General features: G+C 65.7%; 49 protein-coding genes, 1 tRNA gene and 1 other RNA gene (2 of these 51 cut by a window edge). 34 read left to right on the top strand and 17 right to left on the bottom strand.

Annotated elements, in window-relative coordinates; all coding sequences use genetic code 11:
* The 8 genes from ACI0FO_RS25075 to ACI0FO_RS25040 form a co-directional block, all read right to left on the bottom strand.
* Window positions 1-700 carry the 5' portion of an ABC transporter ATP-binding protein gene (locus tag ACI0FO_RS25075; RefSeq protein WP_416031201.1) on the bottom strand. The gene continues 11 nt to the left of window position 1, outside the view, so 700 of the gene's 711 nt are visible here — the first part of the coding sequence; the start codon lies at window positions 698-700; its stop codon lies off the left edge, out of view.
* A complete protein-coding gene (locus ACI0FO_RS25070) occupies window positions 688-1,473 on the bottom strand; it encodes an ABC transporter ATP-binding protein (RefSeq protein WP_416031199.1) in 786 nt (261 codons plus the stop codon). Before ACI0FO_RS25070 ends, ACI0FO_RS25075 begins: the two co-directional genes overlap by 13 nt.
* A complete protein-coding gene (locus ACI0FO_RS25065) occupies window positions 1,466-2,512 on the bottom strand; it encodes a branched-chain amino acid ABC transporter permease (protein WP_416031197.1) in 1,047 nt (348 codons plus the stop codon). Before ACI0FO_RS25065 ends, ACI0FO_RS25070 begins: the two co-directional genes overlap by 8 nt.
* Complete coding sequence (locus tag ACI0FO_RS25060; RefSeq protein WP_105559082.1) at window positions 2,509-3,387, bottom strand: branched-chain amino acid ABC transporter permease; 879 nt, start codon at window positions 3,385-3,387, stop codon at window positions 2,509-2,511. The genes ACI0FO_RS25065 and ACI0FO_RS25060 overlap by 4 nt, the downstream gene beginning before the upstream one ends.
* 25 nt (window positions 3,388-3,412) lie before the next feature.
* Window positions 3,413-4,573, bottom strand: a complete 1,161-nt coding sequence (locus tag ACI0FO_RS25055; RefSeq protein ID WP_416031195.1) for an ABC transporter substrate-binding protein — start codon at window positions 4,571-4,573, stop codon at window positions 3,413-3,415.
* Between the two features lie 31 nt (window positions 4,574-4,604).
* On the bottom strand, window positions 4,605-5,450 hold the full coding sequence (locus ACI0FO_RS25050) for an alpha/beta fold hydrolase (protein ID WP_416031193.1): 846 nt from the start codon (window positions 5,448-5,450) through the stop codon (window positions 4,605-4,607).
* Entirely contained in the window at window positions 5,447-7,006 is a 1,560-nt protein-coding gene (locus tag ACI0FO_RS25045) for a benzoate-CoA ligase family protein (protein ID WP_416031191.1), read from the bottom strand. The genes ACI0FO_RS25050 and ACI0FO_RS25045 overlap by 4 nt, the downstream gene beginning before the upstream one ends.
* A 104-nt stretch (window positions 7,007-7,110) precedes the next feature.
* On the bottom strand, window positions 7,111-7,587 hold the full coding sequence (locus ACI0FO_RS25040) for a DUF4863 family protein (protein WP_416031189.1): 477 nt from the start codon (window positions 7,585-7,587) through the stop codon (window positions 7,111-7,113).
* Window positions 7,588-7,767: 180 nt separating this feature from the next.
* Here ACI0FO_RS25040 and ACI0FO_RS25035 point away from each other — a divergent pair, with 180 nt between their 5' ends.
* From ACI0FO_RS25035 to ACI0FO_RS25015, 5 genes are all read left to right on the top strand, one after another.
* Window positions 7,768-8,676, top strand: coding sequence for a helix-turn-helix transcriptional regulator (locus ACI0FO_RS25035; protein WP_169272737.1), 909 nt, complete (start codon window positions 7,768-7,770; stop codon window positions 8,674-8,676).
* Window positions 8,677-8,910: 234 nt separating this feature from the next.
* On the top strand, window positions 8,911-10,569 hold the full coding sequence (gene boxC / locus ACI0FO_RS25030) for a 2,3-epoxybenzoyl-CoA dihydrolase (RefSeq protein ID WP_416031187.1): 1,659 nt from the start codon (window positions 8,911-8,913) through the stop codon (window positions 10,567-10,569).
* A 21-nt stretch (window positions 10,570-10,590) separates the two neighbouring features.
* Complete coding sequence (boxB, locus tag ACI0FO_RS25025; protein ID WP_310030853.1) at window positions 10,591-12,018, top strand: benzoyl-CoA 2,3-epoxidase subunit BoxB; 1,428 nt, start codon at window positions 10,591-10,593, stop codon at window positions 12,016-12,018.
* Between the two features lie 54 nt (window positions 12,019-12,072).
* On the top strand, window positions 12,073-13,329 hold the full coding sequence (gene boxA, locus ACI0FO_RS25020) for a benzoyl-CoA 2,3-epoxidase subunit BoxA (RefSeq protein WP_416031185.1): 1,257 nt from the start codon (window positions 12,073-12,075) through the stop codon (window positions 13,327-13,329).
* 81 nt (window positions 13,330-13,410) lie between these two features.
* Window positions 13,411-13,854 carry a MaoC family dehydratase gene (locus tag ACI0FO_RS25015; RefSeq protein WP_105559073.1) on the top strand — a complete coding sequence of 148 codons (444 nt, stop codon included), beginning with the start codon at window positions 13,411-13,413 and terminating at the stop codon, window positions 13,852-13,854.
* Between the two features lie 90 nt (window positions 13,855-13,944).
* On the opposite strand, the gene ACI0FO_RS25010 is transcribed toward ACI0FO_RS25015, so the two are convergent.
* The 3 genes from ACI0FO_RS25010 to ACI0FO_RS25000 all read right to left on the bottom strand — a co-directional run bounded on the left by ACI0FO_RS25010 (window position 13,945) and on the right by ACI0FO_RS25000 (window position 18,105).
* Window positions 13,945-14,931, bottom strand: coding sequence for a TRAP transporter substrate-binding protein (locus ACI0FO_RS25010; RefSeq protein ID WP_416031183.1), 987 nt, complete (start codon window positions 14,929-14,931; stop codon window positions 13,945-13,947).
* A gap of 168 nt (window positions 14,932-15,099) precedes the next feature.
* A complete protein-coding gene (locus ACI0FO_RS25005; protein WP_105559071.1) occupies window positions 15,100-16,293 on the bottom strand; it encodes an acyl-CoA dehydrogenase in 1,194 nt (397 codons plus the stop codon).
* A 129-nt stretch (window positions 16,294-16,422) separates the two neighbouring features.
* Window positions 16,423-18,105: a thiamine pyrophosphate-binding protein gene (locus ACI0FO_RS25000; RefSeq protein ID WP_416031182.1), complete on the bottom strand. Its 1,683-nt coding sequence runs from the start codon at window positions 18,103-18,105 to the stop codon at window positions 16,423-16,425.
* A 170-nt stretch (window positions 18,106-18,275) separates the two neighbouring features.
* On the opposite strand from ACI0FO_RS25000, the gene ACI0FO_RS24995 reads away from it, so the two are divergent.
* Genes ACI0FO_RS24995 through ybaK form a run of 3 tightly spaced genes read left to right on the top strand, consistent with a single transcriptional unit; the run spans window position 18,276 to window position 20,717 of the window.
* Entirely contained in the window at window positions 18,276-19,190 is a 915-nt protein-coding gene (locus tag ACI0FO_RS24995; RefSeq protein WP_416031180.1) for a LysR substrate-binding domain-containing protein, read from the top strand.
* 5 nt (window positions 19,191-19,195) lie between these two features.
* On the top strand, window positions 19,196-20,176 hold the full coding sequence (gene xerD, locus ACI0FO_RS24990; protein WP_416031178.1) for a site-specific tyrosine recombinase XerD: 981 nt from the start codon (window positions 19,196-19,198) through the stop codon (window positions 20,174-20,176).
* 52 nt (window positions 20,177-20,228) lie between these two features.
* On the top strand, window positions 20,229-20,717 hold the full coding sequence (gene ybaK / locus ACI0FO_RS24985; RefSeq protein WP_310030842.1) for a Cys-tRNA(Pro) deacylase: 489 nt from the start codon (window positions 20,229-20,231) through the stop codon (window positions 20,715-20,717).
* A gap of 43 nt (window positions 20,718-20,760) precedes the next feature.
* Here ybaK and ACI0FO_RS24980 read toward each other — a convergent pair whose 3' ends face one another.
* Both ACI0FO_RS24980 and ACI0FO_RS24975 read right to left on the bottom strand, forming a co-directional pair.
* Entirely contained in the window at window positions 20,761-21,474 is a 714-nt protein-coding gene (locus tag ACI0FO_RS24980; RefSeq protein ID WP_416031176.1) for a GntR family transcriptional regulator, read from the bottom strand.
* 89 nt (window positions 21,475-21,563) lie between these two features.
* Complete coding sequence (locus tag ACI0FO_RS24975) at window positions 21,564-22,061, bottom strand: V4R domain-containing protein (RefSeq protein WP_416031174.1); 498 nt, start codon at window positions 22,059-22,061, stop codon at window positions 21,564-21,566.
* 225 nt (window positions 22,062-22,286) lie between these two features.
* On the opposite strand from ACI0FO_RS24975, the gene ACI0FO_RS24970 reads away from it, so the two are divergent.
* The 7 genes from ACI0FO_RS24970 (at window position 22,287) to ACI0FO_RS24940 (ending at window position 30,270) form a co-directional block, all read left to right on the top strand.
* Window positions 22,287-23,843: an ABC transporter substrate-binding protein gene (locus ACI0FO_RS24970; protein WP_416031172.1), complete on the top strand. Its 1,557-nt coding sequence runs from the start codon at window positions 22,287-22,289 to the stop codon at window positions 23,841-23,843.
* Complete coding sequence (locus ACI0FO_RS24965) at window positions 23,843-24,859, top strand: ABC transporter permease (protein ID WP_416031171.1); 1,017 nt, start codon at window positions 23,843-23,845, stop codon at window positions 24,857-24,859. Before ACI0FO_RS24970 ends, ACI0FO_RS24965 begins: the two co-directional genes overlap by 1 nt.
* Window positions 24,859-25,755 carry an ABC transporter permease gene (locus ACI0FO_RS24960; RefSeq protein WP_416031169.1) on the top strand — a complete coding sequence of 299 codons (897 nt, stop codon included), beginning with the start codon at window positions 24,859-24,861 and terminating at the stop codon, window positions 25,753-25,755. Before ACI0FO_RS24965 ends, ACI0FO_RS24960 begins: the two co-directional genes overlap by 1 nt.
* Before the next feature lie 4 nt (window positions 25,756-25,759).
* Window positions 25,760-27,682: a dipeptide ABC transporter ATP-binding protein gene (locus ACI0FO_RS24955; RefSeq protein WP_416031167.1), complete on the top strand. Its 1,923-nt coding sequence runs from the start codon at window positions 25,760-25,762 to the stop codon at window positions 27,680-27,682.
* 30 nt (window positions 27,683-27,712) lie between these two features.
* Complete coding sequence (locus tag ACI0FO_RS24950; protein WP_416031166.1) at window positions 27,713-29,026, top strand: aromatic ring-hydroxylating dioxygenase subunit alpha; 1,314 nt, start codon at window positions 27,713-27,715, stop codon at window positions 29,024-29,026.
* On the top strand, window positions 29,023-29,529 hold the full coding sequence (locus ACI0FO_RS24945) for an aromatic-ring-hydroxylating dioxygenase subunit beta (RefSeq protein ID WP_416031165.1): 507 nt from the start codon (window positions 29,023-29,025) through the stop codon (window positions 29,527-29,529). Before ACI0FO_RS24950 ends, ACI0FO_RS24945 begins: the two co-directional genes overlap by 4 nt.
* Window positions 29,530-29,691: 162 nt before the next feature.
* On the top strand, window positions 29,692-30,270 hold the full coding sequence (locus ACI0FO_RS24940; RefSeq protein WP_416031163.1) for a DJ-1/PfpI family protein: 579 nt from the start codon (window positions 29,692-29,694) through the stop codon (window positions 30,268-30,270).
* Window positions 30,271-30,368: 98 nt separating this feature from the next.
* On the opposite strand, the gene adhP is transcribed toward ACI0FO_RS24940, so the two are convergent.
* Entirely contained in the window at window positions 30,369-31,394 is a 1,026-nt protein-coding gene (gene adhP / locus ACI0FO_RS24935) for an alcohol dehydrogenase AdhP (protein WP_416031331.1), read from the bottom strand.
* Window positions 31,395-31,656: 262 nt separating this feature from the next.
* Here adhP and ACI0FO_RS24930 point away from each other — a divergent pair, with 262 nt between their 5' ends.
* A complete protein-coding gene (locus ACI0FO_RS24930; protein WP_416031161.1) occupies window positions 31,657-32,046 on the top strand; it encodes a ribbon-helix-helix domain-containing protein in 390 nt (129 codons plus the stop codon).
* A 100-nt stretch (window positions 32,047-32,146) separates the two neighbouring features.
* Here the strand turns inward: ACI0FO_RS24930 and pbpG are convergent, their stop codons facing one another.
* Complete coding sequence (gene pbpG, locus ACI0FO_RS24925) at window positions 32,147-33,361, bottom strand: D-alanyl-D-alanine endopeptidase (protein WP_416031159.1); 1,215 nt, start codon at window positions 33,359-33,361, stop codon at window positions 32,147-32,149.
* 311 nt (window positions 33,362-33,672) lie between these two features.
* Window positions 33,673-33,747 (bottom strand) — tRNA-Arg (locus tag ACI0FO_RS24920).
* Window positions 33,748-34,043: 296 nt separating this feature from the next.
* Here ACI0FO_RS24920 and ACI0FO_RS24915 point away from each other — a divergent pair.
* From ACI0FO_RS24915 to ACI0FO_RS24885, 7 genes are all read left to right on the top strand, one after another.
* Complete coding sequence (locus ACI0FO_RS24915) at window positions 34,044-34,814, top strand: enoyl-CoA hydratase/isomerase family protein (RefSeq protein ID WP_416031157.1); 771 nt, start codon at window positions 34,044-34,046, stop codon at window positions 34,812-34,814.
* The gene (locus ACI0FO_RS24910; protein ID WP_416031156.1) at window positions 34,811-36,442 is read left to right on the top strand and encodes an AMP-binding protein; all 1,632 of its coding nucleotides are present in this window, start codon (window positions 34,811-34,813) and stop codon (window positions 36,440-36,442) included. Before ACI0FO_RS24915 ends, ACI0FO_RS24910 begins: the two co-directional genes overlap by 4 nt.
* Window positions 36,439-37,395 (top strand): hydroxymethylglutaryl-CoA lyase, encoded by a 957-nt coding sequence (locus ACI0FO_RS24905; RefSeq protein ID WP_416031154.1) that lies wholly within the window; start codon window positions 36,439-36,441, stop codon window positions 37,393-37,395. Before ACI0FO_RS24910 ends, ACI0FO_RS24905 begins: the two co-directional genes overlap by 4 nt.
* 88 nt (window positions 37,396-37,483) lie before the next feature.
* On the top strand, window positions 37,484-38,020 hold the full coding sequence (locus tag ACI0FO_RS24900; protein WP_416031152.1) for a MarR family winged helix-turn-helix transcriptional regulator: 537 nt from the start codon (window positions 37,484-37,486) through the stop codon (window positions 38,018-38,020).
* 90 nt (window positions 38,021-38,110) lie between these two features.
* Window positions 38,111-38,845, top strand: coding sequence for an enoyl-CoA hydratase/isomerase family protein (locus ACI0FO_RS24895; protein WP_416031150.1), 735 nt, complete (start codon window positions 38,111-38,113; stop codon window positions 38,843-38,845).
* On the top strand, window positions 38,842-40,038 hold the full coding sequence (locus ACI0FO_RS24890; protein WP_416031148.1) for a CaiB/BaiF CoA transferase family protein: 1,197 nt from the start codon (window positions 38,842-38,844) through the stop codon (window positions 40,036-40,038). Before ACI0FO_RS24895 ends, ACI0FO_RS24890 begins: the two co-directional genes overlap by 4 nt.
* Before the next feature lie 47 nt (window positions 40,039-40,085).
* Window positions 40,086-41,072 carry a tripartite tricarboxylate transporter substrate binding protein gene (locus ACI0FO_RS24885; RefSeq protein WP_416031146.1) on the top strand — a complete coding sequence of 329 codons (987 nt, stop codon included), beginning with the start codon at window positions 40,086-40,088 and terminating at the stop codon, window positions 41,070-41,072.
* Between the two features lie 56 nt (window positions 41,073-41,128).
* On the opposite strand, the gene ACI0FO_RS24880 is transcribed toward ACI0FO_RS24885, so the two are convergent.
* Window positions 41,129-42,082, bottom strand: a complete 954-nt coding sequence (locus ACI0FO_RS24880) for an NAD(P)H-dependent flavin oxidoreductase (RefSeq protein WP_416031144.1) — start codon at window positions 42,080-42,082, stop codon at window positions 41,129-41,131.
* A gap of 221 nt (window positions 42,083-42,303) precedes the next feature.
* On the opposite strand from ACI0FO_RS24880, the gene ACI0FO_RS24875 reads away from it, so the two are divergent.
* The 11 genes from ACI0FO_RS24875 to ACI0FO_RS24825 all read left to right on the top strand — a co-directional run.
* On the top strand, window positions 42,304-43,515 hold the full coding sequence (locus ACI0FO_RS24875) for an MFS transporter (RefSeq protein WP_416031142.1): 1,212 nt from the start codon (window positions 42,304-42,306) through the stop codon (window positions 43,513-43,515).
* A 52-nt stretch (window positions 43,516-43,567) separates the two neighbouring features.
* Window positions 43,568-43,726: a hypothetical protein gene (locus tag ACI0FO_RS24870; protein WP_199196901.1), complete on the top strand. Its 159-nt coding sequence runs from the start codon at window positions 43,568-43,570 to the stop codon at window positions 43,724-43,726.
* Between the two features lie 103 nt (window positions 43,727-43,829).
* Entirely contained in the window at window positions 43,830-46,493 is a 2,664-nt protein-coding gene (locus tag ACI0FO_RS24865; RefSeq protein WP_416031140.1) for a PD-(D/E)XK nuclease family protein, read from the top strand.
* 3 nt (window positions 46,494-46,496) lie between these two features.
* Entirely contained in the window at window positions 46,497-49,940 is a 3,444-nt protein-coding gene (locus tag ACI0FO_RS24860) for a UvrD-helicase domain-containing protein (RefSeq protein WP_416031138.1), read from the top strand.
* 517 nt (window positions 49,941-50,457) lie between these two features.
* An RNA gene (ffs, locus tag ACI0FO_RS24855) (signal recognition particle sRNA small type) lies at window positions 50,458-50,555 on the top strand.
* A gap of 177 nt (window positions 50,556-50,732) precedes the next feature.
* Window positions 50,733-53,003 carry a DNA polymerase III subunit gamma/tau gene (locus tag ACI0FO_RS24850; RefSeq protein ID WP_416031136.1) on the top strand — a complete coding sequence of 757 codons (2,271 nt, stop codon included), beginning with the start codon at window positions 50,733-50,735 and terminating at the stop codon, window positions 53,001-53,003.
* Window positions 53,004-53,047: 44 nt separating this feature from the next.
* Complete coding sequence (locus ACI0FO_RS24845; protein ID WP_006221090.1) at window positions 53,048-53,374, top strand: YbaB/EbfC family nucleoid-associated protein; 327 nt, start codon at window positions 53,048-53,050, stop codon at window positions 53,372-53,374.
* Between the two features lie 20 nt (window positions 53,375-53,394).
* Window positions 53,395-54,003 (top strand): recombination mediator RecR, encoded by a 609-nt coding sequence (gene recR / locus ACI0FO_RS24840; RefSeq protein WP_416031134.1) that lies wholly within the window; start codon window positions 53,395-53,397, stop codon window positions 54,001-54,003.
* Window positions 54,004-54,072: 69 nt separating this feature from the next.
* The gene (locus ACI0FO_RS24835; protein WP_416031132.1) at window positions 54,073-55,332 is read left to right on the top strand and encodes a CaiB/BaiF CoA transferase family protein; all 1,260 of its coding nucleotides are present in this window, start codon (window positions 54,073-54,075) and stop codon (window positions 55,330-55,332) included.
* Between the two features lie 11 nt (window positions 55,333-55,343).
* Complete coding sequence (locus ACI0FO_RS24830) at window positions 55,344-56,384, top strand: ABC transporter substrate-binding protein (RefSeq protein WP_105559871.1); 1,041 nt, start codon at window positions 55,344-55,346, stop codon at window positions 56,382-56,384.
* On the top strand, window positions 56,377-56,797 hold the 5' portion of the coding sequence (locus tag ACI0FO_RS24825) for an ABC transporter ATP-binding protein (protein ID WP_416031129.1). 389 nt of this gene lie beyond the right edge of the window; the window shows 421 of its 810 coding nt (coding positions 1-421); it begins with the start codon at window positions 56,377-56,379; the stop codon falls past the right edge of the window. Before ACI0FO_RS24830 ends, ACI0FO_RS24825 begins: the two co-directional genes overlap by 8 nt.

The following is a 56,797-nucleotide window of genomic DNA, read 5'->3' as shown; positions in this document are numbered from 1 at the left end:
GATAGCGCGTCAGCTGCTCCGGTTGCCGGGCCAGCGACGCGCTGTCGCCATCTTGCACGATCAACCCTTTTTCCATCACCAGGCAACGGTCGGTGTGTTCCAGCACCGCGCGGTAGTTGCGGTCCACGATCAAGGCCGACATGCCGGTGGCGCGGATCTGTCGGATGATCTTCCAGATCTCGGTCACGATCAGGGGCGCCAGCCCTTCGGTGGCTTCGTCCAGGATCAGCAGGTCGGGGTTGGTCATCAACGCCCGGCCAATGGCCAGCATCTGCTGTTCGCCGCCCGACAATTGCTGGCCGCCGTGCCCCAGCCGTTCCCGCAGCCGTGGAAAGGTGTCCAGCACGCGCGAGTACGTCCATTCCTGTCCGCCCCGCACGCCGGGACGCGCCGCCACTTGCAGGTTTTCGCGCACATTCAGATTGGGAAAGATGCCGCGCCCTTCGGGCACATACGCCAAGCCCAACCGCGCAATCGTGTGGGGTTGGGCATGCGTGCAGTCCCGGCCGCCGATCCGCACGAGACCCTGCGCGCTTTTTACCTGACCCATCAGGCTGCGGATCAGCGTGGTCTTGCCCATGCCATTGCGCCCGACCAGCCCCACGGATTCGCCCGGCGCGATGTGCATGTCCACGCCGCGCAGCACATGGCTGGCGCCGTAGTACACGTGCAGGCCGCCGGCTTCGATCAGTGCTTGCATGGCACGCCTCCTTGCGCATCCACGCGCAGGTCTTCGCCCAGGTAAGCCGTGCGCACTTCCGCGTTGGCGCGGATCTGCGCTGGCGTGCCGCTGGCGATGGCGGTGCCGTTGACCATCACGGTGATGGTTTCGGCGATGCGGAACACGGCGTCCATGTCGTGCTCCACCAGCAGAATCGCGTGGCCCGGCTTCAGTGTCTGGAGCAGGTCAAGGATACGGTCCGTTTCTTCGGGGCCCATGCCGGCCAGCGGTTCGTCCAGCAGCAGCACCTGCGGTTCGCCCGCCAGGCACATGGCGATTTCCAGTTGACGCTTGCGGCCATGGGGTAGCAGGCCGGCGGCGCGCGTGGCGTCGTCGGCCAGCCCCGTGCGCTCCAGCGCGTGGCGCGCCAGCTCGGCGCTGCGCCGGCAATCCGAGGCCTGCCGCCACCAGTGCCAGAAGCGCTGGCGGCTGGCTTGCGCCGCCAGCCGGCAGTTCTCGAACACGCTGAGTTCGGGAAACAAGGTGGACCGCTGATAGCTGCGCCCAAGCCCGGCGCGTGCCCGTTCGGGCTGGCGCCACGCCGTGATGTCGCGTCCGCCCAGCATGACCTGGCCGCTGCTGGGTGCCAGCTCTCCTGACAGAATGTTGATCAGCGTGGACTTGCCCGCGCCGTTGGTGCCGATGACGGCATGCACCTGGCCGCGGGCCAGGCCCAGCGAGACACCGTTGACGGCCGTCAGGCCGCCGAAGCGGCGCGTAACGGCGGATGCGGCAAGCAGAAGGTCAGACATGGGGTTCCCCCTGGATCGGAAGGCGGGCCGTGGCGTGGGCGGCGCCGCCCGCGGGCGCGGCGGCGCGTGAGCCTGCCGCCCGCGCTTCGCGGCGCTGGCGCCATTGCGCGGGCAGTCCGGCGATGCCGTTCGGCAATATCGCCACCAATGCGATGATGGCGAGGCCTAGCGGCAGGTGCCAGTGACGGGCGTAGTCGCCGAACAGCGCCTGTGACTGGAACAGTTCCTGCATCAGCACCAGCGCCACGGTGCCCATCACGGCGCCGCCCAGGCTGGCCATGCCGCCCAGGATCACCATCAGCAGCACCAACCCGGATTGTTCCCAGGCCAGCAGCTCGGGCGTAACGAAGCCGTCCTTCAGCGCGAACAAAAAACCCGCCAGGCTGGCCAGCGTGGCGCCCACGACATACGCGGTCAGCTTGTAGGGATAGGTGGAATAGCCCGCCGCCCGCATGCGCTGTTCATTGATGCGGATGCCGGCCAGCGCCGCGCCGAATGGTGAGCGCCGCAGCAGCGTCAGGAACCCCCAGCAAAGCGCCAGACAGGCCAGCACGAAGTAATAGAAAGTTGTTGCGTTGCTCAGGTCGAACGGCACTTGGCCGCCGATTGACAGCTCGGGCCGGAAGTACAGGTAGATGCCGTCGCTGCCGCCGCCGATCTTCGTATCGTGGAACACGTAGTACGCCATTTGCGCGAACGCCAGCGTCACCATGATGAAGTACACGCCGCGCGTGCGCAGCGCCAAGGCGCCGGTAACCGCGGCGTAGGCTGCCGCCGCAAGCAAGGCTGCGGGCAGCAGCCACCAGAGGCTGGCCGCTTCCGATTCGGGCGACAGCAACGCCGCCGCATAGGCGCCGATGCCGAAGAAGGCCGCGTGCCCCAGGCTGACCAGCCCCGCGCCGCCGACCAGCAATTGCAGGCTTAGCGCGAAGATGGCGTAGATCATGACCTTGATCGCCAGGCCGGTGTAGTAGTCGCTGCCGCTCCAGGCGAAGGCGGCCAGCGCCAACAGCGTCACGAAGGGAAGCAGTCTGGTCATGGCTTGAACAGCCCTTCGGGCTTGCAAAGAAGGATGAAGGCCATCAGCAGGTAGACGAGCACCCCCGCCGCCGACGGGAATAGCACCTGTCCGAAGGTCTCGACAAAGCCCACCAGCATCGCAGCCAGGAACGCGCCGCGAATGGATCCGATGCCGCCGATCACCACCACCACGAAGCAGATGATCAGCACGCCGTTACCCATGCCGGGATACACCGACGACACGGGCGCGGCGATGGTGCCGGCCAGCGCGGCCAACGCCACGCCCGCCGCGAACACCAGGCGGTACAGCTTGTTGACGTCGATGCCCAGCGATCCCGTCATTTCGCGGTTGCTGGCGCCCGCGCGCAGCATCATGCCCAGCCGCGTGCGTGAAATCACCCAGTACAGCAGCAGCGCCACCGCGATGCCTACCGCCGAGATGAACAGCCGATAGACGGGATACGTCATCACGCCGCCCAGCGAAAGGCTGCCCTGTAGCCAGGCGGGCAGCGGCACGCCGTGCACGTCGTTGCCGACCAGGATGCTGCGCAGTTCCTCGAACACCAGGATCAGGCCATAGGTCATCAGCACCTGCTGCAGGTGGTTGCGGTGGTACAGGTAGCTGAAGAATGCCGCTTCCAGGAAATAGCCCAACACGGCGGCCAGCGCCACGCAGACGACAAGCGTCGCGACAAAGCCGCCGCCCAGCCAGCGGTCGACCACCGGGCCCAGCGCGAACGCCATGTAGGCGCCAATCATGTAGAAGCTGCCATGGGCAAGATTGATGATGCCCATGATGCCGAAGATCAGCGTGAGTCCGCTGGCCACCAGGAACAGCAGCAAGCCGTACTGGAAAGCGTTCAGGCTTTGGATGAGCAGGATGCTGATGTCCATGGGGCCTCCTTGTGGCGACGTGGCGTCAGAGCTTGCAGCCGCGGGCCGGGTCGGCCAGCTTCTTGATGGCGACGTCGACAACCTTGTTCTCCAGCCCGTCCACGCGGCGCAGGTAGATGTCCTGCACCGGGTTGCCGGCCGCGGACAAGGTGAAGGGGCCGCGCGGGCTGTCCACCGTGGCGCCGCGCATGGCGGTGCGGAAGTCGGCCTTCTTGGAGAAGTCGCCCTTGACGGCGGACAGGCCCGACTGCATCAGCTGCGCGGCGTCATAACCCTGCACGGCATACACGTCTGGCTGCGCGTTGTAGTTTTTGGCGTAGTCGGCACGGAAGGCGTTGTCGCGCGGCGTATTCAGGCCGTCGGCATAGTGCAGCGTGGTCAGCAGGCCTTGCGCGGACGCGCCTTGCGCCTGCAACGTGCCGTCCGTCAGGAAGCCCGACCCGTACAGCGGGATGGTCTTTCCCAGGCCGGCGGCGTGATAGTCCTGCACGAATTTCACCGCGCCGCCGCCTGCGAAGAACGTGAATACCATGTCGGGCTTGGTGGCGGCGATTTCGGTCAGCAGCGACTGAAACTCCACGTTGGGGAACGGCAGGCTTAGTTCCTTGACCACCTTGCCGCCCGCTTTCTCGAAGCCTTCCTTGAAGCCCCCGATCGCCTCGTCGCCCGCGGCGTATTTCCAGGTGATGGTGACGGCCGTCTTGTGGCCCTTGGCGAAGGCGACGGGCCCCATCGCATACGCGGGCTGCCAGTTGGTGAACGACGTGCGGAAAATGCCGGGGCCGCACAACGGGCCGGTGATGGCGTTGGCGCCGGCGTTCGTCACGATGAGCGTGGTGTCGCTGTCTTTGGCGGCTTTCGCCAGCGCCATCGCCACGCCCGAATGCACGGTGCCGATCAGCACGTCGACCTGGTCGCGTTTGATCAGGCGGTTGGCGTTTTCCGCGGCCTTGGCGGGGTTGGACTCGTCGTCCACCTTGAAGTATTCGATCTCGCGCCCGCCCAGCTTGCCGCCTTGCTCGGCGACGTACAGCTTGAAGCCGTTTTCGATGGCGTTGCCCAGCGCGGCGTAGGTGCCGCTATAGGGCAGCATGAAGCCGACTTTAAGCTTGTCGGCGGCTTGCGCGCCGCCGGCGGCGAACGTCAGGGCCGCGGCGATCGCGGCCCGGGTCAGGGCGTGGTTCATGGTTTGTCTCCGTGCTTGTCATGGGCTGGCGTCAAGGCCGGCCGGGTTTGTCCAACGCGCCGATGAAATCGGCGACGGCCTGGATAACAATGGCGGGCTGGTCCTTGTGCGGCGAATGGCGGCAGTCGGGAATTTCCAGCAGCACGGTTTGCGGCGCATGGCGGCGGATGCCGCGTATCTGCGCCAGCGAACCGTACTCGTCGTCCACGCCCTGGATCGCCAGCACGGGGCAGACGATGCGGGGCAGATAATCTTCGATGTTCCAGCGGCGGAAATCGGGGTTCAGCCAGATGTCGTTCCAGCCCCAGAACGCCGAATCCACGTCTGCGTGATAACGGGCCAGCCGGCTGCGCAGGTCCGTGTCCAGATAGGCCTGGCGCGCCAGTGCGATGTTCGCGACCGTCACGTCTTCGACGAACGTGTGCGGCGCGGCTACCACGACGCCCGCGACGGCGTCCGGGTGCATGGCGGCATATAGCAGCGCGATTGATCCGCCGTCGCTATGGCCGAACAGCGCCGGCTTGTCGCGGCGCGCGTCCACGCCCAGGGCGGCGAACAAGGCCGGCAGCACGTCGCGCGCCTCGCGGTGCATGAAGTCCACCGGCCACTTTTCCTGCGGCGGACGCGGCGTGGACTGCCCGTAGCCATAACGCGATACGACCAGCCCGCGGCATCCGGCGGCTTCGCAAACCTGCGCCGGCCAGTCCTTCCACATCGCGACCGACCCCAGGCCTTCGTGCAGGAACACCAGCAACGGCGCCGTGGCGCGCTCGGGCGCAATCCACAGGCATTCCAGGCGCAGCGGCCGGCCGGCGGCGTCGACCTCCGCGAAGGCCGGGCGCAGGCTTGGCGTGCTGATGGCCGCCGCGCCGTTCACAGCGTCGCCTCTTCCAATTGGCGCAGACGGAACCGCTGGATCTTGCCCGTGGCGGTCTTGGGAAGCTCTTCGGTGAAATTGATCTGGCGTGGATACTTGAAGGGCGCAAGATGTTGCTTCACATAGTTTTGCAGCGCGGCGCCCGTGCTGGCGTCCGGTTCGAAGCCGGGGCGCAGCACGACGTAGGCCTTGGTCTTGACCAGCCCGTCGTGGTCCGGCACGCCGATCACGGCGGCTTCCAGCACGGCCTCGTGCTGCACCAGGATGTTCTCGACTTCCACCGGCGACACGTACTGGCCGCTGACCTTGATCATGTCGTCGCTGCGGCCCGCATAGGTGTAGTAGCCGTCGGCATCGCAGGTGTATTTGTCGCCGCTTTTCAGCCAGTCGCCCAGAAAGCACTGGCGCGTCTTGTCACGGTTATTCCAGTACATCAGCGCGGCGCTGGGGCCTTTGATGTAGAGGTCGCCGATGGCGCCGGGTTCGACCGGCGCGCCGTTTTCGTCGCGCAATTGCACTTCGTAGCCGGGCACGGGTTTGCCGGTGGTGCCGTAGCGCAACTGCCCGCTTTGGTTCGAAATGAAGATGTGCAGCATCTCGGTCGAGCCGATGCCGTCCAGGATTTCACAGCCGAAATGCCGCGTGAAGCGTTCGCCGATGTCGCGCGGCAGCGCTTCGCCTGCCGACGTGCAGACCCGCATCGCCACTTGCGAGCGCGGCGGCAGGTCGGGCGATGCCAGCATGCTGGCGTACAGCGTGGGCACGCCGTAGAACACGGTAGGGCGATGCTTGGTCAGGCGCTGGAAGACGGCTTGCGGCGTGGGGCGTTCGCCCATCAGCACCACGGTCGCGCCGACTGACAGGGGAAATGTCAGGCCATTGCCCAGCCCATAGGCAAAGAACAGCTTGGCCGCCGAGAACACCACGTCGTCTTCGCGGATGCCCAATACCGGCTTGGCATAGAGTTCGGCCGTGTGCCACAGGTTGCCGTGCGTGTGGACCACGCCTTTGGGCTTGCCCGTGGAACCGGAGGAATACAGCCAGAAGGCGATTTCGTCGGACAGCGTGCGCACGGCGGGCGCGATCGGCGCGGCGGCCAAAAGCGTTTCGAATTCATGGGCAGGGGCGGGCAGGGCGCCGGTGGGCTGGGACACCACGATGTGTTCGGCGTCGGCCGGCGCCTGAGCCAGCGCCGTCTGCAAGACGGGCAATAGCGCACCCGAAACGAACACGGCGCGCACACGGCTGTGCGTCAGGATGTAGGCGTAGTCGTCCGCCGTCAGCAGGGTGTTTACCGCCACGGGCACCACGCCAGCATGCAGCGCGCCCAGGAACACGACGGGCCAGTCGGCCGTGTCTTGCATCAGCAGCAAAATGCGCTCTTCTCGGCGCAGCCCCAGTTGGCGCAGGGCGCCCGCCATGCGGGCTACCCGTTCGGCCAGTTCGCCATAGCTCAGCTGGCGGGTGTCGTCGATATAGGCCGGCTTGGCGGCCCGGGGCGCGTTCAGCGCGGCCAGGTAACTGGCGAAATTCAGTTCGGCGGGGCAGGTGTTCACGGTTGTCTCCTGATGTCCTGGTGGGCGGGCCATGGCGCTGTTTTTTTTCCGCTGCACCGTGTCAAGGCACGGCGTGCGGGGTTATTGGGCGCGGGGGCGAGGGCCTAGCTGTCGGGCCGCGTGAATTCAATGGCGCCGCCGGGCAGCAGGTACAGCACCAGCGCGCGCCCTTGCGTGACGGTCGGGCGGTGCGCGGTGCCGGGGCCGTAGACCAGCCAGCCGGCGCCGTGTCCGTCGAACCGCGCGTCGGCGGTCAGCGGCATGATCAGATCGATTTCCCCGTTGGGATGGGCGTGGTGGGGGCCCGCCAGGTCGTCCATGTCGACGACGTCCACCGAACAGCCGGCCAGGTCTTCGGCGGGCTTGATGACACGGCCATAGCGGATGCCGCCGCCTTCCCGGTTGCACATCCAACCGTCGGCCACGCCCTGTTTACAGGCGGCGAAGATGTTCTGGTACAGGGCGCTTTGCGGGCCGGCTTCGCGGTTCAGCCGCGCCGCCAGCCCATCGTCCAGCGGCTGGCCCGACAGCAGGCGCGTGGCCTCGCGCATCAGGGCATGGAATTGATCTGGCGTGCTCACCGGGACTCCTCCTTTACACTGTCGGCGCCTGAGATGCGGCATGAAATCAAGTGCTGCTTTTTTGCACACCTAGGCGGCTCGGAACTGCTTTGAGGAAAAATAGTGCTTCCATCGAATTGGGTCAAGCACTATAGTGCATAAAACTAGGCTTATCAGGGTATTTGCGGAGTCAGCCAAAACATGAATCAAGCGCTAGACGCGGCGCCATCCGAACCCAGGCGGGAAGCTTTCCTGGTGGCATTGGGCGAGCGGGTGCGCCGCCTGCGGGCCATACGCGGCATGACGCGCAAGGGCCTGTCCCAGGTCACCGGCGTGTCCGAGCGCCATTTGGCCAATCTCGAGCACGGCGTGGGCAACGCCTCGATCCTGGTGCTGTTGCAGATCGCCCGCGCGTTCAACTGCGCGCTGGCCGAACTGGTCGGCGACGTCACCACCGAATCGCCCGACTGGCTGCTGATCCGGGAATTGCTTAGCGGCCGCACGGAATCCGACCTGCAGCGGGCCCGCGAGGCCCTGACCCAGCTGTTCGGCGTGGGGGCGGGCGCGCAACGTCCCAACCGCACCCAGCGCGTGGCGCTGATCGGGCTGCGCGGCGCGGGCAAATCCACGCTGGGGCAGATGCTGGCCGACGACTTGGGTTACCCCTTTGTCGAGCTGAACCGCGAGATCGAACGCGTGGCCGGGTGCAGCATCCTGGAAATCCATAATCTCTACGGTCCCAACGCCTACCGCCGCTACGAACGCCGCGCGCTGGAAGAGGCCGTGCAGATCTATCCGGAAATGGTGCTGGCCACGCCCGGCGGGCTGGTCTCGGAACCCGCCACGCTGAATCTGCTGTTGGCACATTGCTATACGGTCTGGTTGCGCGCGACGCCCGAAGAACACATGGGGCGGGTGATGGCCCAGGGGGACTTCCGGCCCATGTCGGGCAACAACGAAGCGATGTCCGACCTGAAGCGCATCCTGGCGGGGCGCGAAGCGTTCTACGCCAAGGCGGACCTGACCTGGGTGACCAGCAATCTAGAGGTCCAAGAGAGCTTCGCCGGTTTGCGTACCCAGGTCCGCAAAGCCTGCGGCCTGCCGTTATAGCTGCTTGTATCGGCGAAGCCGGCCTTGCCCGGCGGCCGCCGCACCGACGATGCCCATGAAGGCCGCCCGACGAGGCGGCCATTTCACGTCTGGCGGCTGGCCCGGACGTTGACATCCAATCTGCACTTTTATGCATATCCTGCTTGACGCGTATTTTCTCCTGCACTAATCTGCACAATAATTCATGTGATGCAGTATTTTTCCTGTCCAGCAGGGCGTATGAGGAGACACACTATGAGCAGCACCATCAACCGGGTCGATTTCCGGACGCAACCCGAGCGCTACCGCCATTGGCGCCTGACGTTCGACGGCCCGGTCGCCACGCTGGCCATGGATGTGGCCGAAGACGGCGGCCTGCGTCCGGGCTACAAGCTGAAGCTGAACTCCTACGACCTGGGCGTGGATATCGAGCTGCATGACGCCTTGCAGCGCATCCGCTTCGAACATCCCGAAGTGCGCAGCGTGGTCGTGACCAGCATGAAAGACCGCATTTTCTGTTCCGGCGCCAATATCTTCATGCTGGGCCTGTCCTCGCACGCCTGGAAGGTCAACTTCTGCAAGTTCACCAATGAAACCCGCAACGGCATTGAAGACGCCAGCCGCCACAGCGGCCTGAAATTCATCGCGGCGCTCAATGGCGCTTGCGCCGGTGGCGGGTATGAATTGGCGTTGGCCTGCGACGAAATCCTGCTGGTCGATGACCGCTCGTCTTCCGTGGCACTGCCCGAAGTGCCACTGCTGGGCGTGCTGCCCGGCACGGGCGGCCTGACCCGCGTGACCGACAAGCGCCGAGTGCGCCACGATCACGCCGACATCTTCTGCACGCTGGTCGAAGGCGTGCGCGGCCAGCGCGCCAAGGACTGGCGGCTGGTGGACGATGTGGTGAAGCCCGCGCGCTTCGAGGCTGCCGTGCGCGAACGGGCGCTGGCGCTGGCCGAAGGCAGCGACCGGCAACCCGGCGAGCAGGGCATTGCGTTGACGCCACTGCAGCGCACCGAAAGCGCGGACCGTCTTTCATACCAATACGTCGACATCCAGCTGGACCGGGAAAAGCGCCAGGCCACTTGGACCGTGCGCGCCCCGCAAGGCCCCGTGCAATCCGAGTTGGCGGACATCATTGCCGCCGGCGCCGCCTGGTGGCCCCTGCAAATGGCGCGCGAACTGGACGATGCCATTTTGTCCATGCGCACCAATGAGCTGGATATCGGCACCTGGGTCCTGAAGACGGAAGGCGATGCGGACGCCGTGCTGGCCGCCGATGCCGCGCTGCAACGTCATGCCGGCCATTGGTTCGTGCGCGAAACCGCCGGCATGCTGCGCCGCACGCTGGCGCGCCTGGATGTGACCTCGCGCAGCTTGTTCGCCTTGATCGAGCCGGGCTCCTGCTTCGTCGGCACCTTGTTGGAACTGGCGCTGGCCGCGGACCGCAGCTACATGCTGGACAGCGAAGACGAATCCGCGCCCGCCCAGATCGTGGTGGGCGAACGCAACTTCGGCGCCTATCCGCTGGTGAACGGCCAAAGCCGCCTGCAGCGCCGCTTTTACGAAGAGGCCGCGCCGCTGGAAGCCGTGCGCGCGCGCGCCGGGCAACGCCTGTCGGCCGTCGATGCGCTGGCCCTGGGGCTGGTGACCTTCGCGCCCGACAGCATCGATTGGGACGACGAAGTGCGGATGATGCTGGAGGAGCGTCGCGCGTTGTCGCCCGATGCCCTGACCGGCCTGGAGGCGAACCTGCGCTTCGGCGGCAAGGAAACGATGGAGACCCGCATCTTCGGCCGCCTGACCGCGTGGCAGAACTGGATTTTCAACCGTCCCAACGCGGCCGGCGACAAGGGCGCGCTGAAGCTTTACGGCAAGGGCGAACAGGCCGCGTTCGACTGGAACCGGGTCTGATAAAGAACAAGGAGCGAGACAATGTCTGGAATCAACTACACCGATAAGATCCCCAATAACGTCAACCTGTCCGGCGACCGCACCTTGCAACGCGCGTTGGAACATTGGCAGCCGAACTACCTGCAATGGTGGCAGGACATGGGGCCCGACGGCTCGCACGGCTTCGATGTCTACCTGCGCACCGCGGTCAGCGTCGAGCCCGATGGCTGGGCCAACTTCGACCACGTCCGCATGCCCGATTACCGCTGGGGCATCTTCCTGGCGCCGCAGGACGGACAGCGCAAGATCCATTTCGGCGAGAACATGGGGCGCGACGTCTGGCAGGACGTGCCAGGCGAACACCGTGCCAACCTGCGCCGCATCATCGTCACGCAGGGCGACACCGAACCGGCTTCGATCGAACAGCAGCGCCACCTGGGACTGACCGCGCCGTCGCAGTACGACCTGCGCAACCTGTTCCAGATCAACGTCGAAGAAGGGCGCCACTTGTGGGCGATGGTGTACCTGCTGCACCGCTACTTCGGCCGCGACGGACGCGAAGAGGCCGATGCGCTCTTGCAGCGCAGTTCGGGCGATTCCGACAACCCGCGCATTCTGGGCGCGTTCAACGAGAAGACACCGGACTGGCTGGCCTTCTACATGTTCACCTACTTCACCGACCGCGACGGAAAATTCCAGTTGTGCGCGTTGGCCGAATCCAGTTTCGATCCCCTGGCCCGCACCACCAAGTTCATGCTGACCGAAGAAGCGCACCACATGTTCGTGGGCGAATCGGGCATCTCGCGCGTGATCCAGCGCACCTGCGAAGTGATGAATCAACTGAAGACGGATGACCCGGAAAGCGTGCGTGCCGCTGGCGTGATCGACCTGCCGACCATCCAGCGCTACCTGAACTTCCACTACAGCGTCACCATTGACCTGTTTGGCGCGGACCAATCGTCCAACGCCGCGATCTTCTACGGCTCGGGGCTGAAGGGCCGCTACGAGGAATCCAAGCGCACTGACGACCACCAACTGAAGCACGACACCTATCGCGTGCTGACCGTGAACAACGGCAAGCTGAATGAGATTGAAGTGCCCATGCTGAACGCCTTGAACGAAGTGCTGCGCGATGACTTCATCCGCGATTCCGTGGCCGGCATCGGGCGCTGGAACAAGGTCATCGAGAAAAGCGGCATTCCGTTCCGTCTGCATGTGCCGCACAAGGCGTTCAACCGCCAGATCGGCACCTTGGCCGGCATCCGCATGTCGCCCGAAGGCGAGATCCTGTCGGAAACCCAATGGCAGGCCAACAGCCACAAGTGGCTGCCCACGCCGGAAGACCGCGCATTTGTCGCGTCGCTGATGGGACGCGTCACGGAACCCGGCAAGTTCGCCAACTGGATCGCGCCCCCCGTCATGGGCATCAACCGCCAGCCCGTGAATTTCGACTACGTCCGTTTCAACTAAGGCGACAGGGCGGCGTGCTGGCACGCCGCCCGCCAGCGCATTGGGAAGACTGCGATGAACGCCCCACTACCCGTACAAGTGCTGAAGCAGCATCTGATCGACCCCGAGATCTGCATCCGCTGCAACACCTGTGAAGAGACCTGCCCGGTCGACGCGATCACCCACGACTCGAACAATTACGTGGTGGACCCCGATATCTGCAACGGCTGCATGGCGTGCGTGCCGCCATGCCCCACGGGGTCGATCGACAACTGGCGGCTGGTGCTGCGCGCCGACGCGTATTCGGTGCAAGATCAACTGGGCTGGGAGGAACTGCCGCAGGAAAAGGCGTTGCCGGCAACGCCCGATATCGGCGGCGGCGTGGAAGCCGCCGCGGCCGTGCCCGATGCCGCCGCCGCGCCCTCTCCAGCGCCTGCCGCATCGTTTTCGCAGGCCGGCGCGTCGGTCCCGCCGTGGTCCGCGGCGCACCCCTACGTCAACCTGTACACGCACAAGACGCCGATGACGGCCACCGTCGTGGGCAACTACCGCGTGACGGGCGCCGATACCGAAAGCGATATCCATCACATCGTGCTGGATTTCGGCGAACTGCCGTTTCCGGTGCTGGAAGGGCAATCCATCGGCATCCTGCCCCCGGGCGTCGATGCGCAGGGGCGGCCGCATCACGCGCGCCAGTATTCGCTTGCCAGCCCGCGCGATGGTGAACGCGCGGGCTACAACAACCTGTCGCTGACGGTCAAGCGCGTGACCGAAGACCACCAGGGCGCCGCCGCGCATGGGGTGTGTTCGAACTACCTGTGCGATCTGGCCAAGAACGACACCGTGCAGGTGATAGGCCCGTTCGGCCATACGTTCCTGATGCCGAACCATCCGCGTGCCAATCTGATCATGATCTGCACGGGCACGGGCTCCGCGCCGATGCGCGCCATGACCGAGCGCTACCGCCGCCGCATCGACACCGGAGAAAATGGCCGTTTGATGCTGTTTTTCGGCGCCCGCACCGAACGCGAACTGCCGTACTTTGGTCCGCTGATGAAGCTGCCTCGAGACTTCATCGACATCAACCTGGCGCTCTCCCGCGAACCGGGGCAACCCAAGCGTTACGTGCAGGACCTGATTCGCGAGCGCGGCGCCCAAGTGCGCGACCTTTTGTCAGACCGCAATACCTGCATTTACGTGTGCGGCCTGAAAGGCATGGAAGTCGGCGTGCTGGACGCCTTGCGCGATGTGACGATGCAATCGGGGCAGGATTGGTCTATCCTGCATGATGTGCTGCGCCGCGAAGGGCGCCTGCATTTCGAGACGTACTGAATCCTATAACTTGAGCGTGACACACGTGAAAAACGGCGCGCCATGGCGCGCCGTTTGCGTTGGTCAGGGGGAAAACCAAAGATGAAGTTCGCCGATTTCAAGGACGGCATGTTGATCAAGGCTGGCCCGGTCACCATCACCGAAGCCGAGATCCTGGAGTTCGCACGCAAGTTCGATCCCCAATGGTTCCATACTGACCCGCAACGGGCCGCCGAAGGGCGGTGGGGCGGGTTGATCGCCAGCGGCTGGCATACCTGCGCGCTGGCCATGCGCATGGCGGTGGACGCCGCCCTGCATGATTCCGAATCCTTCGGTTCCCCCGGCCTGGGCGAAGTGCGCTGGCGCACTCCGGTGCGACCAGGCGACACCTTGCGCCTGGAAGCGCGGGTCCAGGGCGCGCGCACGTCGTCCTCGCGTCCCGACCTGGGCATCATCACGTGGGCATGGACCGTCATCAACCAGCACGACGAAGGCGTGCTGGAATTAGACGCAACGAGCCTGTTCGACTTGTCAGGCGAGAACTAGGCGCGCCGCGCCGCGGTTTCGTCCCGCCGGTTCGTCCCGCGGGTTCCCCCCCCCGGGTCCGGGTTCACCCTTGGCGGCGCATCTACACCGTCAGCGGTTGACGCCCCGTTTCAGGATGCCCGCCGCGTCGGGGCCGACCGCCGTTTTCCATGCCTGGACCGAATCCGCCGCCGCGTCCCTCAGCGCACGGCGCACGGCGGACGGCACGGTGGTATTGATCGCCACGCCGTTCTTGCGCATGGTGGCGTAGTTCTGCTGCAAACGGCCCTCGATGCGCTTCCATTGCTCGGTTTCGGTTTGCGCCGCCGCCTGGTCGATGGCGCGCCGAGACTGCGCGTCCAGCGCCTGATACGCCTGCAGGTTCATCGTTGCAACTGAGATCGGCATCGCATAGTTGATCTCGGCGAAGTGGGGCAGGTGTTCCCAGAGCTTTCGTCCGGCCCCTCCATCGCCCGACGACAGCACCGCATTCACGTCGCCGGCCACGATGCGGGGCATGGCGTCGGCAAACGAAATGTTCTCCGCGCGGGCGCCGGCCTTGCGCATCACGTCCTGCGATGTGGCGTCATAGGTGCGGATGCTCAGGCCCTTCAGTGCCGTCAGGCCGTCGATCTTCTGTTTGGACCAGATGCCGGAAGCGGGCCACGGCGTGGTGTAGAGCAGCTTCTGTCCGTGGGCGGCCAGCAATTTTTCGTAGGCGGGCCGGGCGGCCTTGTTCAGGTTGCGCGCCTTGGACAGCGAGTCCGCCAGGAACGGCAGGGACGACACGCCGAACAAGGGATATTTCGTGGCCAGCGCGCCGGCGAACGCATCGCCGGCATCCACTTTTCGGGTTTCCACGGCGTCGATCATGTCGCCGGATTTGATGCCCTTGGACGCGTCGTAGCTGGCGTCGATCACCACGTTGCCTGCGGATTTCGCGCGGACCAGATCCGCGAAGGTAGACAGGCCTTGCCCCGGCATGGACGTCGCCGGGTATTCGGTGGTCATCGTCAGGGTCGTGACGGCATAGGCGCCATGGCCCACAAAGGTCAGGGCGATACCCGCCATCAGGCGGAGGGATAAGCGGACGTGCATTCGCGACTCCAGGTCGGGGAAAGTGCACAAAGCGTACGGCGTGTGCAAGCCCGCGCCTATACGGGCTAACGGCAATGCGGTCGGGCACGTGTCGCGGTCCCGCGCGTCCAAAGGCAAAAAAAACCGCCCCGAGGGGCGGTTTCTTATTGGCGATGGCCGGTCAGGCGATCAATAGAACGCCTGGATGCCGGTCTGTGCGCGGCCCAGGATCAGGGCGTGCACGTCATGGGTGCCTTCGTAGGTGTTGACCACTTCCAGGTTCACCAGGTGGCGGGCCACGCCGAACTCGTCGGAAATGCCGTTGCCGCCCAGCATGTCGCGGGCCAGGCGGGCGATGTCCAGCGCCTTGCCGCAAGAGTTGCGCTTCATGATGGACGTGATTTCGACGGCGGCGGTGCCTTCGTCCTTCATGCGGCCCAGACGCAGGCAGCCTTGCAGCGCCAGCGTGATTTCGGTCTGCATGTCGGCCAGCTTCTTCTGGATCAGCTGGTTGGCGGCAAGCGGGCGGCCGAACTGCTTGCGATCCAGCGTGTACTGGCGGGCCGTGTGCCAGCAGGCTTCAGCGGCGCCGACAGCGCCCCAGGCGATGCCGTAGCGGGCGGAATTCAGGCAGGTGAACGGACCTTTCAGGCCGGACACGCCAGGCATCATCTGGTCTTCCGAGATCTCGACTTCGTCCATGACGATTTCGCCGGTGATCGACGCGCGCAGGCCGACCTTGCCGTGGATGGCCGGGGCCGACAGGCCCTTCATGCCCTTTTCCAGGATGAAGCCGCGGATCTTGCCGTCGAACTCGCCGCCGACGCACTTGGCCCACACGACGAACACGTCGGCGATGGGGGAGTTGGTGATCCACATCTTGTTGCCGGAAACCTTGTAGCCGTCGGACGTCTTGACGGCGCGGGTTTCCATGCCGCCGGGGTCGGAACCGTGGTTGGGTTCGGTCAGGCCGAAGCAGCCGATCCATTCGCCGCGCGCCAGCTTGGGCAGGTACTTCTGCTTTTGTGCTTCGCTGCCGAATTCGTTGATCGGCACCATGACCAGCGACGACTGCACGCTCATCATCGAGCGGTAGCCGGAGTCGATGCGTTCGACTTCGCGGGCGATCAGGCCGTAGCTGACGTAGTTCATGCCAGCGCCGCCGTAGGCTTCGGGGATGGTGGCGCCCAACAGGCCGAGTTCACCCATTTCCGAGAAGATTTCCGGATCGGTCTTCTCGTTGCGGAAGGCGTTCAGCACGCGGGGGGCAAGCTTGTCCTGCGAATAGGCGTGGGCGGCGTCGCGCACCATGCGTTCTTCTTCGGTCAGTTGCTGGTCCAGCAACAGGGGATCTTGCCATTGAAAAGAAGGATTCGAGGACATGCTGGGTCTCCGCTATGGATTTCCGTATTCGGAATCTAGAAAGTTTAAACCTAAAATAATTCGGGCGGCAAGTTGGGGTTTGCACGGCAACGCGCAAGCGTGTTGCCGGCCGGGCCGCCCGCTCTGGTATCAGTGCTGGGCTTTGAGCGCCGCGTCGCGGATCTTTTCCAAGGTCGTCGACGGGGTAATGGTTTCCGGATCGATGAAGCAGTGCAGAATCGCCGGTTTGCCGCTGGCCAGCGCCCGTTCGAAAGCCGGACCGAACTGGTCGGTGGTTTCGACGCGTTCGCCGTGGCCGCCGAAGGCGCGCGCGTAATCGGCAAAGTCCGGGTTCTTCAGTTCGGTCGCGGACACGCGGCCGGGGTAGTGTTTTTCCTGGTGCATGCGGATGGTGCCGTACATGCCGTTGTCGATCAGCACCACGATGATGGGCAAGTCGTATTGGACGGCCGTGGCGAATTCCTGGCCGTGCATCAGGAAGCAGCCGTCGCCCGCGAAGCAAACGACCGTCTTGTCGGGCCACACGCGCTTGGCGCCAACCGCCGCCGGCAGGCCGTATCCCATCGAGCCCGACGTGGGCGCCAACTGCGTGCCGAAACGGGTGAAACGATGGAAGCGGTGCAGCCAGGTGGCGTAGTTGCCGGCGCCGTTGGTCATGATGGCGTCGGCCGGCAGCGTCTTTTCCAGATAGGCCATGACCTGGCCCATCTGCAGCGCGCCCGGGGTCGTGATGGTTTCCGGGTCGCTCCATTTCAGGTACGACTCGCGCATGGCTTGCGTGCCTTCTGCCCACACGGGTTTGGCGGGCGCCTTCAGGCCGGCCAATGATTCGGCGAACGCGGCGGGCGATGTGTTGATGGCCAGGTTGGCCCGGTACACGCGGCCAAGTTCGGCGGTGTCGGGATGCACATGCACCAGCTTTTGCTTCGGCACCGGGATGTCCAGCAGCGTGTAGGCCTGGCTGGGATTTTCCGACATGCGGCCGCCGACCAGCAGGATCAGGTCCGCGTCGGCTACGCGCTTGAGCAGCGCCGGATTGATACCCAGGCCCACGTCGCCGATGAAGCAGGGGTGATCGGCCGGGAACAGCATTTGGCGGCGGAAAGACACCGCGGTGGGCAGCGCATGGCGCTGCGCGAAGTCGGCGAACTGCTGCACGGCGCGCGCATCCCAGCGCGTGCCGCCCAGGATGGCGACTGGATTCTTGGCGTCGGCCAGCAGTTTTTCCAGATCGGCCAATTGGCCGGCCGTGGGGGCGGATTCGATCAATTCGTAACGCGGCGCGTCGGCCACCTTGGCGGCTTCGACCAGCATGTCTTCGGGCAGCGCGATCACGACGGGGCCGGGGCGGCCCGACGTGGCGATATGGAAGGCGCGCGAGATCAATTCGGGAATGCGTTCGACCTGGTCGATCTCGGTGACCCACTTGGCCTGGGTGCCGAACACGGCGCGGTAGTCCATTTCCTGGAAGGCTTCGCGTTCGCGCATGCCGCGTTCGATCTGGCCGACGAACAAAATCAGCGGTGTGGAATCCTGCTTGGCGATGTGCACGCCGGCCAGCGCGTTGGACGCGCCCGGGCCGCGGGTGACCATGCAGATGCCGGGTTCGCCGGTCAGCTTGCCATGGGCGTCGGCCATCATGGCCGCGCCGCCTTCCTGGCGGCACACCGTCACTTTGATATCCGCGTCGTGCAGGCCGTCCAGCACCGCCAGGTAGCTCTCGCCGGGAACGCAGAAAACGTGTTTGACGCCCTGGGCGACCAACTGGTCGACCAGAATGTGACCGCCAAGGCGGGAATCTTGCTGAGACATGGTGGGGTGTCGTGGATAGCCGAGGATAAGACTCCCGAGGATATGTGCCCTGGCCGCACAACGCAATTGATAAAATTGCACAATCTATTGATCCCCGGGCACGTAGTGCCCTGTTGCGCCGCCGCAAGCGGCGCGCCCGGCCCAGGCCGGTTTCAGGCTGTCCCCGCCCCATGAGAAACGGCATTCCCAATCTGAGCGCGCTGCAGGCGTTCGAAGCATCGGCCCGGCTGGGCAGTTTTTCCCGCGCGGCCGAGGAACTGTCCCTGACGCATAGCGCCGTCTATCGGCAGGTGGCCAGCCTGGAGTCGCGGCTGGGAGTGCAGTTGTTCACCCGGGTGCGGCGGCGAATCGTGCTGACGGACCACGGGGCGGAATACGCCGGCCGGATCCGTCACCATCTGGACCAGATCGAAAAAGACACGTTCGGGCTGGTCAGCCGTACCGGCATGGGCCGCAGCATCCATATCGCGGTGGTGCCCACGCTGGCCACGACATGGCTGATCCCGCGGCTGGCGGATTTCCAGCGGGAACACGCGGACATTACCGTGAGCTTGTCGGTGCGCACCTTGCCGTTCCAGTTCAAGGATCAGCCTTTCGACGGTGCGCTCTACCATGGCGATGGCCTGTGGCCCGGCACCCAGGGGGTGTTGCTGTTTCCCGAACGGGAATTGGTGCCGGTGTGCGCGCCCGAGCTTGCGGCCCGGGCGGCAATGGCAACGGACACCGGTGTCAGCGCGCTGGCCGGCATGACCCACCTGCATCTGGCGTCACGGCCGGACGCCTGGCGGCAGTGGTATGGCGCCAACAGTCATCTGTATGGTCCGCAGGCGGCGGGCGGGCCGCGCTACGAACTCTTCACCATGGTGATGGCGGCGGTGCAGGCCGGGCTGGGCGTCGGTTTGATGCCGCGCTTCCTGGCGCAGCCGGCGCTGGACCAAGGCACGCTCAAGATGCCGGTGCCGCAGTCGCTGACGGTCAGCCAGGGCTATTACTTTGGTTACCCGCAGCGCAGCGAACGTTCCGACGCGCTCAAGCTCTTCGAAAGCTGGCTGAAGTCGGCCGCCGCTGGCGTCGGGGAAAGGTGAGCCGCATGTCAGAACCCCGCCCGCCGCTGGCTTCCCAAGCCGATATCGACGCTTTCATCGACGCTGTCTGGCTAGAGGACGGCCTGTCGGCGAACACGCTGGCCGCCTATCGCCGCGACCTGACCGGGTTTGCGCGTTGGCTGGAAGACCCGCAGGCCTACGCCCGCGAAATGGCCGACCGCTACGGCGATGCCGGCAACGCCCTGCCAGCCCCGGGTCCCGCCAAACCCCTGAACGAGGCCCAGAAGGCCGACATCGAAGCCTGGTTTGCTTTTCGCCACGAAGAAACCCGCGCCACCACGGCCAACCGCCGGCTGGCCGCGCTGCGCCGCTTTTACGCCTGGGCCTTGCGCGAACATCGCGCCGACCGCGACCCCTGCCTGACGCTCATCGCCGCCAAACAGCCACCGCGCCTGCCCAAGACCTTGTCCGAACAGCAGGTGGACGCCTTGCTGCGAGCGCCTGATCTGGGCCAGTCGCGTGGCGTGCGCGACCGGGCCATGCTGGAAACGCTGTATGCCACCGGTCTGCGCGTGTCGGAACTGGTGAGCGTGCGCGCGCTGGATGTCAGCCTGAACGAAGGCGTGGTGCGCGTGGTGCTGGGCAAGGGCGGCAAAGACCGCCTGGTGCCGCTGGGCGCCGAAGCGGCGCATTGGATCGACCAGTACCTGAAGACCGCCCGACCCGAGCTGGCGGCAGGGCGCCAAAGCGATGCGCTGTTCATCACCAGCCGCGCGGAAGCGATGTCGCGCCAAGCCTTCTGGCAGTTGGTGAAGAAATACGCGTTGCTGGCTGACATCCATGCGCCGCTGTCGCCGCACGTGCTGCGGCATGCGTTCGCCACCCACTTGTTGAATCACGGCGCCGACCTGCGCGTGGTGCAGATGCTGCTGGGCCATGCCGATATTTCCACCACGCAGATCTACACCCATGTGGCGCGCGAACGCCTGAAGGCGCTGCATGCGGCGCATCACCCGCGCGGCTAGCCGCGTCCGCCCGCTGCCTTACACTTTTGTTTTTTCCGATTGACGCCGACCCATGAGCAAAGCCCGCCACGTTTCTGAAACGCCCGCCACCCAGTTGCTGAAGCAGAACAAGGTGGCCTATACGGAACACACCTACGACTACGTGGATCACGGCGGCGCCGGCGAAGCGGCGCGGCAGCTGGGCCTGGATCCGCATGCGGTGGTCAAGACGCTGGTGATGGAAGACGAATCCGCCAAGCCGCTGATCGTGGTCATGCACGGCGACCGCGAGGTCTCCACCAAGAACCTGGCGCGTCAGGCGGGCCTGAAAAAGGTCGAGCCGTGCAAGCCCGAGGTGGCGCAGCGGCATTCCGGTTACCAGGTGGGCGGCACGTCGCCGTTCGGCACGCGCAAAAAAATGCCGGTGTGGGTCGAAGCCGATGTGTTGACCTACCCCGTGGTCTATATCAACGGCGGCAGGCGCGGCTACCTGATCGGTATCGACCCCAACGTGCTGGTCACTGTGCTGGGCGCAAAGCCGGTGTCGGTGGCGCTGGAATAACGGCGGCGCGCTTCGGGGTAGGTGTTGGCGCGCCACGCCTGGATCACGCGCGCTTCTCCTCGTCTTGCTCGGGCGCGGATGGCGCCAGCATCTTTTGATAGGCGCTGTAATAACAGGCGGCTGCCGCGCGGGCGTGGCCCAGCATTCTGATACGCACCCGTTCGGTGTCGCCGGATAAAAAAGCTTCGTACAGGCCCCGCATGCCTTGCAGGATGATGCTGCGGACCTGTTCGTCGTCCATGGTCACCAGGCGCACCACCTGCACGTGGTCGATGTACCGCGATATCACTCCCGCCAGTTCCCGGTTGGGCACCATGGTCAACCAGGCCCATCGGAAATGCGCATTGCGCCGCATGAATTCGTCGACGTCGGTGCGCGCGTGTGCGTCTTCGGCCTGCTCCAGTGCCTCTTTCATTTCGGCCAGCCCCTTGGGGCCGGCGTGCACCGACGCCGAGGCCGCGGCGGCGGGCTCAAGCAGCGTCCGGATCTCGAAGATCTCGTTCATTTCCGCCAGCGTGAAGCGGCGCAGCACGAAGCCGCGCGCCGTGCCTTCAAGCAGGCCTTCGCTTTTCAATTGCATCAGCGCCTCGCGCACCGGCATGCGCGACACCTCCAGCTCTTCTGCGATGTCATGGTCCACCAGCCGGTCTTCCAGGCGGATCAAGCCCATCTGTATGCGCTCTCGGACGATGCCGTACACCCGTTCGCGCAGGTTCGGCTTGCGCGCCGCGTCTCTTGTTGTGGTTGTCGCCTTCATTGCCATCCGCTTTGCCTTGACGGCTTTATTCGCTAAATCGCTTGGTTCGTTCGCCCGGCCGCGTGGTCGCCGTATCGCCACGCGTTTGCTTAATCGCGCCTCGCCTCGAACTCGCAGCAAGGCGCGCCCATGCTGGCGCACCGCGTCTCGCGATACGGGCTTGCTTTGCCCGCGACCAGTGCGCTGACGGCCTCCAGCATACCTGTAATCGCGTGGCAGACCGGGCGGTCCGAGCCGATCGCGGCGGTTGCGAAAGGGCTGTTTTCCACTTGCAGTACGGGGGCGTCGGCGTCTGCCATCCGCCAATGCCACACGCCCCAGCCCAAGTCAGCGGCCGCCTGCGCCATGACCTGCAGGAGGGGGCCAGGGGCCCGCGCTCCAGCAGCCTGATAGGCGCGCGCCGAGGCGCCGCCATGGTCACGGACCGACGCTTGCAGGCTGGCCAGCGCCTGATCGCGCAGGGCCGGGGGCAGGGCGGTGAACAGTCCCATCAGCACGTCGGCGCGCAGCATGACATAGCGGCGATCAGCGTCCAGGATGGCGCCCGCTTCGGGGTGCCACACCAGGCGTTCTTGAAGTTGTCCCATTGCGTCCTCTCTGAAGCCGTGCAGGCCGTTGCAGGAGTGCCCGGAAGCGTTTTTCTACCGGGGTTATCCCTAAACAATATACTGTTGTGCGTTCATATAACCCACTGATACTAGGGTAAATAATTAGTTTAAAGTTCAAGTACTAGTGATTAAATTCACAACAGTATACTGTTCGCGCGGCGATGCCGGGCGCCTTTGCAACGATTCCGACATCGGAGGCCGTTCATGATTGACGCATGGTGGGTACGGGGGGTGGGCAGGACGCTGGTGTCCTGTCTGGTGATGTGCGGGGCGTTGTTCGCGTCGTCGGCCGGCGCGCAGGCGGACAAGGCGGCGTCCGCGGAAGAACTGAAAATTGCGTATCCGGTGGACGTGCCGTCGTGGGATCCCACCGCCGTCACGTTCCCGGCCGGGCAGTCGCTGTACAAGGCGGTCTTCGATTCCCCGTTATTCATCGACGGCGACTTGAAGCTACAGCCCGCGCTTATCAAAAGCTGGCGTTGGCTGGACGACAAGAACATGCGGCTGGCTATCGTGCTGCGCGACGACGCCACCTTTCACGATGGTTCCAAAGTAAGCACCGACGATTTCAAGTTCAGCTTCCTGGACCGCCCCAAGCGCGACAAGCGCCTGGCCATCAACGGTTTTTTTGGCGCCTTGCAAGACATCCAGATCGCCAGCCCGACCGAGGCCACGCTGGTGTTTTCCACGCCGACGCCGACGGCGCCGAACTACCTGGGCTTTCTGACTTCGTACATCCTGCCGCGCGCCTACCTGGAAAAAGTGGGTGAAGACGGCTTCCAGGCGGCCCCGATCGGCGCGGGCCCGTACAAGGTCGTGCGCTATGAACGCGGGTCGCGCGTGGTGCTTGAAGCGTATGACAAGTATTGGGGGCCCAAGCCGGCCATCAAGCGCGTGGTGTTTGAATTCGTGCCGGATTCTTCCGCGCGCGTCGCCATGCTGGAATCGGGCCGCGCCGACGTGGCAGTGCAAATTCCGCTGCGCGAGGTCAATCGCCTGAACAAGCTGCCCAGCCTGAAGGCCGAGGTCTATCCGTACAGCGAGATCTTCATTCTTCAGATTCCCAGCTACGTGCCGGAGTTCCAGAATGAGCACGTGCGGCGCGCCTTGCACCTTGCGATCAACAAGCAGGCCATTTCCAAGGCCTTCTACGCCAGCGTCGCCAAGCCGCTTTCCGTGCTGGCAACGCCGGGGTCTGCCGGAGACGTGGCGGGATTTAACTACGCGTTCGACAAGGGCGCGGCGCAGGCCGAGTTGGCCAAGGCGGGCTACGGCCCGGACAAGCCGCTGAAAATCCAGTTCCTGTCCACCAACAACACGTTTCCCAGCGACTACGAGATGGCGCGCGCCATTGTGCAGATGTGGTCGCAGATCGGCGTCCAGGCGGATCTGCAGGAAATTACCCTGGCCAAGTACCTTGAACTGAGCCATTCATCGAAAGTGCCAGGCGTGATGCTGTACAGCTGGGCCAACGCCACGGGCGACCCGGAAATCTTCGCTGGCAAGATCCTGGACCCGCGCCTGCGGTTCTCTACCTGGAAAGAACCCGAACTGGCCAAAACCATCGACGCACTGGCCGCCCAGGGTGACCCCGAAAAACGTATCCAGGGCTATCGCGACCTGGCGCGCCAAGCCACTGAACACGCGTGGAGCCTGCCCTTGCTGCAATCGGTGGCCACTGTCGCGTCCAAGAAGTCCGTGGACATGAAGGTCTACCAAACCGGCTACATCTTGCCCGCGACGTATCGCTGGAGCCGCTGATGTGGGCGGCGCTGGTGTCCCACTTTGTGCGCCGCCTGGCCGTGGCGGTGCCCACCATGCTGGCGCTGTCCGTCGTGGTCTTCGTGGTGCTCCGGCTGCTGCCGGCGGACCCGCTGGGCATGATGCTGCCGCCCAGCGCGACCAGCGCCGAGGTCGAGGCCTTGCGGCACACCATGGGGCTGGACCGCTCGCTGGTCGTGCAGTACGGCATTTGGCTGGGGCAGGTGCTGCACGGCGACCTGGGGCGATCCATCAGTTCTGGCGCGCCAGTCACGCAGTTGATCGCCACCACCTTGCCCGCCACGCTGGAACTATCGATTGTGGCGCTGATCATGGCGTTGGCCATCAGTGTGCCGGGCGGCTTGCTGTTGTACGTGCTGCATGACCGGCGTGGCGAACTGTTTGCCGATACTGGCCTGGTGCTGCTGATTTCCATCCCCGGTTTTCTGTGGGGCATCTTCCTGATGCTGGCCTTCGGCGTGCATTGGCCCATCCTGCCGTTCTCGGGCAGGTTCAGTTCCGACGTGGATATGTCCGGGCCCACCGGTTTCGTGCTGATGGACTTCTTGCTGCAAGGGCGCTGGCTGGCTTGGGCCGACGCGGCCTCGCATCTGGTGCTGCCGGCCTTGGCGCTTGCGCTGGGTTTCAGCCCCTTGATCGTGCGCGTGCTGCGCGCCAGCCTGCTGGAAGCCAGCCACGAACAATACGTGGCGGTCGCGCGGCTGCGCGGCCAACCTGAACGGCGCGTGATCCTGCGCCACATGCTGCGCAACGCATTTCTGCCCACGCTGACGCTGATCGGCGTGCAGTTCGGCTTTTTGTTCGGCGGCACCTTGCTGATCGAAATGATCTTCTCGTTCCCCGGCATGGGCAACATGATGGTGCAGGCCGTGCGCAACCATGACTTGCCGCTGATCCAAGGCATTTCGCTGGTCTTCTGCGCGGTGATCCTGCTGATCAATGCCAGTGTGGACTGCCTGTATGCCGTAATCGACCCCCGCTTGAGAGACCTCTGATGACGACGCTTAATGTTCAAGCGGCTTCCGTCGCCGCCCGCCTGCCGGGCTGGTGGGCGGCGCTGCGCGCATCGCCCAAGGCCGCGCTGGGCGGCGCCATCGTGCTGGCGTTGCTGGCCATCGCGCTGTTCGCGCCCGTCATTGCGCCCAACGATCCGCTGTCGCAAGACCTGCTGTCGCCGTTGCTGCCGCCGGCGTGGGCGCCGGACGGGCTGTCGCAATACCCGCTGGGTACCGACAGCCTGGGCCGCTGCGTGTTGTCGCGGTTGATCTTCGGCACGCGCGTGGCCTTGTGGGTGGGCCTGTGCGCGGCCATGGGCGCGATGGTGGTCGGCTGTACCTTGGCGTTGGCAGCCGCCTATTTCGGCGGGCGCGTGGACAAGGCCATCGGCTATCTGGTGGACCTGTGGATGTCGTTTCCGCCCGTGGTGCTGTCACTGATCTTGATGGTGGGGCTGGGAACCGGCGTGGCCAATGTGATCCTTGCCATTGTGCTGGTGGACTGGACGCGGTTCTGCCGGGTGGTGCGCGCCGAGGCGCTCAAGATCCGTCGCAACGACTACGTGACGGCGGCGCGGTTGATGGGTTTTGGCCACCTGCGCGTGATGCTGCGCGAGATGCTGCCGGGCCTTGCGCCGTTGATCCTGACGTTGTTCAGCTTGCAGATCGGCATTGCGATCATTGTCGAAGCCATCTTGAGCTTCGTCGGGCTGTCGGTGCCCGCCGACGTGGTCGCATGGGGCGTGATGATCGCCGACGCCCGCAGCACCATGCAGGAAGCCATCTGGACCCTGATCGCGCCGGTCACCGGCATTGTGCTGACGGTGTTCGGATTCAATTTGCTCAGCGACGGCATGCGCCAGATGCTGGACCCGCGCAACCGCGCAAGGAACTGATCTCATGTCGCTATTGAGCTTGCAGGACCTGACCCTGACCGTGGATGTCGACGTGGACGGCCGGCGCCTGCCCGCTGCCGTGTTGCGCGGTATCGACCTGGACATTCCCGAAGGCCGCATGCTGGGCCTGGTCGGCGAATCGGGCGCGGGCAAAAGCATGGTGGGCCGCATGGTGGCGGGTAACGTGCCGCCCGGCTTCAACATCACCCAAGGCACGATCCGCTTTCGAGGCCAGGATTTGAACCGCATGGCGCCCGCACAGCGTCGCGCGATGTTGGGGCGGCAGATCGCATTCATTCCCCAAGAGCCGCTCTCGGGCCTGAATCCAGCGCTGACGGTGCGCCAGCAACTGTTCGAGCACCTGCGCCATGTCGGCATCCCGGCGGCGCAGCGCGAAGCCTATGCCTGCGCGCGCTTGCAGGAAGTGGGCCTGGCTGACGCGCCCGCCATGCTGGCGCGGTATCCGCATCAGATGTCGGGCGGGCAGTGCCAGCGCATCCTGATCGCCATGGCGTTCTGTGGCGACCCGGCGCTGATCTTCGCCGACGAGCCCACCACCGCGCTGGACGTCATCACGCAGGCGCAGATCATGCGGGTGCTGGCGGATCAGCAGCAACGCCATAAGACGTCCGTCGTGCTGGTGACGCATGATCTCCGGCTGGCCGCGCATGTTTGCGACACCATCGCCGTGTTGTACGCGGGCGAAGTGGTCGAAGTCGGGTCGGCGCGCCAGGTGCTGGACGAGCCGCTGCATCCCTACACGCGCAGCTTGAAGGAGTCCGCGCCGGGCATGATGGCGCCCACGCGGGCGCTGCGCACTTTGCCCGACTTCATGCCCGGCCTGCGAGACTTCGCCACGCTGCGCGGCTGCCGGTTCGCCTCGCGCTGCCCGTCGCGCCAGCCGGTATGCAGCGAACGCGCCATCGGACTGCTGGATCGCGGCAGTGAGCGCGCTGCGCGCTGCCTGCCGTCCATCCCGCCATTGGCCGCGTCCACCGACGAGGACGCCGCGGCGTTCCTGGACACGCGCGCCAAGCCGGCCACGCGCGCCGAACCCGTCGTAACGCTAAGCGACGTGGCGTTGAGCTATCCCGGCCGCGCGCGTTTATTCCGCCCCAGAACGCCGCTGCAAATCCTGCATCCGTTGTCCCTGTCGGTCGCGCATGGGGAATTTCTGGGCATCGTCGGCGAAAGCGGCAGTGGCAAGACCAGTCTTGCCCGCCTGATCGCCGGCATGATTGCGCCCTCGGCGGGCCGCATTGCGTATGCCGCATCGACGGACACGCCTCGGGCTGCGCCCGTGCGCGTTCCGCTGGCCGACCCGCGCGATGTGCAACTCGTGTTCCAGAACCCGGATTCGGCGCTGAACCCCCGACGCACCGTCGGGTCGCTGGTGACGCAGATACTGGAAGCCGCACCGCCGGGGGCGACGTCGGAAACGGGGCGTGCGGCACGCCTGAATACCGCGCTGCGCTTGTTGGCATCGGTGGGCATGCCGCCGGACGCCGTCAGCCGCTTGCCTTCGCAGCTGTCCGGCGGCCAGAAGCAGCGCGTCAACATCGCCCGCGCGCTGTGCGTCACGCCGCGCCTGATCGTGGCGGATGAAATCGTGTCGGGCCTGGACGTCTCGGTGCAGGCGCTGATCCTGAACCTGTTATTGCGGCTCAAGCAAGAGTTGGGCATTGCGCTGGTGTTCGTGTCGCATGACCTGGCCGTGGTGCGCTACCTGTGCACGCGCGTGCTGGTGCTGCATCAAGGGCGCATTGTGGAACAGGGGCCGGTTGATGAAGTTTTTGATCGGCCAAGCCATCCCTACACCCGCGCGCTGATCGCGGCAGTGCCGCCGGATTCCGCCGGTCGCGCCTGGTCGCCGATCCCGGCTGACGCCATGCGGGATCCGAACGCGGTGCAGGCCGCCGCAGCCTGAACCGCAAGAATGAAACGCACAGGAGACGCTATGACGAATGGTTCCAATCAACAAGGGTTCGGGCATCTGGTCGGGCCGGATCAAGTGCACCGCGACCTGTACATCGACCCCGAGGTGTATCGCGCCGAACAGGCGCGGTTGTGGACGCGGTCCTGGGTGTATGTCGGCCACGAAAGCCAGACGCCCGCCGTGGGCGATTACACCACCACCGACATCGCCGGACAGTCGATGATCATGTTGCGCAGCAGTGCGGATGACGTCGTCGTGTTGATGAATCGGTGCGCACACAAGGGCAGCCAATTGGTGCACGAACGCCAGGGCAATTGCGGCAAGCTGCTGCGCTGCCCCTATCACGCCTGGACTTACCGGCTGGACGGAAGCCTGTTGTCCATCCCGCTGAAGAACGACTACGAAGGCACCAACCTTTCCGCGTGTCCCTCCGGCAAAGGGCTGGCGTCGCCCGGGGGCTGCGTCAACTACAAGGGTTTCGTGTTTGCGCGGATCAGTGAAGACGGGCCGGATTTTGCGTCCTACTTCGGCGAAGCGCTGGCTACGCTGGACAATATGGTGGCGCGGGCGCCTGATGGCCAGTTGTCGGTACTGGGCGCGCCGCTGCGCAACCGGATCGGATGCAACTGGAAGCTCTATCTGGAAAACGTCAACGACACCGTGCATCCGATCTCGACGCACGAGTCGGCCGCCAGCGCCGCCAAGCACGTGTCGCAAAGCCTGCCGGAAGACGGCGACACCGTATTGGCCATGGAGCAATTGCTGCCCTTTGGCGCGGGCTACAGTTTCTATTCCGAGATGGGCGCGCGGGTGTTGCCGCACGGGCACAGCATCCTGGGCACCAAGTTCAGCATTCATACCGGCTATGCGCCGCTGCCCGATTACCAGGCCGAGCTTGAAGCGCGCCATGGCAAAGAGGGGGCGCAACAGATCTTGGCGTTTTCACCGCAGAACACCGTGCTGTATCCCAGCCTGGCGGCCAAGGCTTCGCCCATGATCCTGCGCGTACTGCGGCCGCTGTCGGTCAACGAGACCTTGATTGAAACGTGGGCGTTCGCGCCCAAGAATGCCCCGGCCCGTCTGCGCCAGCGCGCCGCCTCCTACGCCCGGCTGGTGTTCTCTCCCATGTCTATCGTGGCGCATGACGACGTGCACCTGTTCGAAAGCCAGCAACGCGGCCTGGCCTGTGACGGCAATGAATGGCTGAGCCTGCATCGCGGCTATCGTGAAGGCGAAGGCCAGGCGGGCGCCAGTTCGATGGAAAGCGGCAATAACGAATGGGTCATCCGCAATCAACATCGCGGCTGGTTGAATCTGATGGGAGACGTTGCGTGAATACAGATGTGATGCCTGCCGAGGCGACGACGTTGCAGGCGGCCTTGGCCGCGTTCGTCTACCACGAAGCCATGTTGCTGGATACGCAGCGCTATGACGATTGGCTGTCGTTATACGTGTCGGACGGCCTGTACTGGATGCCGCTGTCGCCGGATCAGCCCATGCGGGATGAGTCGCCGTCCTTGCTATACGAAGACCTGTTGCTACTGCGGCTGCGCGTCGAGCGTTACCGCAACCCCCGCGCGCACTCGCTGCATCCGGCCGTGCGCGGCTTGCGTATCTTGCAGGCGCCGCAGATAGAAGAGGGCGAACCCGGCGCCGTCCTGCACCAGACGCGCACGCCTTTTTTGTACGTTGAAACGCAGGGCGATTCGCAGCGCATGCTGGCCGCCACGGCGCATCACACGATTGAAGGGCGGCCCGGCGCGTTCAAGCTGCGCATGAAAAAAGTGGTGCTGCTGAACGCCGACGCCTGCCTGCCGGCGATTCAGCTGCTGCTGTAGGGGGGCGCTACGCGGCAGGCGGCACGCCGCCTTGTCCCCGCGCGGTATCCCATTACCACCATCCATCTCCCGGCCCCGGGCACAATGGCCGCTAGAACATCAAGAACCGGGGCCCACGACGCTGGGCACGCAACCGGCCGCCCCCATCCCAAGGAGATAATCATGAGCAAAAGACTATTGATGCTGGTCGGCGATTACGCCGAAGACTACGAAACCATGGTGCCGTTCCAGACGCTGCTGGCCGTGGGGCACACGGTGCACGCGGTCTGCCCCGATAAGAAAGCCGGCGACACCATCGCCACCGCCATTCATGATTTCGAGGGCGCGCAGACCTACAGCGAAAAACGTGGTCACAATTTTTCGTTGAATTTCGACTTCGATCGCGTCGAACCCTCGTCCTACGACGGCCTGGTGATCCCGGGCGGCCGCGCGCCGGAATACCTGCGCTTGAATGAAAAAGTCCTGGATATCGTGCGGTATTTCGATCAGGCCGGCAAGCCTATCGCCGCAGTTTGCCATGGGGCGCAGTTGCTGGCTGCCGCCGGTATCCTGAAGGGCCGCACGTGCTCGGCGTACCCGGCCTGCGCGCCGGAAGTGCGCCTGGCCGGCGGCACCTACGCCGAGATCGGTATCGACCAGGCCTACACCGACGGCAATCTGGTGACGGCGCCGGCGTGGCCCGCGCACCCCGCATGGCTGTCGCAGTTCCTGGCAGTGCTGGGCACGAAGATCACGCATTGATGGCGGCCGCCGGTTCGGCGGTATGAATGACGCAAGGGCCTGGGGTGGTTGCCGCCCCAGGCCCTTGTGGTTGCGATCCTGTTGCGCGTGTTGGCGGGTCAGGCGAAATCAAGCACGATGCGGCCTTCGATCTGGCCTTGCTTCATGCGGTCGAACACGCTGTTGATGTTCTCCAGGCTTTCCGTGGCGACGGTGGCGTGCACCTTGCCTTCTTCGGCGAACTGCAGGGACTCCTGCAAGTCCAGCCGCGACCCGACGATGGAGCCCCGCACGGTGATGCCGTTCAGCACCATGTCGAAGATCGACAGCGGGAAATCACCGGGCGGCAGCCCGTTCAGCGCCACGGTGCCACCGCGGCGCACCATGCCCAACGCCTGCTCGAACGCCTTGGGCGATACGGCCGTGATCAGCGCGCCATGGGCGCCGCCGATTTCGCGTTTCAGATAAGCGGCGGGATCGGTGGTCTTGGCGTTGACGGTGACTTCCGCGCCCAGGCGGCGGGCGAAGTCCAGTTTGGCGTCGTCGATGTCGACCGCGGCCACGTTCAGGCCCATGGCCTTGGCATACTGCACCGCCATGTGGCCCAACCCGCCGATGCCCGAGATCACCACCCAGTTGCCCGGGCGCGTGTCGGTCATCTTCAGGCCCTTGTAGACCGTGACGCCCGCGCACAGCACGGGGGCAATGTCGATGAAGCCGACGTTCTTGGGTAGGAGCCCGACGTAATCAGCGGCAGCCAGCGCGTATTCGGCAAAGCCGCCATTCACGGAGTAGCCCGCGTTCTGCTGTTGTTCGCACAGGGTTTCCCAGCCGCCCAGGCAGTGTTCGCAATGACCGCATGCCGAGTACAGCCACGGAATGCCGACGCGGTCGCCTTCCTTCACGTGGGTGACGCCCGCGCCCACCGCGACGACGTAACCAACGCCTTCGTGGCCGGGAATGAATGGCGGGTTGGGTTTGACGGGCCAATCGCCTTCCACGGCGTGCAGGTCGGTGTGGCAGACGCCGCACGCCTCTATCTTCACCAGCAATTCGCCCGGACCGGGGCGGGGCACGGCGACTTCTTCGATTACCAAGGGCTTGCCGAATGCGCGTGCCACTGCGGCCTTCATGGTCTTGTTCATCACACTCTCCGGGGTCAGTTCAGTTTCACCATGCTCGAACGTGAACGCATTCGTCACCATGATTTATATCAACCTGGACGGTGAGCGGCATCGATGCGAAACGTGTGGTTGCAGAATGGCCAACGTCAAATAGGGCCGGACCGGGCGGCATCGTGCGCCGCGGGGCCTTCCGGTCTCTTGCGGGCGGCGCGCCAAACGTCGTAAAGTGGCCCTGGCGTGCCTGCCCCGGGCGGCCGCTTTGCCCCTTGGCACCGGAGCTCTCATGTGTGAAATCTTCATCCGCGCCAGCGAACAGTCCTACGCGCCTGAAACCCGTTCGTTGCGCCTGCATGGCGTGGCGACCAGCTTGCGGCTCGAACAATTGTTCTGGCAGGTGCTGGAAGAGATCGCCGGCCGCGATGGTATGCGCGTCACGCAGCTGATCGAACGCCTGTACGACGAGCTGGTCGAATATCGGGGCGAGGCCGCCAACTTCACGTCGTTCTTGCGCGTGTGCTGCCTGCGCTATCAACTGCTGCAAGCCGAAGGCCGGATTCCGCTGGATGCCGCAGTGCCGATCCGCTCGTTGAATCCGCAAGCCGTGCTGGAAGGATTGCCGACGTCGCTGTACGACACGAAGCCGCTGCGCGCGAAGCGGCCGGTTGCAGCCTAGCGCTATGCGGCGGGTCGTTCGCCGCCTGGCGCCTGGCGATAAAAAAGCCCGATCGATGATGAACCGATCGGGCTTTTTGTATTGCCGGGGCGTGGGAGATTCAACCGCCCGGCTGGATTGACGCCAGCGCCACTTCGTTTTGCACGATGCGGCGAATGCGCACGGCATCGCCGATGCGCGACAGTTTGCCTTGCGAGTCCAGCAACACGATGGCCAGGTCACGGCCATTGATGCGGGCCAGCATCACCAGGCATTCGCCGGCTTCATTGATGTAGCCGGTCTTGGACACCTTGATGTCCCAATCAGGCTTACGCACCAGCAGGTTCGTGTTGCGGAAGGTCTGCGTGCGGTTGTTGATCTCGACCTCGTACTCGGTATCGGTCGAGTAGCGATGGATCAGCGGACGTTGCGACGCCGCGCGCAGCAGCCGAGCCAGATCGTGCGGTGACGACACGTTATTGCTGGACAGGCCCGTCGGTTCGATGAAGTGCGTGTTGGTCATGCCCAGCGACAGCGCCTTGGCGTTCATGGCGGCCACGAAAGCGGGCAGGCCGCCCGGATAGTGGCGGCCCAGCGCGTTGGCGGCACGGTTTTCGGAAGACATCAGTGCCAGGTGCAGCATGTCGCCGCGCGACAGCTTGGTGCCTACGCGCAGGCGCGACGTGGTGTGCTTGAGGCCATCGACGTCCTCGTCGGTGATCTCAAGCATCTCGTCCATCGGCAGGTTGGCGTCAACCACCACGACCGCGGTCATCAGTTTCGAGATGGACGCGATGGGGCGCACGACATTCTCGTTCTTGGCAAACAGGACGGTCGACGTTTCCAGGTCTTGCACATAGGCGGTGCTGGAACGCAGCGCGGCAGCTTCGGCGCGCACGGACACGGCGGGCGGCGGCATGGCGGCGGAGGCCGCGGCGACCGCAGCGCGCTGCCCGCGCGATGATCTCGGCGTGCTGTTTTTGCCACCGGCGGCGCCCTTTTTGGGCGGCGTGCCCTTGGCGGCCACCTGCTTGCCGCCTTTGGGGGGCGCTTTCTTTGCGGTAGACGACGACTTGGGCGTGCCCTTCTTGGCGGCCGGTGCGGCTTTCTTGGCGGCCGGCGCGGCTTGTTTGCCTGCCGCGGCCTTGCCCGAGCCGGATTTCGCGGCCGGCGTCTTTTTAGCTTGTTGCGCCTTGCAGGCCGCCGATTTGGCGTTCGTCTTGCAAGGGTCGGAATTTTTCGCGGCCAGCGCGGCCGGGGGGAGGAGGAGCGCGCACATCGCCAGCGCCGCTGGCGCTACCGCGTTCGCAATTGCACGTTTCCAGGTAAATGCCATGGTTTGAGCAGGCTTGTCAGTCTGTGAGGAAGTGTTTCTTAAGCCGGCGTGTCGTCGGTTCAGAAAAAATCCAGAGGAATTAGGGGCTTACGCGTCGAATTTAAACAGCACATCAAGTTGTGCGCAAGGCGATTCGCTATCATCGCCGAAAAAAATAACGGTGACATATTGACGCCGCTTCAATTCGTCACAAGACGCGACATAAGACGCTAACGGCGCAACGCGCGTGAGCGTAGCCCGGATTAACCCTCATCCGGCTGAACGTGCGGTGTTTTCAGGGAAGGTACGGCGTCGGAACCGAAGCCGGGGGGTGGCCTCGCCGGGTGGAATCGAACCACCAATTGACCCTTAGGAGGGGCCGGTTATATCCATTTAACTACGGCGAGACGGTCAAAACCTGGGTGTCGAAGCGGCCGCGCAGGGGCGAATTTCTTCTCTAGTGCCTTGATATTGCAGGAAAACACCCGGGCGGAGTGTATCACTATTCAAGGCAAATCCTGGCCGCTGACAGGGCGCAAGTCTAGCAGAGGCGCCACGGGCTTGGGCCTAAAGCGGTGAATCCGTCTGCGTCGCCGCCCAGGGCCTGCGCATCTGGCCATGATTTTGCTTCGGAAAAGTAGTGGATTAAATCAACTATATGCCGTAAAGTTGATTTCAAGACCCAGAACCTTCAGGAGCAGGCATGACCCCGACTTTTCACACGATCTTGCTGGACGTGCAGGACCGTGTCGCCACGGTGACGCTAAACCGGCCCGACAGCCGCAATGCGCTGAACGCCCAGATGTGCGCCGAATTGGTGCAGGCCATGGGGGTGCTATCCATGGACGCTGACGTGCACGTGGTGCTGATCCGGGCGGCGGGTCCGGCATTTTGCGCCGGCGCGGACCTGAAAGAGCGCAAGACCATGAGCACCTCGGAGATGACAGCAAGACGGGTGCAAGGTTTTGCCGCCTACGGCGCCATCGAACGCATGCCGCAGCCGGTGATCGCCGTGGTGCATGGGCCGGCATTCGGGTCGGGCTGCGAGATCGCGGCGGCGTGCGATTTCGTGCTGGCCTCGTCCGACGCCATCTTCTGCTATCCCGAGGTGGGGTGGGGCACGGTGGGCGCCACGCAACGGCTGCCGCGGATCGCCGGCGCGCGCAAGGCCAAGGAACTGCTGTTCACGGGCCGTCGCTTTGATGCAGCCGAGGCGTGCGAGATCGGCCTGGTGAATCAGGTACATGCGCCGGAGGCGTTGCCCACCGAGGCCCTTGAGATGGCGACGAAGATCGCCGCCGCGTCGCCGTTGACGGTCAGGCTGACCAAACGCAGCATCGATCAGGGCTTGGCCACCACACGCGAAGGCGCCATGGCGATCGAGTTGCTGGCCATCGAAGAAAACCTGCGCGGCACCGATTGGCGGCAGGCGATCGCGGGGTTCGGCGCGTCGGACCAAGGGAGCCGCGCATGATCGCCACGCCGATTACGTTGTCCGAAGCCTTGGCGCGGGCGGCGCTTGAACGTCCGCGGGCCGAGGCGTTCGTCGCCCCGGGTGAACGCCATGATTGGCTCGCGATGCACGGGCAGGCGCAGCGCATCGCGCGTGCCCTTCATGCCGCCGGCGTGCGGCATGGCGACCACGTCGGCGTGCTGTTGGGCAATAGCGGCGTGTGGGTGCAGATTTTCTACGCCTGCGCGATGCTGGGCGCCGTGACGGTCCCGGTCAACACGCGCTTCAAGGCCGAAGAGCTGGAATTCTGCTTGAAACAGGCGGACGTCAAGCTGTTGCTGACTGCGGACACCTTCCTGGGCATCGATTTCCTGGCATTGCTGACGCAAGTGGAACCGGCGCTGGATATCGCGCTTGGGCTTCCCGGCGAACGCCTGCCCTGCCTGCGCCAGGTCGTGGTGCTGGGCGACCATTGCGCCCGGGGCGCAATGCCTTGGCATGATTTCCTGGCGGCCGGCGACACCGTGGACCGTGATGCGCTGCAAGCTTGCATGCAAGCCGTCGTTCCTGACGACGTGCTGCTGATCCAGTACACCTCCGGCACGACCTCCTTTCCCAAGGGCGTGATGCTGACGCACGCCAACATGCTGACCAACGCGTGGGCCGCCGCGCAGCGCATCGGCGTGACCGCCGACGACCGCTACTTCAGCATCCGTCCGTACTTCCACGTGGCCGGCACCACCTTGTCGATCCTGGTCAGCCTGGTGACGGGTTGCTGTTTGCTGACGCTGCCCAAGTTCGACGTGGCGGACGCTTTGCGGATGTTGGATGTCGAGCGCTGCACGCTCACGTCCGGCAACGACACGATCTTCCTGATGTTGATGGGCCACCCCGAATTCGACCGGTCGCGCATCCATTTGCGCGGCGGCTGGGCGGCGGCGGGGCCGCAGGTCATGCAGAAAATCCGCGATGTCATGGGCGTGCCGGGCATGTGCAACGCCTATGGCCAATCCGAGGCTTCGCCCAACATTACGCTGTCGTCCCATGATGATCCATTTTCGTTGCGCGCGGCGGGTTGGGCATTGCCGCATCCGGGCATGGAGGTGCGGGTGGTGGATCCCGGCACCGGCAAGCCGGTGCCGGTGGGCCAGGCCGGTGAAATCCAGGCGCGCGGCTGGAGCGTCATGAAGGGCTACTACAAGATGCCCGAAGCGACCGCGCGTGCGCTAGGGGCCGACGGCTGGCTCAGCACGGGCGACTTGGGGGAAATGGATGCCGAAGGGCGGCTGCGCATGGTGGGCAGATTGAAAGACATGTTTCGTGTCGGCGGGGAAAATGTCGCGCCCGCCGAGGTGGAAGAAGTGCTGCACGCGCATCCTGCGGTGCGCATGGCGCAAGTCGTGGGGGTGCCCGACGCGCGCCTGGGAGAAGTGCCCGCGGCGTTTGTGCTGCTGAAGGACGGGCAGGATTGCTCGGCGGAGGACTTAACGGCATGGTGCAAAAACCGTTGCGCCAACTACAAGGTGCCGCGCCATGTGGCCGTGGTCGATAGCTTCGAACACATCGGCATGACGGGCAGTTCGAAGGTGCAGAAGAATAAGTTGCGCGCGCATGCGATCGCGTTGTTCGGCCTGGAGCAGGCGGCATGAGCGCGCGTGACGTGGTGTTGTGCGAATGCTTCGCCCGGGACGGCTTGCAGCACGAGTCCGACTTCATCGGCACCGCGGTCAAGGCGGACCTGATCGACCGCTTTGCGCGGCTGGGATTCGAGCGGGTAGAGGCGACGTCGTATTCCAACCCCAAGGTGGTGCCGCAGTTCGCCGACGCCAGCGAACTGCTTGCGGTACTGCCCCGCCGTGCGGGCGTCTGGTACAAGGCGACTTGCGCCAATGCCCGCGCCGTGCAACGCGCGCTGGCGGATCAGGATGCCGGCATCGGCGCCAACGAGATCAGCCTGCTGGTGTCGGCCAGCGCCTCGCATTCGCTGCGCAACCTGAAGCGCGAACGCGCCGCGCAATGGGAGAACATCGCGGAAATGGCCGCCTTGGCCAGCGGCCGTCTGCGAATGGTCGGCACGATTTCCGTGGCTTTCGGGTGCCCGTTCGAAGGCGCCGTGGATCCGGATTCGGTGATGGACGATGTGGAACGGTTTGCGCGGTTGGGCGTCGGCATCGTTACGTTGGGCGACACCACGGGCATGGCGACGCCGGCTGCCGTGCGCGAGCTGTATGGCCGCATGGCGCGTGAATTTCCACAGTTGACGCCGGTGGCGCATTTTCACGACACGCGGGGCACCGGCCTGGTGAACTACGTGTCGGCGCTGGAAGCGGGCGTGCGGCATTTCGACTGCGCGTTCGGCGGTGTCGGCGGACATCCGGCCAAGGTCCGTTACGGCGGCGGCCACACGGGCAACGTTGCCACCGAAGACCTGGTCAGCCTGTTCGAATCGATGGGCGTGTGCACGGGGCTGGACCTGAATGCGCTGGATGAGGTCTCGGGCTTGTGTCAGCAAACGCTGGGCCGGCCATTGCATAGCCGGGTTGCGCTAAGCGGCATGAATCCGCTGATTCCTGGCGTGCGCCAAGCGTGGGCGGCGTCATGACAAGCGGGCGGCGCATTTGTATATCATGCGGCCAGAGGGGCGTCCAAAGCGCCCAAACGCTTTTTCCTTATCTTTGCAGAGCCCAGCCATGGCATCCCTGAACGCACACAAGTCCGCCTCTCCCGCGCGCGGCCAGCCGACCGCCTTGAAAGAGCTGTTCTCGTACCGCCTGAATCGGCTGGCCTACGTGTCCAGCCGCATCGCGGCGGGTCTGAACGAAAGCCGCTACGGCGTGGGGCCTCGGGAGTGGCGGATCATCGCGTTGCTGGGCGCTGCGCCCGACATGTCGCTTAACGCCGTGGCGCGCGAGGCCAACATCGACAAGAGCCAGGCAAGCCGGACAGTGTCCGAGCTGATCGAGCGCGGGCTGATACACCGCAGCGCGGACAGCCAGGACGGCCGTGGCGTGAGCCTGGACCTGACGCGCGCGGGGCGCGCGTTGTACGACGAAATGTTCCCTGCCGCCGTGCAGCGCAACGACGCCATGCTGGCCGTGTTGTCGGCGAAAGAGCGCGACGAGATGGAGCGGATGTTGGACAAGCTGACGGCCCATGCGCTGGACATGCTGAACGAATTCAAAGCCGAGGTGCCCGCCCGCCGGGGCCGCGGCGTGCAACCCCGATAAACGGGTGGCGCCTGCCTGGCGCCATTTTTTTACCCATATTGTTGATTAAATCAATCAAATGCCTGACCACTACTCAAGAGGATTTGCGTCATGCCGGAACTGATCGTCGAAAACCAGGGCGCCGTGCGCCTGCTGCGCCTGAACCGCCCGGAAAAGCACAATGCGCTGAATACGGCTTTGACCACGGCATTGCTGGACGCCCTGTTGCAAGCAGAGCGGGACGCGACGGTGCGCGCCGTGGTGCTGACCGGCAACGGCAAGTCGTTTTGCGCAGGGGCGGACACGACCGAGTTTGCCGGGTTGACGATGGAACAGCCCGAGGCCGTCCTTGCCCGCGCCGATCTCACGACCGACCTGCATCTGGTGTTCTCGCGTATGACCAAGCCCGTCGTGGGCGCAGTGCACGGCAATGCGCTGGGCGGTGGCGCGGGGCTGGCGTTGGCATGTGACCTGACCGTCATGGCCGAGGACGTGCGCTTCGGCTATCCCGAATTGCGCCATGGCATCGTGGCCGCCGTCGTCATGGCGAACCTGGTGCGGCAGGTGGGCCGCAAGCACGCGTTCGAATTGGTGGCGATGGCCGAACCCATCGACGGCGCGCGCGCGCTGGCGCTGGGCATCGCCAATCGCGTCGCGCCCGCCGCCGGCGTGCTGGACGCGGCGCTGGCAATGGCCGGGCGCCTGGCGGGTTGGGAGCCCGCCGCCATGGGATTGACCAAGCGCGCCTTTCATCGCGCGGCGGACCTGGGCTTGGCCGATGCGCTGGGCGTCGGCCGCGACGCCAACGTGATCATGCGCGGCTTTCGTCAGGGGCCGTCGCGATGAGGCCGCTGGATGGCGTGACTATCCTGGATCTGTCGCGGGTGCTGGCGTGCCCATTCGCGTCGATGATCCTGGCCGAACTCGGCGCCACCGTGATCAAGGTCGAGCAACCCGGCGCGGGCGACGAAACCCGGGGGTTCGAGCCGCAGGTACAGGGCGAAGGCGGAACGGAGTCCGCCTACTACCTGGCCTTCAACCGCAGCAAGCAGTCCATCACCGTCAACTTCCGCAAGCCGGCGGGCCAGGCGCTGATCCGCCGGCTGGCCGAGACTTGCGACGTGGTGGTGGAAAATTTCCCGGTGGGGACGCTGGTCAAGTATGGGCTGGACCGCGACAGCATCGCGCCGGGCAATCCCGGGTTGATCTATTTTTCGTGCACGGGTTTCGGCATGACCGGACCTTATTCGCCCCGCAAGGGATACGACACCGTGTTTCAAGCCATGGGCGGCATCATGAGCCTGACGGGAGAACGGGGCGGCGGCCCCGTCAAGCCGGGGCTGCCGGTGGCGGACCTGACCTCGGGCCTGTGGGCGGCGATCGGAATTCTGTCTGCGCTGGTGGGCAGAACGAAGTCGGGGCAGGGTTGCCACATCGACTTCTCGATGCTGGATGGGCAGGTCGGCCTGCTGTCGTTGGCGGCGGCGCGCTATTTCGCGCTGGGCGAAGTGCCGCAACGGCTAGGCACCGAGCATCCAGGGCGCGTGCCGTCGGCGGCGTTCGAGTGCAGCGATGGGCGTTGGGTGCAGATCACGGGCAGCGACCAGCACTGGAAGCCCTTGTGCGATGCGCTGGACTTGCCGCAATGGGCGGACGACCGGGAACTGGCGCGCAATGCCGTGCGGGTGGCGCGGCGCGATGAAGTCATGGCAGGCCTGGCGGCCGCCGCGCGACGGTTGACGCGCGACGAGCTTTGCCAGCGTTGTGATGCCGTGGGCGTGCCCGCCGGCCCGATCCTGGACGTGGAAGAAATCATGCACGACGAACACGTGTTGGCGCGCGGCATGGTGGCCAGCTACGAGCATCCTTCCATCGGCCGCTTTGGCGCCGTGCCGGTGCCATTCAAGTTCAATGGCTACGAGGACCCGCGCCTGGAGCGTCCGCCGCTGCTGGGCGAGCACACCGATAGCGTGCTGAAGGTGACGCTAGGCCTGTCCGATACGGAAATCCAGGCGTTGCGCGCAGAGGGCGCGATCTAAGCCATTCATTACCCCATCAAAAAAACGACATTGCAGGAGACAAACCCATGATGACCCTTAAGCGTCTGCTTACCCCCAAGCGCCTGTTGTGCGGGCTGGCCGCCAGCGCGTTCTGCACGGCCGCGGCCGCCGCCGATCCCTATCCGTCCCAGCCCATCACGCTGGTCAATCCCTATGCCGCAGGCGGCCCCGCCGATGTGCTGGGCCGCGCGCTGGCGCGTGAACTGGAAAAGCAGCTGGGCAAGCCCGTGATCGTGGAGAACAAGGCGGGCGGCGGGGCGGCGATCGGGGCGAACTTCGTGGCGCGGGCCAAGCCCGACGGCTATACCTTGCTGCTGGGCACGTCGGCCGCGCATGTGGTGACGCCGCTGATGCAGCGCACGCCCTACGACGGCATCAAGGATTTCGCCTTCGTGTCCATCGTGGCCAATCAGCCGAATATGCTGGTGGCACGCCCGACGCTGAATGCCGCCAGCGTGGCCGATCTGGTCGCGCTGGCGCGCAAGGAGCCCGGCAAGATCAATTACGCCTCGGCCGGGCCGGGCAGTTCGCCGCACCTGGGCGCCGAGCTGTTCCGCGAGCGGGCTGGCGTAAACATCGTGCATATCCCGTATAGCGGCGCGGCGCCGGCCATCAATGACCTGGTGGGCGGCCAGGTGGATATCGCCGTGCTGAATCTGGCGGCCAGCCTGCCCTTTATTCGCAGCGGAAGGCTGAAAGCGCTGGCCTACGCCAACGGCAAGCGTTCGCCGCTATTGCCGGACGTGCCGACGTTGGCCGAGTCGGGCGTGGCGGGCGCCGAGTCCGCGTCGTGGTACAGCCTGGCGGCGCCCAAGGGGACGCCGGCCGACGTGCTGCAACGGCTGAACGAGGCAATGGGCCGCGTGAACGCGGACACCGAATACGGCAAGCTGATGCAGGCCCAGGGTGTGGACTTGTGGAACATGACCCCGGCCGAAGCCACGGCGTTCGTGGAAAAAGACCAGCTTGCCATGAAGCAACTGGTGCAGTCCGCCGGCCTGATGAAAAAGTAGCCGTCACGGCCGGCGTGTCCGCCGTCGAAGCCGCCCTTGGGGCGGCTTTCTCGTTCTCAGCCGGCCAGCGCCGCGGCGCGCGCCAGCGCTTCCCGCGTCTCGTCCACCAGTTGCCGCACCAGTTCGCCTGCGGGTTGCAGGCTGTCGATCAATCCGGCGCTTTGGCCGGCTTCGACCTTGCCGCCTTCGACGTCGCCCTCATGCGCGGCTTGCTTTAGCGAACTGACGGCGAATAGCGCGTCCAGCGCGGCGTCGTCGCTGCCGCGTTCAGATGCCAGATACTGGCGGGCGAAGGCATTGCGCAGCATCCGCACCGGCGACCGTCCGCGGCCGATCAGCGTGGTGTCGGCCACGCCGGCGGCCAGCACGGCGGCCTTGTAGTCGGCATGCACGCCGGCTTCCGGCGTCAGCAAAAAGCGGGTGCCCAATTGCGCGCCCGCCGCGCCCAGGCACAGCGCGGCGGCGATGCCCGCGCCGTCGGCGATGCCGCCCGCGGCCACCACGGGCAACGATACGCGGCGCACCGTGGCGCGCACCAGCACCTGCAAACCGATTTCGTCCGGCCCCGGGTGCCCGCCCGCTTCCAGGCCCACGGCGATGACGGCGTCCACGCCCGCGGCCTGCGCTTTCTTTGCATGCAGCGGGCTTGCCACCACTTGCAGCCATTTGATGCCGGCGTCTCGCGCGCGGCCGATGTGCTTTTGCGGCCCGCCCTGCGACGCGATGATCACCGGCACGCCTTCCGCGATGGCGATGTCCATGTGTTCTTGGGCGCGCTTGTTGTACAGCGGGATATTGACGGCGAACGGCGCGTCCGTGCCTTGGCGCACCTCGCGCACCGCGGCAAGCAGGGCATCGGGATACATCGGGCCGGCGGCGATAACGCCCAATCCGCCCGCGCGGGATACGGCCAGCGCTAGCGCTGCGTTGGACGATGCCCAGCTCATGCCGCCCTGGATGATCGGATAGCGCGTGCCCAGCAATCGGGTCAGCGGAGTTTGCAGAATCATGGCCTACCTGCCGTGGGGAAAAGCCCATTTTCGATTAATTAGTTGATAATATCAACTATATTTCGATGCGAGGATTCGGCGGCTTGCTAGCGGATCCGTCCGGGACAAAACGCGACGCGGCAGCATGGCTATTACCGATGCGCCCCGGGGGACTTGTATATGATGTGCGGGTCGTCCCGAGGAGGGGACGCAAACCCATACAACAACGAGACACGGGTTTCATGTCTAGTCAAACCGATACGATTTCCACCCGCACCATCATCCTGGGCACTTTGGTGGTGCTGCTTGCCATGGGCGTGCGCGCAACTTTTGGCCTGTTCATGCAGCCGATGGGCCTGGCGCACGGCTGGGGCCGCGAGGTGTTTTCGATGGCCTTCGCCCTACAGAACCTGGTGTGGGGCGTGGCGTGCATTTTCATGGGCATCCTGGCCGATCGCTATGGCTCGGGGCGCACCATCGCGCTGGGCGCGGTGCTGTACATGCTGGGCATGATCGGCACGCGCTTCGCCACCGACGAGGCCACGCTATACCTGACCGCCGGCGTGCTGGTCGGGCTGGGCCAGGCGGGCACCACCTTTCCGGTGATCCTGCCGGTCGTGGCGCGCGCCGTGCCGCCGGCGTACCGAAGCACGGCGATGGGCATTGCCAGCGCCGGGGGCTCGCTTGGCCAGTTTGCCGTGGTGCCCACCGGGCAAGCGTTGATCACCGGTATGGATTGGTCCGGCGCGTTGTGGGTGCTATCGCTGTTCGTGGCCTGCGCCGCGCCGCTGGCCTATTTTTTGCGTGGCCGTCCGCAAGCGCAAACCGGGCCGCAGCAGTCGCTGGCGGCGGCGGTGCGGCAGGCGGTACGCCATCCTTCCTTCCACTTCCTGTTCTGGAGCTACTTCGTCTGCGGCTTCCATACGGCCTTCATCACGCTGCACCTGCCGGCCTACGTGACCGACGGCGGCCTGACGGCAGGGCAGGGCGCGACCGCGGTGGCGCTGATCGGCCTGTTCAACGTGTTGGGCTCGTTCTATGCGGGCAAGCTGGGCGGCAAATACAGCAAGAAGCGCCTGCTGGCGGTGGTGTACTTCATGCGCGCCTTCGGCATCTTGCTGCTGCTGGCCATGCCCTTGTCCGCATGGGTGCTTTACGCCTTCGCGGCGTGGATGGGCCTGTTCTGGCTGGGCACCGTGCCGCTCACGCAAGGGTTGATCGGGCAGATCTACGGGCTGCGCTATGCGGCCACCCTGTCCGGCATCGTCTTCCTGGGGCACCAGCTGGGCAGCTTCATCGGCGTCTGGCTGGGCGGTTATGCCTACGCCAAGACCGGCAATTACGATATGGTCTGGTGGCTGGGCGTGATCCTGGCCGTGGTGGCGGCGCTGCTTTGCCTGCCGGTGCGCGAACAACCCGTGACGCCGGCGGCGCCGCGCCCTGCGTCGGCATGATGCCGGCGTTTCGAACCCGCCAGCCTTGAACCCACTTTCCGGAGACCCGCCCATGACCTCGGTAGATCCTCCCGCCGTCCGCCGTCATCGGGCCTGGCGCGCCGTGGGCGTGCTGGCGCTGGCCGCCGTGCTGGGCCTGGCATTCTGGGGCTACACCACGCCCGAGATGCAGATCCACTGGGAAAACCTGGCAGCCCTCTGCGGTTTTTAGACGCGTCTGGCCGCTCGGCTCGCGGTATCCTACGACGGAGTTTCCTCCGTCGTTTTTTTCGTCACCCGCGCCTGCCGTTCCGGCACGCGCTTTGTAGGTGCCCATGCAGGACGCATCGCTTTCCTATCCTGATCTAGCGCTACCGGACATCGGCGTCATGCCCGCTGCCGGCACGCTGGTGTTGACCGTGAACAACCGGTTGTCGCGTCGCTTGACGCTCGAATTGGCCGGCCTGCTGCGCCAGGAGCGCCAGGTCAGCGAGCTGCCGCGCATCGTGCCGTTGTCGGCCTGGTTGGCGGAGTCCGCTAACGAGTTGGCCTTCGAGGCGGACGACGACGTGCCCGCTTATCGGCTAGACAGTTTCGCCACGCAACTGGTATGGACCGAAGCCATCCGCGTGGAAGAGGCCGAACGCGTGCTGCTGGATGCCAGCCAGGCCGCGCGGCTGTCCATGGACGCCGATCTGCTGATGGACGAATGGGATCTGCATGTGCCGTCAGGGGCAGACACCGACGAATACCGAGGCTTTGCCCGGTGGCGTGCGCGCTATCGCGAAACGCTGGCTGCCATTGACGCCGAGGACGCAAACCAGGGCTATGCGCGCGTGCTGCGCGCCCTGGAGGAAGGCCGGCTGGCGACGCCCGCCCAACTGGTGCTTGCCGGCTTCACCGACGTATCACCGCGTTTTCGTCGCTTGCTCCTTGCCTTCGAAGCGCAGGGCACGCGGGTCGGGCAGTGGCGCGATGCGCAACGGATAGAAACCGTGGCGCGGCGGTTCGAAGCCGCGGACCAAGGGGCGGAATGGCGCGCCGCGGCGGCATGGGCGGCGGCTCGCCTGAAGGCGAATCCGCACGGGCGCTATGCGATCGTGTCGCCGCAACTGGAAGCCGAATCCCCCTTCGCGCGGCGCGTGTTGAGCCAGGCATTGGCGGGCCGGGACGGCGCGCCGGCCTATGCATTCAACGTGGCGGTGGGCCGGCCGTTGAATGAATGGCCGATGGCGCGCGCGGCGCTGGCCTGGTTGCGCGCGCTGGCCGAATGCGCCGCCGGCAAGGGCTGCGGCGTGGAGGTACTGGGCGCCGCCTTGTTGGCCGGCCATTGCGCGGGCGACGTGCGCGACGGCGCGCGCCTGGCCGCGATCGACGCGCGCTGGCGCCGGCAGGCTGTGCGGCATGTCGGCCCGCAGGATTGGAAGAAGCTGTTGGCCGATACGCCGGTCTTGGCGCAAGCCTGGAATCAAGCGATGGAGATCTGGACCCAGGGCGGCCGCCAAGCCACCTGCGATGTCTGGATGCTGCGCATGAAAGCCGCGTTGACGGCGTTGGGCTTCCCCGGCGAAGCCGCGCTGGACAGTGTCGACTATCAAGTCATGGGTGCGCTGGGCGATGCGCTAGGCAGTTTCTCGGCGTTGGCGCCGGCCGCTGGCCGTCTGGGCGGCGTGGCGGCCGTCAATCTGCTGCAAAGCGTGGCGCGGTCGGCGTCGTTCCAGCCGCAACGCGATCCGCTGGCGCGCCTGGACGTGCTGGGCCTGCTGGAAGCCGAAGGCGGTTATTGGGATGGCGTCTGGATGCTGGGTTTGACCGACGATGTGCTGCCTGCGTCGCCAAAGCCCAATCCGCTGTTGCCATTGGCCGTGTTGCGCCAGGCGAAAGCGCCGCGCGCCACGCCCGAGCGCGAGCGCGAATGGGCCGAAGGCATGTATGCCGCGCTGTGCCGCTGCGCGCCTGAACTCATCGTCAGCCATGCCCATATGGATGGCGAGCGCGAACTGCGCCCGTCGCCGCTGATCGCCGCCGCCGCGCTAACGGACTGGATGCCCGCCGAGGCCGATGCGGTGACAGTGTTGCCCCAGGAATCGCTGGACGACAATCAGGGCCCGCCGTTGGCGGCGGGAAACCGCGGCGGCGGCGGCCTGGACGTGCTGGACACGCAGGCGCGCAATCCGCTGTGGGCGTTCGTGCGCCACCGGTTGGGCGGACGCGAGCTGGCGCCTTACGCCGACATGGCTACGGTGAACGTGCGCGGCCAGTTCTTGCACAAGGCGCTGGAACTGGTGTGGGGCATGATGCCCGACCAGGAGGCCCTGCACGAGGTCCTGGCCACGGGCCGGCTTACCGCGCTGCTGGAGCAGGCTGTGGCCCAGGCTGCCGACGAAGAACTCAAGGACTACGCGCCCGCGCTGAAAGCGCTGGAGTGCCAGCGTGCCCGGGCGGTGCTGGCCGCGTGGCTCGACATGGAGGCGCAGCGGCTGCCGTTCGCCGTTGCGCAAGTCGAAAAAAACCACCAGTGGCAGCGCGGAGCGCTGAACCTGAAACTGCGGCTGGACCGTATCGACAGCCTGGCTGACGGCCGCAATGTCATCGTTGACTACAAGACCGGCGTGGCTGCCGCCAAGCCCGAACCCGACTGGTCGCGCAGCCGGCCGGTAAACGTGCAACTGCCGTTCTACGCATCGGTGCTGGCGGATGCCGCGGGCGGCGAGGTGGCCGGTCTGGTGCTGGCGCAAATCCACGCACGCCAGGTCGCCGCGCAAGGCTTGGCCGACGAAGATCTGGGCGTGCCCGGCGTCACGCTTGCCGAAGACAGCAAGTACTTCGACGGCCTGTCGTGGCCCGAGATCCGGCAGCGCTGGCGCGTGGCGATCGAGGCGCTGGCCGACGAGTACGTCGCTGGGGTGGCCACCAATGTGGCCTACCGGCGGGATGATTTGAAATACTGCGATGCACTGCCGTTCCTGCGTTTGCATCTGGACGACGAGGACGCATGAGCCATGGCTGAACAAGAACGCCTACCGCAGGATCACGCTGCGCGCACCGACGCGCTGGACCCGACCCGTTCGTTTCTGGTGCAGGCCCCGGCGGGGTCCGGCAAGACCGAACTGCTGACCGACCGCATCCTGGCCTTGCTGGCCACGGTGAACCGCCCGGAAGAAATCGTGGCTATCACCTTCACGCGCAAGGCAGCCTCGGAAATGCACGCGCGCGTGCTGAGCAAACTGCGGCGCGGGCTGGACGGCCCGCCCGAGGCCATGCACGAACGCCGCAGCTGGGAACTGGCCCGCGCCGCGCTGGCGCGCAATGAAGAGCAGGGGTGGCATCTGCTGGACCATCCCGCGCGCCTGGCCATCCGCACCATTGACTCGTTCTGCGCGGGGCTGGTGCGCAGCATGCCATGGCTGTCCGAGCTGGGAGGCATGCCCGACATCACCGATGACGCGCGCGCCAACTACGAAGCGGCGGCGCGTGCCACGCTGGACCTGGCCGACGAATACGACGCCGTGCGCGTCCTGCTGCAGCATCTGGACGTGGACGTGCAGGCGGCCAAGGACGCCATTGCCGACATGCTGGGCCAGCGCGACCAATGGTTGCCGCTGCTGCGCCACGGGTCCGACCGCGCGGGCATGGAGGCCATGCTGGCCGAGGCCATCGGCGAAGACCTGGACGCGCTCTGCGAAGCCATGCCGTATGGCTGGGCCGACGCGCTGTGCGGCCCGGCCCGGCTGGCCGCGACCCATCTGCAGGACGGCGATGACGACAACAAGCTGCTGCCGCTGCTGGACTGGGCGGAAGAACTGCCGCCGGATGCCGAGGCGCTGGACCAGTGGCGCGCGGTGGCGCACCTGCTGCTGACCGGCACCGGCAGCTTGCGCAAGACGGTCAACAAAAACCTGGGTTTTCCGGCCAAATGCGCGCACAAGGAACCCTTCGTGGCGTGGCTGGAAGCGGCCGACGCCCAAGCCCCTTGGGTGCGCCGGCTGAATGCCGTGCGCGATATCCCGGCGCCGCGCTTCACCGATGCGCAATGGGAAGTGCTGGGCGCCCAGCTGATGACCCTGGCGCTGGCGGTGGCGCAGTTGCGCCTGCGTTTCGCCGAGACGGGCGAGGTGGATTTCATCGAGATCGCGCAACGCGCCGCCTCGGCGCTGGGCAGCGCCGACGACCCAGGCGAATTGCTGCTGAAGCTGGATGCGTCCATCCGCCATTTGCTGATCGACGAATTCCAGGACACCAGCCAGACGCAGCTGGACCTGCTGAGCACGCTGACCTCGGGCTGGCAACAGGGTGACGGACGCACCCTGTTCCTGGTGGGCGATCCGATGCAGTCCATCTATCGTTTCCGCAAGGCCGAAGTGGGGTTGTTCCTGGAAGTGGCGGACATCGGCGTGGGCGAACTGCGCCCCGATTTTTTGAACCTGACCGACAACTTCCGCTCGCAGGCGGGCATCGTCGATTGGGTAAACCGGTCGTTCGTGTCGTTGCTGCCCAAGCGCAGCGACGCCGCCGCGGGCGCCATCGCGTACAGCCCGTCCACCGCCTTCCACGACGCGTTGCCCGAGCCTGCCGTGCGCTTTCATCCTGTCTGGTCGCGCGCCGGCGCGACGCAGGCCGAAGCGCTGGCCGAAGACATCGCGGTGGGGCTGGTGCGCCAGGCATTGGTCGACCACAAGGGCGCCAAGCATCCGGTCGCGGTGCTGGTGCGCGCCCGCAGCCACTTGGGCAACTTGACGCGCCGGCTGGCGCAAGAGGGCATCCGCTGCCGCGCCGTCGACCTGGTGCCGCTGGCGCTGCGTCCGGTGGTAGCCGACCTGGTGCAGCTCGTCCGCGCGCTGTCGCACCCGGGCGACCGGCTGGCGTGGCTGTCGGTGCTGCGCGCGCCGTATTGTGGTCTGACCTTGACGTCCTTGCAGCGCCTGTTCGGCGACGATCATGTCACTCCGGTGCCGGTGCTGCTGGAGCGTGCGCTACGCATTGCGCGGCCCACGCTGCCCAGCGTGGCTGATACGGCGCCGCAAGGCTCCTTGTTCGACGCCGCACCGCCCCCGACTGAATCGCCATCGGCCCAGGCGCTGCTCAGCGCCGACGAATTCGCGCGGCTACGCCAGGTGGCGGCCATCTTGCTGGACAAGCGCAATGAGTCGGGCGCGATGCCGTTCGCGGCCTGGGTGGAATCGTTGTGGCGCCGCCTGGGCGGCCCGGCGCTGTATGCCGGCCTGTCCGTGGCCAACGACGCGGAAAGCCTGTTCCAGTTGGTCGAGCGTCTGGCGCCGCACGGCGGCATCGACCCCGCCGCGCTGGACGCCGGCATCTCGCGCCTGTTCGCCTCGCCCGACGCGGCGGACGAAGACGATGGCGCGGTCGAAATCATGACCATGCACAAGTCCAAGGGCTTGCAGTTCGAAACCGTCATCCTGTACGGCTTGCACCGCGCTCCGCGCGGCGACCAGGCACCCCTGGTGCGGTTCGAGCAAAGCGGCGGCCGCGTGCTGTTCGGGCCGGTCAAACCGCGCGCGGAAACCGAGGCAGACCCTGTGTCGCGCTATCTGGGCGCGCGCGAGGCGCGTCGCGCTTCCTATGAAATCGACCGCCTGCTGTACGTCGCCGTCACGCGGGCGCGCAAGCGCCTGCATCTGGTGGGACACGTGTCGCTGGACGAGGCCACGGGCCAAGTCAAAGCGCCCCCCTCGGCCAGCCTGCTGGGCCGCTTGTGGCCGTGCCTGGAAACGCCGGTCCCGCCATCCACGCAGGGTGAGTCCGAACCCGAGGCCGTCGACGGCCCGGAATGGCAGGGCGAACCTTTGCGGCGGGTGGCCAGCGAGGGCCTGGCGCAATTGGCGCGCTTGTCCGACATCACGGTCAGCCCCGGCTTCGGCGCGGCGGCCCGCGGAGCTTGGGGCGACGGCAGCGAACATCCCGCCTGGCAACTGGAAGCCGGCTACGACGCCGCCATCGGCACCCTGGCGCATGCCTGGCTGGCCCGCATCGGCCAGGATGGCGTACATGCGTGGCCGTCCGCAGCCTTGGCGGACCGTCTCCCCGCGATGCGCCGCCAACTGACAAGAGCCGGCATCCCCGCCAGCCAAGCCGACGCCGCCGCCGAAGCCGTGCTGGAAACGCTGCAAGCCACGCTGGCGGACGAACGCGGCTTGTGGCTGCTATCCCAGTCCGGCGCCCGCCGGGAGTGGCCGCTGATAGACGCCGCCGGCAAAGTTTCCGTCATCGACTTGGCGCTCAGCACCGAGGACGGCTGGCTGATCGTCGACTACAAAACCGGCCGACCCCACCCCGGCGAACCCCCCGCCGCCTTCGCCACCCGCATGCGTCAACGCCACGGCGAACAACTGCTGCGCTACTGCACCCAGGTCACCGCCCTGGACGGCCGCACAGCCAGAGCCGCCCTCTATTTCCCAAGAGCGAAGGCCTGGATCGACCTGTAGCAGCCGTCCGAATGGCAGTCGGCGTGCGCCCGACGCCGGCAGACCGCCATCCCGGCATGGCGTCCCAAGGCTAAAGCGGCCAAGGGGCGCATGCCTGATGGGTTGCGCGCGCTGCCGGCCGGCGCCGCAAGAAAGCCCACCGCGCGCTCCACCCATCCTACGATTCACCGCCACCGCTCCGTTCAAAGACGCAAAGCGAAGGGTCGCCACCAGGCATCCGTAATGAAAGGCAAGGGGCGACAGAAAAAGCGACAGGCTGAGCCGCAACGCAAAGCGAAGGGCCGCCCAAAACCAACCAATCAAAGAAGCCAACAAGGCGAACGAAGCAAGCCAACAAGGCGGGCGAAGCAAGCCAACAAGGCAAAGCGAAGCGAGCCAAAAATGGCAAGCGAAGCAAAGCCATCTCCCCCTCCCCCTCGGGGGGAGGGCCGGGGAGGGGGCAACATACCGCCCCTCAGGGGCCCGCCAACCGGAAGGCTGCAAGCAAGCGAAGCGCAGCTCTGCTAGAATTCCGGTTGGCGGGCCCCTCCGCATGGTTCGACGGTGAACCTGGTCAGGTCGGGAACGAAGCAGCCATAGTCGTTTAGGGTCAGTGCCGGAGTAAGGCTCGCCAACCGGATTCTTCAAAGCAACGGGTAGTGTCAATGGGTAGTGATTCACAGCAGTGATTCAACCCGGCGCCCGATTGCTTTCAAGGGGGACGGGGTTATTTTCCAGGGATTCGTTCCACGGGAATAAGCCCGTCCCCTTTGCATTTCAGCCAGCACGCGAAACAGGCTCTACAATCCAGCCATGACTTATCTGGTACTGGCCCGCAAGTGGCGGCCGCGATCGTTCGATACCCTCGTGGGACAGGATCACGTGGTGCGCGCATTGACTCATGCGCTCGACACCCAACGCCTGCATCATGCCTGGCTGTTCACCGGCACGCGGGGCGTGGGCAAGACCACCCTGTCCCGGATCCTGGCCAAATCGCTCAACTGTGAAACCGGCATCACGTCCAAGCCGTGCGGCGTTTGCCGCGCGTGCACGGAAATCGATGCCGGGCGCTTTGTCGACTACCTGGAGCTGGACGCGGCGTCGAACCGGGGCGTCGAGGAAATGACGCAGCTGCTGGAGCAGGCGGTGTATTCGCCGGGCGCCGGGCGCTTCAAGGTCTACATGATCGACGAAGTGCACATGCTGACGGGCCATGCCTTCAACGCCATGTTGAAGACGCTGGAAGAGCCGCCGCCTCACGTCAAATTCATCCTGGCCACCACCGATCCGCAGAAGATTCCGGTGACGGTGCTGTCGCGCTGTCTCCAGTTCAACCTGAAGCAGATGCCGGCCGACTCCATCGTCGGGCATTTGCAGGCCGTGCTGGGCCAGGAAGAAGTCGCTTTCGAAGTGCCGGCATTGCGCCTGATCGGCCAGGCCGCCCAGGGTTCCATGCGCGACGCGCTGTCCCTGACCGACCAGGCCATCGCCTATAGCGCGGGCAACATGACCGAGGACGCCGTGCGCGGCATGCTCGGTACGATCGATCAACGCCACCTGGTGCGCCTGCTGGACGCCTTGTCCGCCGGCGATGCCAAGAGTGTGTTGGCGGTTGCCGACGAGCTGGCGATCCGCGGGCTGTCCTACGCCGGCGCGCTGGCCGATCTGGCCGTGCTGCTGTCCCGGGTGGCGATCGAACAACGGGTCACTGGCGTCACGCCCGCCGAAGACCCGCTGGCTGCCGACATCGCGCGCCTGGCGCTGAGCCTGCATCCGGATGCGGTGCAGTTGTTCTATTCGGTGGCGGTGCATAGCCGCAGCGAATTGACACTGGCGCCCGACGAGTACGCAGGCTTCATCATGGCCTGCCTGCGCATGCTGGCATTGAACGGCGACGCCGGTCCGCAAACCGCATTGGACGCGCCTGCCACGCCCGCCCGACAAACGGCGGAACCCGCCGTTGCCGTCGCCGAGCCGGCTGCAACCCTGGCCGCAACCCCGGCCGCAACCCCGGCCGCAACCCCGGCCGCAACCCCGGCCGCAACCCCGGCCGCCGTGGCCGCGCCCGTGGCGGTTGCCGCATCCGCATCCGCCGCGGCACCCGCGCCCGCCGCAACTCCGCCCGCCGCAGCCCCGTCCGCCCCCATCGCCACCGCGCCAGCCGCCGTTGCCGCGCCAGCCGTGGCATCTGAGCCGGTAGCGCTTGCCGCGCCGGCCGAAGCCGCTGCTCCGGTGGCGGCCCCGTCCGTGGCGCAGGCTCCCGCGCCGACGGCCGTCAATCGGGCGGCAGAACCCGAACCCGAATCCGTCTCGGCGCCTCAAGCCGCCGCCAGCGAAAACGTGCCGCCCTGGGAAGACCTGCCGGCTGACGCGCCGGCGGCGCCCGAAGCCGCTACCGCTGCCAAGGCAACGGGTTCGGCGGCGTTGGCCGTCACCCCCGCCGTCGCGGCCGTGCTGGCCAACGCGCCAGCCGAATCCGATGGCGGCCCGCCTTCCTGGGTCGACGAAGAAATCCCCTTCGAAGCCGAAGGCGGTTTTGTCCCGGATGGCGGCTTCACGTCCGATCCGGACGATGACGAATTCGAAACCCTTGCAAGCGCGCCGTCGGCCGCCCCGGCACCCGCCGTGGCAGCACGGCGCGAAGGCCCGGCGCCTGCCCGCAAACGCCAATCGCGCGCCCGCATGGCCGACATGACGCCTACCGGCTGGCCCGAGCTGGCCGCTAGCTTGCCCGTCACGGGCCTGGCGGCGGAACTGGCGCGCCAAAGCGAATGGGCCGGCGTGCAAGGCGACGCGATCGTCCTGCGCGTCGCCGTCAGGACGCTGGCTGAAAGCGAAAGCCGGGTTCGCCTGCAAACCGTCTTGTGCGAACATTTTGGCCAGAGCATCCGGCTGGATGTGGAAGTCGGCGTCACGGGCGACGCCACGGCGCATGCCGTGGCGCAGGCCGAACGCGCCGCGCGCCAGCAGGCCGCCGAAGACGCCGTGGCCGTCGATCCTTTTGTGCAAGCCCTGTTGGCCGATTTCGGGGGCCAGGTCGTCCCCGGCTCCATCCGCCACGTTGATCCCCCGGCCGCCGCCTGAAGCGGCGGCCATCTCTTATTCCCCTCGTTCAAGGAACATCCATCATGATGAAAGGACAACTGGCCGGCCTGATGCGCCAGGCGCAGCAAATGCAGGAAAACATGAAAAAGGCGCAAGACGCGCTAGCTGAGATCCTGGTCGAAGGCGCCTCTGGCGGCGGCCTGGTCAAGGTCACCATGACCTGCCGCCACGACGTCAAGCGCGTCGTGATCGATCCGTCGCTGCTGGGCGACGATAAGGACATGTTGGAAGACCTGGTCGCCGCCGCGTTCAACGACGCGCTGCGCAAGGCTGAAACCACGTCCCAGGAAAAGATGGCGGGCGTGACCGCCGGCATGCCGCTGCCCCCGGGCATGAAGCTGCCGTTCTGATCGGCGCGATCTAGGCCGCAATGGATCCCTTACTGCCTGAACCCGAACCGCTGGTGTCGCTGATCGAGGCGCTGCGGCGCCTGCCCGGCGTGGGCATCCGATCGGCCAGACGCATGGCGTACCACCTGCTGCAGCATGACCCGCAAGGCGCGGACATGCTGGGGCAGGCGCTGGCCGGCGCAGTCCGGGATTTGAAGCACTGCGCGCGGTGCAACAGCTTTTCTGAAGAAGAGATCTGCGGCACCTGCGCCAACCCCAAGCGCGACCGCTCCCTGCTGTGCATCGTGGAAACGCCGGCCGACCAGAACATGATCGAGTCCAGTCACGGCTACCGTGGCCTGTACTACGTGTTGATGGGCCGGGTGGCGCCGCTGGAAGGCATCGGCCCGCGCGAGCTGGACTTCGACCGCGTGATCAAGCGGGCGACGGACGGCGACGTGCAGGAAGTCATCCTGGCCACCAACTTCACCGCCGAAGGCGAGACCACCGCCCACTTCCTGGGTGAAGCACTGGGCAAACGCGGATTGCGCGTGACGCGCCTGGCGCGCGGCGTGCCGGCCGGCAGTGAACTCGAATACGTGGATGCCGGCACAATCGCCTGGGCCTTGATGGAGCGCAAGACCACCTGAGGCTCGCCGCATCACAACAGCCAGCCGGCAACGTACCGGCGCGGCAAAAAAACGTGAGGAAGACAAACCATGTCAGCGCTGACCGGACTCAAGGTCCTGGAACTCGGCACGCTCATCGCCGGCCCGTTCGCCGCGCGCATCTTCGGCGAATTCGGCGCCGATGTCATCAAGGTGGAAACGCCGCATGGGCCTGACGGCACTGGCGGCGGAGACCCCATCCGCAGCTGGCGCCATCTGCATGAGGGCAATTCGCTCTGGTGGACGGTGCAGGCACGCAACAAACAATCCATCGCCCTGAATCTGAAAGACCCTCGCGCTCAGGAAATTGCCCGCAAGCTGGCGCTGGACGCCGATGTGGTGGTTGAAAACTACCGCCCGGGCGTGCTGGAGAAATGGGGCCTGGGCTTTGAGCAACTGCGGGCCATCAATCCCGCGCTGATCATGGTGCGGCTGTCGGGCTACGGTCAGACCGGCCCCATGAAAGACCAGCCAGGCTTTGGCGCCATCGGCGAATCCATGGGCGGGCTGCGCTATGTGTCGGGCCATCCCGACCGGCCGCCATTGCGGGTCGGCATTTCCATCGGCGATTCCATCGCCGCGCTGCACGGCGTAATCGGCGCGATGATGGCGCTGCGCCACCGCGACGCCACGGGCGGCCGCTGGAACGGCAAGTCGGGCGACGCCTGCCAGGCCGGGCAGGGGCAGATGGTGGACGTGGCCTTGTACGAGGCCGTGTTCAACATGATGGAAAGCCTTGTTCCCGAATACGACGTGGCCGGCGTGGTACGCGAACGCACGGGCGGCGCGTTGCCGGGCATCGTGCCGTCCAACACATACACCACGCGCGACGGCCAGAACGTCGTCATCGCCGGCAACGGCGACGCGATCTTCCATCGGCTGATGCGCGCCATCGACCGGGACGATCTGGCCGAAGACCCCGATCTGGTGCGCAACGACGGCCGCGCGCGCCGCGTCGACGAGATCGACGGCGCCATCCAGCAATGGTGCGGCGGCCGCGGCATCGACGAGGCGCTGGGCGTGCTGAAGGGCGCGGATGTGCCGGTCGGCAAGATCTACAGCGTGGCCGACATGTTCCGCGATCCCCAGTTCCTGGCGCGCCAAATGATCGAGCAGCATCACTTTGCCGACGGCACGCCGGTCAAGCTGCCTGCGGTGGTTCCGAAGCTGTCCGAGACCCCTGGCCAGACGCGCTGGGTGGGTCCGGCATTAGGGGAACATACCGAGGAAGTCCTGAAATCGCTAGGGTATGATTCAGCGGCTATTGACGAGCTGGCGAAGACCGGCGCTATCGGTAAACCCGACAATTAGGAGACAACCACATGTCAGTTACCCGCCGTGACTTGCTCAAGATGGCCGGCGCCGCCGGCGTCATGGGCATGGCGCCCGCCATCGTGCGCGCGCAGAAGCTTGAAAAGACCAAGGTCCAGATCGCCGTGGGCGGCAAGCCCCTGATCTACTATCTGCCCTTGTCCATCGCGGAAGCCCGCGGGTACTTCAAGGACGAAGGCCTGGACGTCAGCATCGCCGACTTCGCAGGCGGCTCCAAGGCGTTGCAGGCCGTCGTGGGTGGCAGCGCCGACGTCGTCTCGGGCGCGTTCGAGCACACACTGTCCATGCAGTCCAAGGGCCAGGCGTACCGCGCCTTCGTGCTGCAAGGCCGCGCGCCGATGATCGGCGTGGGCGTGTCCAAGAAGAACCTGCCCAACTACAAGGGCCCGGCCGACCTCAAAGGCAAGAAGATCGGCGTGACCGCGCCCGGCTCGTCCACCAACATGGTGGTCAGCTTCTTCCTGGCCAAGCACGGCCTGAAGGCATCCGACGTGTCCATCATCGGCGTGGGCGCCGGCGCAGGCGCCGTGACCGCATTGCGCAGTGGCCAGATCGACGCCATCTCCAATACCGACCCCGTGGTGTCGATGCTGCAGATGCCGGGCGATATCCAGATCATTGTCGACACGCGCACCCTCAAGGACACCCAGGACATTTTCGGCGGCAACATGCCGGCCGGCTGCCTGTACGCGCCGCAGGCGTTCATCGACGCCAACCCGAACACGACGCAGGCCCTGACCAATGCGCTGGTTCGCGCCGACAAGTGGATTCAGAAGGCCGGTCCCGACGAGATCGCCAAGATCGTGCCGGAAACCTACCTGCTGGGCGATCCCGCGGTCTACAAGGCCGCCATCGCAAAGAGTCTGGAAGGCCTGTCGCCCAACGGCATGATCCCCGAAGACGGCGCGGCCACCGCGCTGAAGGCGCTGGCCGCCTATCAGGCGGATTTCGACGGCGGGAAGATCGACGCCTCCAAGGTCTGGACCAACGATTTCGCGCGCCGCGCCAACGAGAAGTACGCCAATGGCTGAAGCTGCACTATCGCTGGAAAATATCAGTTGTACCTTTGTCTCGCGTGATGACCGGTCACAGCGCTACACCGCCGTCAGCGACACGACCCTGGCCATCGCGCCCGGCGAGTTCGTGTCGGTGGTGGGGCCGACCGGTTGCGGGAAATCCACCTTGCTCAACGTCGGCGCCGGCTTGCTGGCGCCGTCGTCGGGCCAGGTAAAGGTCTTCGGCCAACCGCTGTCGGGCGTCAACGCGCGCGCGGGCTACATGTTCCAGGGCGAAGCCCTCTTGCCGTGGCGCAGCGCCCTGGATAACGTGGTCGCCGGGCTGGACTTCGCCGGCGTGCCGCGTCCGGAAGCGCTGGAGCGCGGCCGGGAGTGGATGCGCCGCGTGGGGCTGGGCGGCTTTGAGAGCCGCTATCCGCACCAGATGT

Origin of the sequence: Achromobacter marplatensis (genome assembly GCF_049060505.1) — a bacterium.
Lineage (GTDB): Bacteria > Pseudomonadota > Gammaproteobacteria > Burkholderiales > Burkholderiaceae_B > Achromobacter > Achromobacter marplatensis_A.
This window is presented reverse-complemented; position numbering and strand designations above follow the sequence as displayed.

What these genes read in the sequence shown, in the direction of transcription:
- ACI0FO_RS24955 (WP_416031167.1), top strand. Translation starts at nt 25,760, where the DNA reads ATGTCGCTATTGAGCTTGCAGGACCTGACCCTGACCGTGGATGTCGAC.
- ACI0FO_RS24965 (WP_416031171.1), top strand. Translation starts at nt 23,843, where the DNA reads ATGTGGGCGGCGCTGGTGTCCCACTTTGTGCGCCGCCTGGCCGTGGCG.
- ACI0FO_RS24850 (WP_416031136.1), top strand. Translation starts at nt 50,733, where the DNA reads ATGACTTATCTGGTACTGGCCCGCAAGTGGCGGCCGCGATCGTTCGAT.
- ACI0FO_RS25005 (WP_105559071.1), bottom strand. Translation starts at nt 16,293, where the DNA reads ATGTCCTCGAATCCTTCTTTTCAATGGCAAGATCCCCTGTTGCTGGAC.
- ACI0FO_RS24880 (WP_416031144.1), bottom strand. Translation starts at nt 42,082, where the DNA reads ATGATTCTGCAAACTCCGCTGACCCGATTGCTGGGCACGCGCTATCCG.
- ACI0FO_RS24900 (WP_416031152.1), top strand. Translation starts at nt 37,484, where the DNA reads ATGGCATCCCTGAACGCACACAAGTCCGCCTCTCCCGCGCGCGGCCAG.
- boxA (WP_416031185.1), top strand. Translation starts at nt 12,073, where the DNA reads ATGAACGCCCCACTACCCGTACAAGTGCTGAAGCAGCATCTGATCGAC.
- ACI0FO_RS24930 (WP_416031161.1), top strand. Translation starts at nt 31,657, where the DNA reads ATGTGTGAAATCTTCATCCGCGCCAGCGAACAGTCCTACGCGCCTGAA.
- ACI0FO_RS24910 (WP_416031156.1), top strand. Translation starts at nt 34,811, where the DNA reads ATGATCGCCACGCCGATTACGTTGTCCGAAGCCTTGGCGCGGGCGGCG.
- ybaK (WP_310030842.1), top strand. Translation starts at nt 20,229, where the DNA reads ATGAGCAAAGCCCGCCACGTTTCTGAAACGCCCGCCACCCAGTTGCTG.
- ACI0FO_RS24860 (WP_416031138.1), top strand. Translation starts at nt 46,497, where the DNA reads ATGGCTGAACAAGAACGCCTACCGCAGGATCACGCTGCGCGCACCGAC.
- ACI0FO_RS24975 (WP_416031174.1), bottom strand. Translation starts at nt 22,061, where the DNA reads ATGGGACAACTTCAAGAACGCCTGGTGTGGCACCCCGAAGCGGGCGCC.
- ACI0FO_RS24875 (WP_416031142.1), top strand. Translation starts at nt 42,304, where the DNA reads ATGTCTAGTCAAACCGATACGATTTCCACCCGCACCATCATCCTGGGC.
- ACI0FO_RS24845 (WP_006221090.1), top strand. Translation starts at nt 53,048, where the DNA reads ATGATGAAAGGACAACTGGCCGGCCTGATGCGCCAGGCGCAGCAAATG.
- ACI0FO_RS24835 (WP_416031132.1), top strand. Translation starts at nt 54,073, where the DNA reads ATGTCAGCGCTGACCGGACTCAAGGTCCTGGAACTCGGCACGCTCATC.
- boxC (WP_416031187.1), top strand. Translation starts at nt 8,911, where the DNA reads ATGAGCAGCACCATCAACCGGGTCGATTTCCGGACGCAACCCGAGCGC.
- ACI0FO_RS25070 (WP_416031199.1), bottom strand. Translation starts at nt 1,473, where the DNA reads ATGTCTGACCTTCTGCTTGCCGCATCCGCCGTTACGCGCCGCTTCGGC.
- ACI0FO_RS24970 (WP_416031172.1), top strand. Translation starts at nt 22,287, where the DNA reads ATGATTGACGCATGGTGGGTACGGGGGGTGGGCAGGACGCTGGTGTCC.
- ACI0FO_RS24830 (WP_105559871.1), top strand. Translation starts at nt 55,344, where the DNA reads ATGTCAGTTACCCGCCGTGACTTGCTCAAGATGGCCGGCGCCGCCGGC.
- ACI0FO_RS25055 (WP_416031195.1), bottom strand. Translation starts at nt 4,573, where the DNA reads ATGAACCACGCCCTGACCCGGGCCGCGATCGCCGCGGCCCTGACGTTC.
- ACI0FO_RS24895 (WP_416031150.1), top strand. Translation starts at nt 38,111, where the DNA reads ATGCCGGAACTGATCGTCGAAAACCAGGGCGCCGTGCGCCTGCTGCGC.
- ACI0FO_RS25000 (WP_416031182.1), bottom strand. Translation starts at nt 18,105, where the DNA reads ATGTCTCAGCAAGATTCCCGCCTTGGCGGTCACATTCTGGTCGACCAG.
- ACI0FO_RS24870 (WP_199196901.1), top strand. Translation starts at nt 43,568, where the DNA reads ATGACCTCGGTAGATCCTCCCGCCGTCCGCCGTCATCGGGCCTGGCGC.
- ACI0FO_RS25015 (WP_105559073.1), top strand. Translation starts at nt 13,411, where the DNA reads ATGAAGTTCGCCGATTTCAAGGACGGCATGTTGATCAAGGCTGGCCCG.
- ACI0FO_RS25065 (WP_416031197.1), bottom strand. Translation starts at nt 2,512, where the DNA reads ATGACCAGACTGCTTCCCTTCGTGACGCTGTTGGCGCTGGCCGCCTTC.
- ACI0FO_RS25060 (WP_105559082.1), bottom strand. Translation starts at nt 3,387, where the DNA reads ATGGACATCAGCATCCTGCTCATCCAAAGCCTGAACGCTTTCCAGTAC.
- recR (WP_416031134.1), top strand. Translation starts at nt 53,395, where the DNA reads ATGGATCCCTTACTGCCTGAACCCGAACCGCTGGTGTCGCTGATCGAG.
- adhP (WP_416031331.1), bottom strand. Translation starts at nt 31,394, where the DNA reads ATGAACAAGACCATGAAGGCCGCAGTGGCACGCGCATTCGGCAAGCCC.
- ACI0FO_RS24915 (WP_416031157.1), top strand. Translation starts at nt 34,044, where the DNA reads ATGACCCCGACTTTTCACACGATCTTGCTGGACGTGCAGGACCGTGTC.
- pbpG (WP_416031159.1), bottom strand. Translation starts at nt 33,361, where the DNA reads ATGGCATTTACCTGGAAACGTGCAATTGCGAACGCGGTAGCGCCAGCG.
- ACI0FO_RS24995 (WP_416031180.1), top strand. Translation starts at nt 18,276, where the DNA reads ATGAGAAACGGCATTCCCAATCTGAGCGCGCTGCAGGCGTTCGAAGCA.
- xerD (WP_416031178.1), top strand. Translation starts at nt 19,196, where the DNA reads ATGTCAGAACCCCGCCCGCCGCTGGCTTCCCAAGCCGATATCGACGCT.
- boxB (WP_310030853.1), top strand. Translation starts at nt 10,591, where the DNA reads ATGTCTGGAATCAACTACACCGATAAGATCCCCAATAACGTCAACCTG.
- ACI0FO_RS24980 (WP_416031176.1), bottom strand. Translation starts at nt 21,474, where the DNA reads ATGAAGGCGACAACCACAACAAGAGACGCGGCGCGCAAGCCGAACCTG.
- ACI0FO_RS24890 (WP_416031148.1), top strand. Translation starts at nt 38,842, where the DNA reads ATGAGGCCGCTGGATGGCGTGACTATCCTGGATCTGTCGCGGGTGCTG.
- ACI0FO_RS25035 (WP_169272737.1), top strand. Translation starts at nt 7,768, where the DNA reads ATGAATCAAGCGCTAGACGCGGCGCCATCCGAACCCAGGCGGGAAGCT.
- ACI0FO_RS24865 (WP_416031140.1), top strand. Translation starts at nt 43,830, where the DNA reads ATGCAGGACGCATCGCTTTCCTATCCTGATCTAGCGCTACCGGACATC.
- ACI0FO_RS24960 (WP_416031169.1), top strand. Translation starts at nt 24,859, where the DNA reads ATGACGACGCTTAATGTTCAAGCGGCTTCCGTCGCCGCCCGCCTGCCG.
- ACI0FO_RS24940 (WP_416031163.1), top strand. Translation starts at nt 29,692, where the DNA reads ATGAGCAAAAGACTATTGATGCTGGTCGGCGATTACGCCGAAGACTAC.
- ACI0FO_RS25010 (WP_416031183.1), bottom strand. Translation starts at nt 14,931, where the DNA reads ATGCACGTCCGCTTATCCCTCCGCCTGATGGCGGGTATCGCCCTGACC.
- ACI0FO_RS24905 (WP_416031154.1), top strand. Translation starts at nt 36,439, where the DNA reads ATGAGCGCGCGTGACGTGGTGTTGTGCGAATGCTTCGCCCGGGACGGC.
- ACI0FO_RS24885 (WP_416031146.1), top strand. Translation starts at nt 40,086, where the DNA reads ATGATGACCCTTAAGCGTCTGCTTACCCCCAAGCGCCTGTTGTGCGGG.
- ACI0FO_RS24950 (WP_416031166.1), top strand. Translation starts at nt 27,713, where the DNA reads ATGACGAATGGTTCCAATCAACAAGGGTTCGGGCATCTGGTCGGGCCG.